The sequence below is a fragment of the Marinobacter sp. genome (genome assembly GCF_048259445.1).
Classification (GTDB): Bacteria; Pseudomonadota; Gammaproteobacteria; order Pseudomonadales; family Oleiphilaceae; genus Marinobacter.
Window position 1 is genome coordinate 173,015 of sequence record NZ_JBLXHQ010000003.1, and the last position, 57,080, is coordinate 230,094.

Annotated in this window: 52 protein-coding genes and 4 tRNA genes (2 of these 56 running past the window's edge); 45 read left to right on the forward strand and 11 right to left on the reverse strand. The window is 55.0% G+C overall.

Going from position 1 to position 57,080, the window contains the following annotated elements; translation table 11 throughout:
- Positions 1–6 carry the 5' end (the start) of a 5-(carboxyamino)imidazole ribonucleotide synthase gene (locus tag ACN0RL_RS03530; RefSeq protein WP_417513756.1) on the reverse strand. 1,107 nt of this gene lie to the left of the window's left edge, so only the first 6 of its 1,113 coding nucleotides appear in the window; the start codon lies at positions 4–6; its stop codon lies off the left edge, out of view.
- A gap of 174 nt (positions 7–180) precedes the next feature.
- Positions 181–672, reverse strand: a complete 492-nt coding sequence (gene purE, locus ACN0RL_RS03535; protein ID WP_417513758.1) for a 5-(carboxyamino)imidazole ribonucleotide mutase — start codon at positions 670–672, stop codon at positions 181–183.
- Between the two features lie 150 nt (positions 673–822).
- Here purE and ACN0RL_RS03540 point away from each other — a divergent pair, with 150 nt between their 5' ends.
- From ACN0RL_RS03540 to ACN0RL_RS03560, 5 genes are all read left to right on the forward strand, one after another.
- Complete coding sequence (locus ACN0RL_RS03540) at positions 823–1,794, forward strand: hypothetical protein (protein WP_417513760.1); 972 nt, start codon at positions 823–825, stop codon at positions 1,792–1,794.
- 151 nt (positions 1,795–1,945) lie between these two features.
- The gene (locus ACN0RL_RS03545) at positions 1,946–2,833 is read left to right on the forward strand and encodes a DUF2846 domain-containing protein (RefSeq protein ID WP_417513762.1); all 888 of its coding nucleotides are present in this window, start codon (positions 1,946–1,948) and stop codon (positions 2,831–2,833) included.
- A 130-nt stretch (positions 2,834–2,963) separates the two neighbouring features.
- Positions 2,964–3,039 (forward strand) — tRNA-Val (locus ACN0RL_RS03550).
- A gap of 69 nt (positions 3,040–3,108) precedes the next feature.
- Positions 3,109–3,185 (forward strand) — tRNA-Asp (locus ACN0RL_RS03555).
- Positions 3,186–3,195: 10 nt separating this feature from the next.
- Positions 3,196–3,271: transfer RNA gene (locus tag ACN0RL_RS03560), tRNA-Val, on the forward strand.
- Between the two features lie 42 nt (positions 3,272–3,313).
- Here the strand turns inward: ACN0RL_RS03560 and ACN0RL_RS03565 are convergent.
- Positions 3,314–4,720 (reverse strand): 3-oxoacyl-ACP reductase, encoded by a 1,407-nt coding sequence (locus ACN0RL_RS03565; protein WP_417513764.1) that lies wholly within the window; start codon positions 4,718–4,720, stop codon positions 3,314–3,316.
- 192 nt (positions 4,721–4,912) lie between these two features.
- Between ACN0RL_RS03565 and ACN0RL_RS03570 the strand changes: the two genes are divergently transcribed.
- The 6 genes from ACN0RL_RS03570 (at position 4,913) to ACN0RL_RS03595 (ending at position 13,004) form a co-directional block, all read left to right on the forward strand.
- Positions 4,913–6,250, forward strand: a complete 1,338-nt coding sequence (locus ACN0RL_RS03570; protein ID WP_417513766.1) for an acetyl-CoA C-acetyltransferase — start codon at positions 4,913–4,915, stop codon at positions 6,248–6,250.
- A 91-nt stretch (positions 6,251–6,341) separates the two neighbouring features.
- A tRNA-Met gene (locus tag ACN0RL_RS03575) sits at positions 6,342–6,418 on the forward strand.
- 161 nt (positions 6,419–6,579) lie between these two features.
- Complete coding sequence (locus tag ACN0RL_RS03580) at positions 6,580–7,440, forward strand: carbon-nitrogen hydrolase family protein (RefSeq protein WP_417513768.1); 861 nt, start codon at positions 6,580–6,582, stop codon at positions 7,438–7,440.
- Positions 7,441–7,515: 75 nt separating this feature from the next.
- Complete coding sequence (locus ACN0RL_RS03585) at positions 7,516–9,120, forward strand: biotin carboxylase (RefSeq protein ID WP_417513770.1); 1,605 nt, start codon at positions 7,516–7,518, stop codon at positions 9,118–9,120.
- Positions 9,121–9,185: 65 nt separating this feature from the next.
- Positions 9,186–10,184, forward strand: a complete 999-nt coding sequence (locus ACN0RL_RS03590) for a C45 family autoproteolytic acyltransferase/hydolase (RefSeq protein WP_417513772.1) — start codon at positions 9,186–9,188, stop codon at positions 10,182–10,184.
- 33 nt (positions 10,185–10,217) lie between these two features.
- Entirely contained in the window at positions 10,218–13,004 is a 2,787-nt protein-coding gene (locus tag ACN0RL_RS03595; protein ID WP_417513774.1) for an aminotransferase class I/II-fold pyridoxal phosphate-dependent enzyme, read from the forward strand.
- Positions 13,005–13,090: 86 nt separating this feature from the next.
- On the opposite strand, the gene ACN0RL_RS03600 is transcribed toward ACN0RL_RS03595, so the two are convergent.
- Together ACN0RL_RS03600 and ACN0RL_RS03605 are read right to left on the reverse strand one after the other, a co-directional pair.
- Positions 13,091–14,572 (reverse strand): amidase family protein, encoded by a 1,482-nt coding sequence (locus ACN0RL_RS03600; RefSeq protein WP_417513776.1) that lies wholly within the window; start codon positions 14,570–14,572, stop codon positions 13,091–13,093.
- Between the two features lie 61 nt (positions 14,573–14,633).
- Positions 14,634–15,641, reverse strand: a complete 1,008-nt coding sequence (locus ACN0RL_RS03605; protein WP_417513778.1) for a hypothetical protein — start codon at positions 15,639–15,641, stop codon at positions 14,634–14,636.
- A 182-nt stretch (positions 15,642–15,823) separates the two neighbouring features.
- Here ACN0RL_RS03605 and ACN0RL_RS03610 point away from each other — a divergent pair, with 182 nt between their 5' ends.
- Both ACN0RL_RS03610 and ACN0RL_RS03615 read left to right on the forward strand, forming a co-directional pair.
- Positions 15,824–17,578: an autotransporter assembly complex protein TamA gene (locus ACN0RL_RS03610; RefSeq protein WP_417513780.1), complete on the forward strand. Its 1,755-nt coding sequence runs from the start codon at positions 15,824–15,826 to the stop codon at positions 17,576–17,578.
- The gene (locus ACN0RL_RS03615) at positions 17,575–21,345 is read left to right on the forward strand and encodes a translocation/assembly module TamB domain-containing protein (protein WP_417513782.1); all 3,771 of its coding nucleotides are present in this window, start codon (positions 17,575–17,577) and stop codon (positions 21,343–21,345) included. The genes ACN0RL_RS03610 and ACN0RL_RS03615 overlap by 4 nt, the downstream gene beginning before the upstream one ends.
- Before the next feature lie 25 nt (positions 21,346–21,370).
- On the opposite strand, the gene ACN0RL_RS03620 is transcribed toward ACN0RL_RS03615, so the two are convergent.
- Both ACN0RL_RS03620 and ACN0RL_RS03625 read right to left on the reverse strand, forming a co-directional pair.
- Complete coding sequence (locus ACN0RL_RS03620; RefSeq protein WP_417513784.1) at positions 21,371–22,096, reverse strand: gamma-glutamyl-gamma-aminobutyrate hydrolase family protein; 726 nt, start codon at positions 22,094–22,096, stop codon at positions 21,371–21,373.
- Positions 22,089–23,090: an amidoligase family protein gene (locus ACN0RL_RS03625; RefSeq protein WP_417513786.1), complete on the reverse strand. Its 1,002-nt coding sequence runs from the start codon at positions 23,088–23,090 to the stop codon at positions 22,089–22,091. The genes ACN0RL_RS03620 and ACN0RL_RS03625 overlap by 8 nt, the downstream gene beginning before the upstream one ends.
- A gap of 241 nt (positions 23,091–23,331) precedes the next feature.
- Between ACN0RL_RS03625 and lexA the strand changes: the two genes are divergently transcribed.
- The gene (lexA, locus tag ACN0RL_RS03630; RefSeq protein WP_417513788.1) at positions 23,332–23,940 is read left to right on the forward strand and encodes a transcriptional repressor LexA; all 609 of its coding nucleotides are present in this window, start codon (positions 23,332–23,334) and stop codon (positions 23,938–23,940) included.
- A gap of 44 nt (positions 23,941–23,984) precedes the next feature.
- Positions 23,985–24,476 (forward strand): cell division inhibitor SulA, encoded by a 492-nt coding sequence (locus ACN0RL_RS03635; RefSeq protein ID WP_417513790.1) that lies wholly within the window; start codon positions 23,985–23,987, stop codon positions 24,474–24,476.
- 9 nt (positions 24,477–24,485) lie between these two features.
- Here ACN0RL_RS03635 and ACN0RL_RS03640 read toward each other — a convergent pair whose 3' ends face one another.
- Positions 24,486–24,746, reverse strand: coding sequence for a hypothetical protein (locus ACN0RL_RS03640; protein ID WP_417513792.1), 261 nt, complete (start codon positions 24,744–24,746; stop codon positions 24,486–24,488).
- Positions 24,747–24,822: 76 nt separating this feature from the next.
- Positions 24,823–25,329 carry a DUF6586 family protein gene (locus ACN0RL_RS03645; protein WP_417513794.1) on the reverse strand — a complete coding sequence of 169 codons (507 nt, stop codon included), beginning with the start codon at positions 25,327–25,329 and terminating at the stop codon, positions 24,823–24,825.
- A gap of 243 nt (positions 25,330–25,572) precedes the next feature.
- Between ACN0RL_RS03645 and ACN0RL_RS03650 the strand changes: the two genes are divergently transcribed.
- From ACN0RL_RS03650 to flhB, 23 genes are all read left to right on the forward strand, one after another.
- Positions 25,573–26,931 (forward strand): DUF1329 domain-containing protein, encoded by a 1,359-nt coding sequence (locus tag ACN0RL_RS03650; protein WP_417513796.1) that lies wholly within the window; start codon positions 25,573–25,575, stop codon positions 26,929–26,931.
- A gap of 89 nt (positions 26,932–27,020) precedes the next feature.
- Complete coding sequence (locus ACN0RL_RS03655; protein ID WP_417513798.1) at positions 27,021–27,374, forward strand: SOS cell division inhibitor; 354 nt, start codon at positions 27,021–27,023, stop codon at positions 27,372–27,374.
- Positions 27,375–27,444: 70 nt separating this feature from the next.
- A complete protein-coding gene (locus ACN0RL_RS03660) occupies positions 27,445–28,896 on the forward strand; it encodes a sigma-54 dependent transcriptional regulator (RefSeq protein ID WP_417513800.1) in 1,452 nt (483 codons plus the stop codon).
- A gap of 381 nt (positions 28,897–29,277) precedes the next feature.
- Positions 29,278–30,516, forward strand: coding sequence for a sensor histidine kinase (locus ACN0RL_RS03665; protein WP_417513802.1), 1,239 nt, complete (start codon positions 29,278–29,280; stop codon positions 30,514–30,516).
- Between the two features lie 12 nt (positions 30,517–30,528).
- The gene (locus ACN0RL_RS03670) at positions 30,529–31,986 is read left to right on the forward strand and encodes a sigma-54-dependent transcriptional regulator (protein WP_417513804.1); all 1,458 of its coding nucleotides are present in this window, start codon (positions 30,529–30,531) and stop codon (positions 31,984–31,986) included.
- A gap of 287 nt (positions 31,987–32,273) precedes the next feature.
- Positions 32,274–32,642 (forward strand): flagellar hook-basal body complex protein FliE, encoded by a 369-nt coding sequence (gene fliE, locus ACN0RL_RS03675; protein WP_417513806.1) that lies wholly within the window; start codon positions 32,274–32,276, stop codon positions 32,640–32,642.
- A 15-nt stretch (positions 32,643–32,657) separates the two neighbouring features.
- Positions 32,658–34,358: a flagellar basal-body MS-ring/collar protein FliF gene (fliF, locus tag ACN0RL_RS03680; RefSeq protein ID WP_417513808.1), complete on the forward strand. Its 1,701-nt coding sequence runs from the start codon at positions 32,658–32,660 to the stop codon at positions 34,356–34,358.
- Entirely contained in the window at positions 34,351–35,394 is a 1,044-nt protein-coding gene (gene fliG, locus ACN0RL_RS03685; protein ID WP_417513810.1) for a flagellar motor switch protein FliG, read from the forward strand. The genes fliF and fliG overlap by 8 nt, the downstream gene beginning before the upstream one ends.
- Positions 35,394–36,323, forward strand: a complete 930-nt coding sequence (locus tag ACN0RL_RS03690; RefSeq protein WP_417513812.1) for a flagellar assembly protein FliH — start codon at positions 35,394–35,396, stop codon at positions 36,321–36,323. Before fliG ends, ACN0RL_RS03690 begins: the two co-directional genes overlap by 1 nt.
- Positions 36,304–37,704, forward strand: coding sequence for a flagellar protein export ATPase FliI (fliI, locus tag ACN0RL_RS03695; RefSeq protein ID WP_417513814.1), 1,401 nt, complete (start codon positions 36,304–36,306; stop codon positions 37,702–37,704). The genes ACN0RL_RS03690 and fliI overlap by 20 nt, the downstream gene beginning before the upstream one ends.
- On the forward strand, positions 37,704–38,147 hold the full coding sequence (gene fliJ, locus ACN0RL_RS03700; RefSeq protein WP_417513816.1) for a flagellar export protein FliJ: 444 nt from the start codon (positions 37,704–37,706) through the stop codon (positions 38,145–38,147). The genes fliI and fliJ overlap by 1 nt, the downstream gene beginning before the upstream one ends.
- A 123-nt stretch (positions 38,148–38,270) precedes the next feature.
- Positions 38,271–38,576: an STAS domain-containing protein gene (locus ACN0RL_RS03705; protein ID WP_417513818.1), complete on the forward strand. Its 306-nt coding sequence runs from the start codon at positions 38,271–38,273 to the stop codon at positions 38,574–38,576.
- 24 nt (positions 38,577–38,600) lie between these two features.
- Entirely contained in the window at positions 38,601–40,328 is a 1,728-nt protein-coding gene (locus ACN0RL_RS03710) for an ATP-binding SpoIIE family protein phosphatase (protein WP_417513820.1), read from the forward strand.
- A 32-nt stretch (positions 40,329–40,360) separates the two neighbouring features.
- Positions 40,361–40,717, forward strand: coding sequence for an Hpt domain-containing protein (locus ACN0RL_RS03715; protein ID WP_417513822.1), 357 nt, complete (start codon positions 40,361–40,363; stop codon positions 40,715–40,717).
- 141 nt (positions 40,718–40,858) lie between these two features.
- Complete coding sequence (locus ACN0RL_RS03720; RefSeq protein ID WP_417513824.1) at positions 40,859–42,025, forward strand: flagellar hook-length control protein FliK; 1,167 nt, start codon at positions 40,859–40,861, stop codon at positions 42,023–42,025.
- 174 nt (positions 42,026–42,199) lie between these two features.
- Positions 42,200–42,709, forward strand: a complete 510-nt coding sequence (locus ACN0RL_RS03725) for a flagellar basal body-associated FliL family protein (RefSeq protein ID WP_417513826.1) — start codon at positions 42,200–42,202, stop codon at positions 42,707–42,709.
- A 65-nt stretch (positions 42,710–42,774) separates the two neighbouring features.
- Positions 42,775–43,773 carry a flagellar motor switch protein FliM gene (gene fliM, locus ACN0RL_RS03730; RefSeq protein ID WP_417513828.1) on the forward strand — a complete coding sequence of 333 codons (999 nt, stop codon included), beginning with the start codon at positions 42,775–42,777 and terminating at the stop codon, positions 43,771–43,773.
- Complete coding sequence (fliN, locus tag ACN0RL_RS03735; RefSeq protein WP_417513830.1) at positions 43,766–44,266, forward strand: flagellar motor switch protein FliN; 501 nt, start codon at positions 43,766–43,768, stop codon at positions 44,264–44,266. The genes fliM and fliN overlap by 8 nt, the downstream gene beginning before the upstream one ends.
- Before the next feature lies 1 nt (position 44,267).
- Complete coding sequence (gene fliO / locus ACN0RL_RS03740) at positions 44,268–44,711, forward strand: flagellar biosynthetic protein FliO (protein WP_417513832.1); 444 nt, start codon at positions 44,268–44,270, stop codon at positions 44,709–44,711.
- Between the two features lie 8 nt (positions 44,712–44,719).
- Positions 44,720–45,484 (forward strand): flagellar type III secretion system pore protein FliP, encoded by a 765-nt coding sequence (gene fliP, locus ACN0RL_RS03745; protein WP_417513834.1) that lies wholly within the window; start codon positions 44,720–44,722, stop codon positions 45,482–45,484.
- Positions 45,485–45,511: 27 nt separating this feature from the next.
- A complete protein-coding gene (gene fliQ, locus ACN0RL_RS03750) occupies positions 45,512–45,781 on the forward strand; it encodes a flagellar biosynthesis protein FliQ (protein WP_417513836.1) in 270 nt (89 codons plus the stop codon).
- 3 nt (positions 45,782–45,784) lie between these two features.
- Positions 45,785–46,570, forward strand: coding sequence for a flagellar biosynthetic protein FliR (gene fliR / locus ACN0RL_RS03755; RefSeq protein ID WP_417513838.1), 786 nt, complete (start codon positions 45,785–45,787; stop codon positions 46,568–46,570).
- Between the two features lie 30 nt (positions 46,571–46,600).
- Positions 46,601–47,737 carry a flagellar biosynthesis protein FlhB gene (gene flhB / locus ACN0RL_RS03760; RefSeq protein WP_417513840.1) on the forward strand — a complete coding sequence of 379 codons (1,137 nt, stop codon included), beginning with the start codon at positions 46,601–46,603 and terminating at the stop codon, positions 47,735–47,737.
- A 207-nt stretch (positions 47,738–47,944) separates the two neighbouring features.
- On the opposite strand, the gene ACN0RL_RS03765 is transcribed toward flhB, so the two are convergent.
- Together ACN0RL_RS03765 and upp are read right to left on the reverse strand one after the other, a co-directional pair.
- Positions 47,945–49,201, reverse strand: coding sequence for a uracil-xanthine permease family protein (locus ACN0RL_RS03765; protein WP_417513841.1), 1,257 nt, complete (start codon positions 49,199–49,201; stop codon positions 47,945–47,947).
- A gap of 2 nt (positions 49,202–49,203) precedes the next feature.
- On the reverse strand, positions 49,204–49,842 hold the full coding sequence (upp, locus tag ACN0RL_RS03770) for a uracil phosphoribosyltransferase (RefSeq protein ID WP_417513842.1): 639 nt from the start codon (positions 49,840–49,842) through the stop codon (positions 49,204–49,206).
- Positions 49,843–50,076: 234 nt separating this feature from the next.
- Here upp and flhA point away from each other — a divergent pair, with 234 nt between their 5' ends.
- From flhA to ACN0RL_RS03805, 7 genes are all read left to right on the forward strand, one after another.
- Positions 50,077–52,257, forward strand: coding sequence for a flagellar biosynthesis protein FlhA (flhA, locus tag ACN0RL_RS03775; RefSeq protein WP_417513844.1), 2,181 nt, complete (start codon positions 50,077–50,079; stop codon positions 52,255–52,257).
- A gap of 60 nt (positions 52,258–52,317) precedes the next feature.
- Entirely contained in the window at positions 52,318–53,637 is a 1,320-nt protein-coding gene (gene flhF / locus ACN0RL_RS03780; protein ID WP_417513846.1) for a flagellar biosynthesis protein FlhF, read from the forward strand.
- Positions 53,638–53,708: 71 nt separating this feature from the next.
- A complete protein-coding gene (locus ACN0RL_RS03785) occupies positions 53,709–54,521 on the forward strand; it encodes a MinD/ParA family protein (protein ID WP_417513848.1) in 813 nt (270 codons plus the stop codon).
- A 35-nt stretch (positions 54,522–54,556) separates the two neighbouring features.
- On the forward strand, positions 54,557–55,294 hold the full coding sequence (locus ACN0RL_RS03790) for an RNA polymerase sigma factor FliA (RefSeq protein WP_417513850.1): 738 nt from the start codon (positions 54,557–54,559) through the stop codon (positions 55,292–55,294).
- A gap of 160 nt (positions 55,295–55,454) precedes the next feature.
- A complete protein-coding gene (gene cheY, locus ACN0RL_RS03795) occupies positions 55,455–55,838 on the forward strand; it encodes a chemotaxis response regulator CheY (RefSeq protein ID WP_072796801.1) in 384 nt (127 codons plus the stop codon).
- A gap of 20 nt (positions 55,839–55,858) precedes the next feature.
- The gene (locus ACN0RL_RS03800; RefSeq protein ID WP_417513940.1) at positions 55,859–56,644 is read left to right on the forward strand and encodes a protein phosphatase CheZ; all 786 of its coding nucleotides are present in this window, start codon (positions 55,859–55,861) and stop codon (positions 56,642–56,644) included.
- A 17-nt stretch (positions 56,645–56,661) separates the two neighbouring features.
- On the forward strand, positions 56,662–57,080 hold the 5' portion of the coding sequence (locus tag ACN0RL_RS03805; protein WP_417513852.1) for a chemotaxis protein CheA. 1,681 nt of this gene lie beyond the right edge of the window; 419 of the gene's 2,100 nt are visible here — the first part of the coding sequence; its start codon is at positions 56,662–56,664; its stop codon lies off the right edge, out of view.

A 57,080-nucleotide genomic window follows, 5' to 3' on the forward strand; every position in this document is an offset into this window, starting at 1 on the left:
TCTCATTTGTGTTCTCCTGCCGCTGATGGGCATTTTACTTTGGGTGGTTAGCACGGCTGGCGCGAGGCTTTCCAAAACACGCTGTGAATACGTCCGTGTACGCTTGGCTCCGCCATCCATGGCTCCGCACAGTTTTGGAAAGCCTCGCCCCAGCCGCGCAATTAGGACCGGTCAGTGGATTCACTGCTCCTTTGGATCAGGGTTGTCCAGAATTGTTTGTGTCTGATCAGCCCGGAATTTATCTACAGCGTTGCGCACACTCTCGTCAAAGGTGCCAATAATTTGTGCGGCCAGTAAACCGGCGTTGGTCGCACCGGCATTACCTATGGCCAGGGTGCCTACGGCAATTCCGCCGGGCATTTGAACAATAGAGAGTAACGAATCAAGGCCGCTGAGCGCTTTGGATTGAACGGGTACGCCCAGTACCGGCAAGGACGTCTGCGAAGCGACCATGCCCGGTAGGTGGGCCGCGCCGCCGGCGCCTGCGATGATGACTTTCAGGCCGCGGTCGGACGCTGTTTTTGCGTAGTCGAAAAGCAGGTCCGGGGTGCGGTGAGCCGAGACGACTTTGGTTTCATAGGCGACGCCGAGTTTATCGAGCATATTGGCGGCGTGTTCCATGGTGGGCCAGTCGGATTTCGAGCCCATGATAAGTCCTACAAGCGGCTGCATACGCAACAGTCCTGTGATAATTGGAAAGCCGGACATTGTATGTTTTGGCTATCTACCATGCAAGGAAGGCGGCTTCGTCATTTCAACCCTTCGGCAACTGCATGTATTATCAGTGTCAGCTAATCAAACCGCCCATATCCAGGAGCTGTAATGGAACCCATCCGTCCAGATGACGATGAACTGAGAGCTGAGCGGCCTTTTGGTGCCGCGGAGAAAAAGGCGCCAGCCCAGAAGAAACCGAAATCGTCAGCCGAGGCTGCAGGTGGGAAACCAAAGCCACCGAAGCCACCAAAGAGCAGTGGTAATAGTAGCGGCGGCAGCGGTCGGTCGGGGCTGGCGGTTTTGTGGTTGCTGGTCATTGCGGTAGCTGTCGCTTCAGTGGCTGGATGGTATTCCCAGAATCAGCGGATTCAGACGCTTGAAGGGCAGCTGGAGGAGGCCGATTACTGGGCGCGTCAGAGCAAGCTGGCATTGGCGAGATTTGAAGGTGATTTGTCGCAAACAGGAGAGAGCCTGCAGGAACGTGGTGCGTCTCTGGCAGAGCAGATTGGCTCCCAGAAGAAGCAGCTTGATGAGGCGGACAGCGAGATTCGCAAGCTGTGGGCGATCGCAAACGAGCGCAACAAGAAGCGGCTGGATGAACACCAGGAGCGTATTGCCGCGGCAGAGGCCGGGCTCGTTGAAAGCAGGAAAGCGGCGGCAGATGTTGGCTCTACGGTTGAAAAAGTCCGGACATCTTTGACTGCCGATGTGGCCGCGCTGACGAAGCAAACCGAGACGTCGATTGCAGCCCTTGAGAGTTCAAACCGGCAGGCAACGGAGCAGCTGACGTTGCTGAGCAAGCAATTGGCTGATGTTGATCAGGTGGTTGAACGACGGGTTCGTCGTTTCGAGCAGGAACAGAAGCTTGGAATCAGTGGTATCGAGGGGCGGCTTTCTGCTCTGGAGAAGAAACTGGCACAGGCGTCTGATAATGATCGCGATCAGGCGCTCAGGAATGAGCTGGCGGCCCTGAAGAAGAACGTTCAGGCGATCGACTCTTCCCGTGCCCAGATTACATCCCGTCTGGTGCGGTTATCGGATGAAGTGAATCAGCTTCGTAATCAGGTATCCGGTCAGTAGCTGGCCTGCCTTTAGCGCTGGCGGCGCCCGAAGGTGTTGGGCGCCGGTTTTTGTAACGGTTTGTTATTCATCCCTTGCGGTAGCTCTCATTTATACCGCTTGGCAGTTGCTATGATCAGGCAACTCACCAAAGGATGAAGAGTTAACAAAAATGAAACCCCCAGTGTCTTTTTTTGAGCCCTCCATTCACCCCTCAGTTTCTTTTCGTGCTCTGTTAGTTGCATTACTGCTTCTGTCTGCGTCTGGTTGCACGTTTTATCATTCCATTGGCAAAAGCGTCGGGTCTTTCCTGCACCCGGTTTCCGGTCATGACTTCGTACATATCGACAACGATGACTGGGACCGCAGGCACGCGGTTCTGTATTTTTATCGCACCCATTCGCAATGGGCCGACGATGAGATTGAGGCGCCCAGCGTTTATATTGACGACACGCACTATTTCAATATCCGCAATAACAGCTTTACCTGGCTGGTGGTTAGTCCCGGAGAGCGCCATGTTGCCATGCGCAGGCCGTTGCTCGGCCTGGAAGGATTGAATTCGTTCAGTCTTAGCCTGATTGCAGACGCCACCTTCACGGTTGAGCCTGGCCGTATTTATTATCTGCGGTATAACGAATTGTCTGAGCCGACACAGATGCATCCGGAGCTCGATCCGGAGCACCCCCTCACTCAGGGCGACCTGCAATTGGTAACGCGGGAGTACGCCATGCAGGGGCAGGAGATCGTCTCGACCCGATTTCTGAACAGCGATTTGCTGGCACCCAACCATGCCGCGGTTTCTATTGTGGAAGCCAATGAAGATGTTGACTACGAGCGGCGAATAGCCCTTCTGGAAGAAGAGCGCGAGCTGGAGCTGGAAAGGCTCGAGAGTGAGGGGCTGTACGAGCTGGCTCCGTGGTACTGGCCGTTCGGGGGCGGTCCTTCAGCGCCACTGGAGGCGGACCGGAAAATTGAACAGCTGGAACAGGAATATGCTCTGCTGGAGCTGGAGCGCGAGCGTCGTGAAGCGGCAGAATCGGACGGTTGGTGGTTTTTCTAGGGTTTCCGGAAAAAGATTTGACACCGCCGGACAAATGCTTAAAATGCGCCTCTCACTTGGTCGAGCAATGAAGTCTGTTCGCAGGCAGCATAAGCAACATCAGGTGAGTGCCTTTGAAAGGTACCAGAGTGGGTGGTTAGCTCAGCTGGGAGAGCATCGCCCTTACAAGGCGAGGGTCACTGGTTCGATCCCAGTACCACCCACCATTTTCTTTCAAGGCAGGCATCAGGCTCTTGAGTTTGGTGTACGGTTCAGGCTTAATGCCGGATCGATGCGGAGCGGTAGTTCAGTTGGTTAGAATACCGGCCTGTCACGCCGGGGGTCGCGGGTTCGAGTCCCGTCCGCTCCGCCATTTTATTCCTGGGTGGTTAGCTCAGCTGGGAGAGCATCGCCCTTACAAGGCGAGGGTCACTGGTTCGATCCCAGTACCACCCACCAGATTCTGAAAAAGGGCAAGTCCATTGGACTCGCCCTTTTCTATTACCTGCCGATCAGTGACTGACCACACACCCGCACAACGTTCCCGTTGACGCCACCGGAAGCCGGGCTGCAATACCAGGCAATGGTTTCTGCAACGTCTACAGGCTGGCCTCCCTGGGACAGGCTGTTCATGCGTCGCCCGGCTTCGCGCAATGTCAGGGGCATGGCTGCCGTCATCTGGGTTTCAATAAAGCCCGGGGCTACGGCGTTTATCGTAATGCCGTTCTTTGTCTGCCTGGCCATAGCTTCCACATAGCCTATTACACCGGATTTTGCCGCAGAGTAATTTGTCTGCCCGAAGTTTCCGGCGATACCGCTGATGGAAGAGATACAGACAATACGGCCACCTTCGCGAAGCAGCTCACGGCTCATGAGCTCATCGTTGATGTGTTCTTCTGCGATGAGGTTCACAGCGATGGTCATATCCCAGAAATGCTCTGGCATGTTGCCCAGGGTTTTATCACGTGTAATGCCCGCATTGTGTATAACCAGGTCCACGCCACCGAAGTGCTTTTCAACAAAGTCTGCGATTTTTACGGGCGCGTCCTGGGCGGTGATGTCGCAGGAGAAGGCTTTGCCTTTAATGGCTCGCATCACCTTCTCCAGGTCTGCCATGGCGGGCTCAATGTCCAGGCCGACTACCGTTGCTCCATCCCGGGCCAGAGTCTCCGCAATTGAAGCGCCAATGCCTCGTGAGGCACCTGTGACCAATGCAACCTTGCCGGTGAGAGGCGCAACCGGATTGATTGTTGGCGCGCTGGCGGTCTTTCCAATACGCACAACCTGGCCTGAAACATAGGCAGAGCGTGCAGAAAGGAAGAAGCGAAGGCTTGATTCGAGCTGTTTTTCGGCGTTTGGTGCAATCCAGAGAAGGTTAGCGGTTGCGCCTTTTTTGCCAATTTCCTTGCCGATACTGCGAGTAAAACCTTCCAGCGCCTGTTGCGCTGCAGCCTGGGGAGCTTTTCTGCAGGTTGCCGGATCCTGGCCTACGATCACAACGCGGGCGTTAGCGCCGAGTTTTTTGATAGTGGGATGGAAAAAGTCGTACAGAGCGCGCAGATCTCCGGGGCCCTTCAGGCCGGTGGCATCAAATACCAGTGCGGAAAATTTTGTTTCGATATCGGAGGCCAGCTCAATCGCCTGCGCTTTATTGCCGGCTTTCGAAGAGTCTTCCAGCGTTGCTTTGCCGCTGGCATGATAAAGAGTCGCGGCACTGGCGCTGAGAACACCACCAATCATCGCAATGGCTTTGCCGCCACTGCCTGCACCAACGAGCACGTTGCCTTCAATAAACGGCTGGTCCGCCCGTTTGAGTCGTTTCAGCGGCACCGGTGAGGGCAGGCCGAGGGTCTGTGCGGCGGTTTTACCAACCGGGGTGTTAACAAGTTTAAAATAGATGTCAGACATGGCTTCGTCCTTGCGTTGCTATGATGTGTGGAGCATGTTGGTTAACAGAATAAAGAATCCGCCAGCTATGTGATTGACTCAATGCCTTTGAGGGTTTGTCAGGCATGCCAATGAGATGATAACTGTTGGCGCTAGACTGCTTTCATACCCTTGCACCTTGAACCTTGGAACTTTTAAAGAAAGGATATCATCATGGCACAGGCTCAGAAGACCAACCAGAAGAAACCCGCGGCGCCGAAAGCGGTTCATAAGCGTGCCGATGGCGTTCGCCGTGTGGCCGTTATTGGTGGCAACCGGGTTCCTTTTGCCCGCTCCAACACGGTCTACAGCAAAGTAAGTAATCAGGAATTGCTGACTTCCGCGTTGCGCGGGCTTGTTGATCGCTTCGGCCTTCAGGGCCAGCGCCTTGGTGAAGTGGTGGCCGGTGCGGTGATCAAACACTCCAGAGACTTTAACCTGACCCGGGAGGCTGCACTGAGTTGCGGGCTGGCGCCGGAAACGCCGGCGTACGATATTCAACAGGCGTGCGGCACCGGTCTTGAGGCAGCGATTCTGGTAGCCAACAAGATTGCCCTGGGGCAGATTGAGTGCGGCATTGCGGGTGGTACGGATACCACGTCGGATGCGCCGATAGGGGTTAGTGAAGGGTTGCGGGACATTCTGCTTGATCTGAACAGGGCAAAGACGATCGGTGACCGATTGAAGATTCTCAGCCGTTTACGCCCCGGCCACCTCAAGCCAGATGTGCCGCAGAACGGAGAGCCCCGTACCGGTATGTCCATGGGTGAGCACGCTCAGGTAACTGCACATGAATGGTCTGTTCCGAGGGATGAGCAGGATCTGCTTGCATGGGAAAGTCACAAGAAACTGGCCAAAGCCTATGAAGAAGGCTTTTTTGACGATCTGATCACGCCACTTGCAGGGCTTGAGAAAGACAATATTTTGCGCCCGGACACTACGCTGGAAAAGCTGGCAACCCTGAAGCCGGTTTTCGATCGCGAGAATGGCACCATGACGGCGGCCAACAGCACTGCATTGACTGATGGCGCTTCTTGCGTGCTCCTGGCCAGTGAAGAGTGGGCAAAAGCCAATAACCTTGAAGTAAAGGCCTGGCTGACCTTCTCGGAGGTAGCTGCAGTTGATTTTGTTGATAAAAAAGAAGGCTTGCTGATGGCCCCGGCCTACGCGGTGCCGCGCCTTTTGGAAAAAGCCGGTCTTACGCTGCAGGATTTCGATTTTTATGAAATCCACGAAGCGTTTGCAGCTCAGGTTCTTTCAACGCTCAAAGCCTGGGAAGACCCAGCTTTCTGCAAAGACAAGCTTGGGCTGAACAAACCGCTTGGAAGCATTGATCGCAACAAGCTGAATGTGAAAGGCAGCAGCCTTGCCACCGGCCACCCGTTCGCTGCGACCGGCGGGCGCATTGTGGCCACACTGGCCAAGCTTCTGGAGGAGAAGGGAAGCGGGCGCGGCCTGATTTCCATCTGCGCGGCTGGTGGCCAGGGCATAACGGCTATCCTCGAGCGATAAGTTGCTGGAAAGTCGGAATAGTCTTTGACAGATCGAATTGGGCTCCGTAATATGCGCACCTCGGTGATCGAGAGGTTACCAACCAGTTTGATGCGGGGTGGAGCAGTCTGGTAGCTCGTCGGGCTCATAACCCGAAGGTCGTAGGTTCGAATCCTGCCCCCGCTACCATATAAAAGAAAGGCAGATCAGTTACTTACTGGTCTGCCTTTTTTCGTTTTGGATGATAATTCCAATCGCCTTTCGACAGACTCCCGGATTTGACATAAGCTTGCTGAAGACACAGATTCGAAAAAACACCGTTACGGAATAGTCATAAACAGAGGAATTCGATGTCTTATTTCACAATAGCCGGGGTGCAGATGCACGCCCTGCATCATGGCGACAATACTGACGCCATGCGCCAGCGCATCGACATTCTGATGAACCGCTTTCCCCAGGTTCAGATGGTGATGTTCAGCGAACTGGTGGCAAAAGGTGCCGGTATTCAACACGCCCAACCCTTCCCCAACTCGATGGAAAGCATGTTCTGCGAACTGGCTTTACGGCATGGTATCTGGCTTATTCCGGGATCCATGTTCGAGCGTGACGGAGACCGGATCTACAACACGCTTTCGGTTATAAATCCGCATGGTGAGGTGGTGTGTCGTTATCGCAAGATGTTCCCTTTCCGGCCCTACGAGCAGGGCGTTGAATGTGGCAGCGAGTTTGCGGTATTTGACGTACCAGACGTAGGCCGTTTCGGAGTCTCGATCTGCTACGACATGTGGTTCCCCGAGACAACCAGAACGCTCGTGGCTATGGGTGCTGAAGTTATTCTGCACCCCACAATGACCGATACTGTCGATCGAGATCTCGAGCTTTCTATTGCGCGCACCAACGCGGCCATCAATCAGTGCTATTTCTTCGACTTTAATGGCACTGGTGCCATCGGTAACGGCCGTTCGATCGTAGTGGGCCCGTCGGGCGATGTGATTCACCAGTGCGCCGCCGGCGAGGAAATCGTGCCGGTGGAGGTGGATTTCAATCGCGTTCGTCGTGAGCGTGAGCGTGGCCTGCATGGCCTGGGCCAGCCCCTGAAAAGTTTCCGGGATCGCAGCGTGAATTTTTCACTCTATAGTAGTGAAAACGGATCCAGCCCATTTCTTGATGCACTGGGGCCCTTAGCCAAGCCAGCTCGTAACGAGGTCTGATAACAGTCATAGCGGCAGCAGCCATAATCCAAAACATCAAGGCGTAACCCTGGTGTTGCAGTAGCGGAGAATCCAATGACCCGATATCTGTTAAACCGATTACGCAAAATGGTGGCACACTGGCTAATGCCGAGCGAGGACCAGGGCCCTGAGCAGGAAATTCCTGTGCAGGGCCCTGAAAATGTGCAGGAACGCCCCTCTTCTGGAGAGAAAGAAATGAACAAGATTAAAAACATTTCTGATATCCGTCGTTATTTCCACAACAACAAAGACCCTGTGTACTTTATCTCGGCGACCAACTTCAACCTGCTGGGCATCGGTGATTGGGTCGGTAACTTCCGGCACATTACTTACATCGATTGCTTTGAAGGCAGACAGAAGAATATCTTCGTACCCAAAATGAAGTTCCCCAGGGATTTCGAAAGCATCGAGGACATTAACAACTACCTCCTCGAGCATAAGGAAGTTATCGATTACTTGCAGTCTCGGGGCGGTAAGGGCACTGCAACCTTCCTTATGTTCAACGAACACACAGAAGAGATCTGTAAACAGCTTGGCCTGCGGGTTGCCTTCCCGCCGGCGGAATTGCGCTCGCGTATGGACAACAAGATCGAGACGGTACGGATCGGCAACAAAGTTGGCGTGCCGAGTGTTCCGAACGTTCTCGCCAAGGTGAACAGTTACGCCCATTTGCAGGAAGTCAGCGCGGAACTCGGTACCGACCTGGTCATCCAGTCGGCTTTCGGCGACTCGGGCCACACCACCTTCTTCGTTTCCAATGAAGATGAGTATTACAAGTACGCTGAAGAAATCGAAGCCGAACCCGAAGTGAAGATCATGAAGCGGATCAATTGCAGGGGCTCTGCGATTGAGGCCTGCAGCACCCGCTGCGGCACCGTTGTGGGGCCACTGATGACCGAATTGGTCGGCTTCAAAGCGTTAACACCCTATAAAGGCGGCTGGTGTGGCAACGAGATGTTTGCCGGCGCTTTCACCCAGGAGGTTCGTGACAAGGCTCGCGAGTATACCTTCAAATTTGGCGAGGCCCTGAGGGACGAGGGTTATCGCGGTTATTTCGAGCTCGACTTCCTGATCGACATGGATACGGATGAAGTTTACCTGGGTGAGCTTAATCCGCGGGTCACCGGCGCCAGTTCACTGACCAACGTTGCGGCGTTCGCGCACTCGGATGTTCCGTTGTTTTTGTTCCACCTGCTGGAATTCTCTGACCAGGATTTCGATATCAATATCGAAGACATCAACGAGCGCTGGTCGAACCCGGACAGCATAGATAGTTGGAGTCAGCTGGTTATAAAGCACACCGATGAGACGGTGGATCTGCTGACCCGGGCACCTCAGTCAGGGGTGTGGCGCATGTCAGACGACGGCAGCATTGCCTACGATCACTACAACTATCATCCGCACGCGGCTGAGAGCGAGCAGGAAGCCTTCTTCATGCGCATAAGCGGGGTGGGTGATTTCCGCTATGAGGGTGCTGACCTCGGAATACTGATTACCCGTGGACGCCTGATGGACGACGACTTCCAGCTTACCTCCCGGGCAAAAGCCTGGATCGATGGTATCCGTGGCCAGTTTGCCGGCCAGGCCCTGCAGGATCCGGCTGTCGAGGCGGCAGCGGTCGATCATGCCATCGGTGGCAGTAACTTCAAAATACTGTGAACACCGACGCGATGAGGGGTGGTAAAACCCCCATCCGCCCCCTTGGGCCGGATGGCCCTGATGTCATGCAGAAGCAGCTCATTTTCGAGACAGTGCATGAACCGGAGGCAGGGCCAAAGTGGCGGCGTCTTTTTGATCTTCACTGGTCGGCTTATGAACGCTGGTATCTGTCTGAGACGGAGCGCGAGCGGCCCAGTTATCTGGCCTGTTACAACGCGTTGACCCGACACATGCCAGAATTGATACCAACGTATCGGCGGCTGTGCGAGCTTTCCGGCGGTGGGGACCTGTCTTCAAGGCTGCTCAGTCTTTACCGGCCACCGGCCTATATAACCGGATGTTCCCAGGCTGCTTTTTCCGACGCCGGCGATAACGTGCTGGTGCGAAACTACGATTATCCGCCGGAACTCTGTGAAGGTACGATCCTGTCGACCTGCTGGAACGGTCGCCGGGTGATTGCCATGTCGGACTGCCTGGTGGGTGTGCTGGATGGTATGAACGAAAGCGGGCTGTCTGTTTCGTTGGCCTTTGGCGGGCGAACGGCGGTGGGTGACGGTTTTGGTGCACCGATTATTCTGCGCTACATACTCGAGTTCTGCGACACGACGCCGGAAGCCGCGGAGGTACTGGCGCGTGTGCCTACCCATATGGCCTATAACATCACCGTGACCGACGCGCGTAAGCGCTATATTACTGCAATGATCGGCCCTGATCGTCCGGCATCGATCAAGCGCATACCGGTGGCGACAAACCATCAGAAGAGGATCGAGTGGTACGCCCATGCTCTGGCATCGGAAACGCTGATCCGCGAGCGTCAGCTGTCGATTCTGGTAGATGATCCAGCCACAACGAAAGAGCGGCTGATTTCTGCATTTGCAGCACCACCCCTGTTTCGAACCGATTATCGGCGCGGCCTGGGCACTATCTACACTGCGGTATATCACCCCAACGAAGGAGTCGCCCAGTACCATTGGCCGGGCAAATCAATTGACCTGTCTTTTGACGATTTTGAAGAGACATTCGTGGATATCCGCTACAACGTTCGTGCCAGCGTTCCGGGATAGCCGTCTGAGAACTTATGGACTGAAGGTAAAACCATGAGCGAAATAACAAGAGAGACAGAAACCGCTTACACGGCCTTGGGTTTTTATCACAAGATCAGCCAGTTGCGAGCCGATACCTGGAACGCGTTGAAGCGTGATCTCGGGCGTATTGTCAGGCTTAACGATGCGGCGGAAGAGCGGCAGCTGGCCAAGTCGATTGACATCAAGCTTACTCGTCTGGAGATCATCGAAGACTACCACGCGTTCCCCTCAAAGGAAGATTTCGGGCACTTGTGGGCCCTCTTTGGTCGGGAGGATTTTGTTCAACTGGAGAAGGTGGTCAAGCGCCTGGTGCGGACATTGATCAGTGAGTCCTACCGCCGCCGCCACGTCGACCTCAGTGAAAGCGATTCAGACTCCGAAGGCCTCGAGGCACTGGATGCCCTGGCACAGTTGCGGCGCGGCCACCCAGCCTCTAATAGCTCGGCGCAGCCCTATTTCGAAGTCCTCATTGTTGATGCAATGTCGCTGCAGGAGGAGGATGTAGTCCGTGAGGCCTTTCATAATCTGCGCCGCCCGGAAGACAAGTTCATCTATGACACAGTTACTGTCCGAAGCTTCGAAGATGCGCTGATTGCGATCCTGGTGAATCCCAATATCCAGGCCTGCATGATCCGCTACGAATTTCCCTATAAGTCGAAGTACAACCTCAGCGCACTTCGTAATTATCTCGAGGGCATTTCAGAAAAGGAACTGGAAAGTAAGACCGAGGCCGAGCGCAGCCTCCTGTTAGGTTCAATGATTGGCGAGATTCGCCCGGAGATTGATCAGTTTCTTGTAACCAGCGGTGATGTCGAAGTGACTGCCAGTGCCGATATCCGGCATTTCAAGCGTATTTTTTATCGCGAAACGGACTACATCGAGCAACATCACACGATTTTGCGGGCGATCGATGACCGTTACCGCACGCCGTTCTTTGATGCGCTGCGTGAATACAGCCGAAAGCCTACTGGCGTATTCCATGCCATGCCGATCTCCCGCGGCAAGTCGGTTACCCGGTCCCACTGGGCCGGTCAGATGATCGATTTTTACGGTATTAACATTTTCCTGGCCGAAACGTCCGCTACGTCCGGGGGCCTTGATTCGCTTTTGCAGCCCTATGGCCCTATCAAGAAAGCCCAGGAATATGCCGCCCGGGCTTTTGGGTCCCGCCAGAGTTTCTTTGTGACAAACGGCACATCAACCGCAAACAAGATCGTTGTTCAGGCGCTGGTGAAGCCACGGGATATCGTGCTTATTGACCGTGATTGCCATAAATCCCATCACTACGGCATGGTGTTGGCCGGCGCGCACGTTGCGTATCTGGATTCTTATCCGCTTAACGACTACTCCATGTACGGTGCCGTGCCCTTGCGGGAAATGAAGAAAACACTTCTCAACCTCAAGCGCAACGGGCAGCTCAGCAAGGTCAAGATGTTACTTTTGACCAACTGTACTTTCGATGGCGTGGTCTACAACGTGCGCCGGGTGATGGAGGAGTGTCTGGCCATCAAGCCGGATCTGGTCTTCCTTTGGGATGAGGCCTGGTTTGCCTTTGCCACTTTCAATCCGACATACCGTCCACGCACAGCCATGCATGCTGCCCGCACGTTGCGGGACCGCTATCGCAGCGAAGAATATCAGGCAGAGTACGATGCCTGGAAAACAGAATTCGACAAGCTTGACCCGGACGATGACGCCACGTGGCTGGACAATCACCTGATGCCGGATCCCGAAACAGTACGTGTCCGGGCATATGCGACCCACTCAACCCACAAAACCCTGACATCACTGCGACAGGGGTCGATGATCCATATCTATGATCAGGATTATCGCCAGAAGGTGGAGTCCTCGTTTCACGAAGCCTATATGACTCATACCTCCACTTCGCCCAATTACCAGATTGTTGCGTCTCTGGATGTGGGGCGAATGCAGGCGGAAATGGAAGGTTTTGAGCTGGTCCACGCCCAGATTGAGGCTGCACTGACCCTGCGTGAACAGCTCTACACCACCCCATTGCTGAAGAAATATTTCCAGGTTTTGGTAAACAAGGACATGATTCCTCTGGAATACCGCCAGTCCGGTGTCGACACCTTTTATGATCCCGTCAGTGGCTGGAACAAGATGGAAGAGGCCTGGGCCCATGACGAATTTGTGGTCGATCCCAGCAGAATTACCATGGCCATCGGAAAATCCGGCATTGATGGCGACACTTTCAAGAACGAATATCTGATGAACCAGTTCGGGATTCAGATCAATAAAACGTCCCGTAATACCGTGCTGTTCATGACCAACATCGGAACGACGCGCGGCTCTATAGCCTACTTGCTGGATGTGCTGATCAAACTCGCCAAGGGCTTTGACCGACGTTGGGAGGAGAGCAGCCGCCCGGAACGGAAGATTATTGAACACAAGGTAAAATCCCTGACCGAGGAGTTACCGCCTCTGCCGGATTTCAGCAGCTTCCACAATGCTTTCCGGCCTACCCCGGGTAGCCCGGAGGGTGATATTCGCCGGGCCTACTTCCTCAGTTATGACGAAGAAAATACCGAGTACCTACGTTTCGATAATAATGAGCTTCAGAAGCAGATGGCCGCGGGGCGGGATGTCGTTTCAGCCAGTTTTGTGATTCCCTATCCACCTGGCTTCCCGGTGCTGGTGCCGGGGCAGGTTATCAGTGAAGAAATTTTGCACTTTTTGCAGGCGCTGGACGTCAAGGAAATTCATGGCTACCGGCCGGAGTTGGGGCTCATTGTTTATACAATCGAGGCCTTGGAGCGCACAACTGACTGCGCCGACTGACTAGTGCATCTATTTGTCCGATTACCTCCAGCCGGCCATGTGGCCGGCTGGAGGTGCGGTAATCCGTGAGTTGATTGCCCGCCTGTTCAGCTGCCAAACCCCTTTGGAATCTGAAACTTCGCCAAGCCTGCATCTTCAAGCAATCTGGCAAAGCCTATCGTAGTCAAGTCCATTCCCGGCGCTCCAATTACCTGCACGTTAAAAGGCAGTCCTTCCCTGGTGCGTCCGATGGGTACCGAGGTGGCCGGTAAGCCGAGCAGGGTTGCGAAGGCAATCCAGCAGAACTGGTCCATGTAGGCGCGAGGTTGCCCAGCTACAGTGATGCGACGTTTGAACACCGGTTGCGAATGATCGTGCCGGATAGCGGCTGTGGGGGTGATCGGCGTGAGCAGCACATCTATACCCTTGAACAGGGTTTCGATTTCTGCGCGCATTTTTTCCCGCATCTCGCTCATGGCCATCCATTCGTAGGTAGGCTGGTTTGCACCGCGGCCGTATTCGCCAATGAACGGCGTCATGGGGCCGAAAAAGGTCAGCCATTTTTCCAGCCGGGCGATCCACTTCAACTGGCGGCGTTGAGCTGGCGTAAGGGAGGTGCTCAGCAGACTGCCCAGCAGATTGAAGTACACAGGCAGTATGTGCTTCAGGTTCAAAAGAGGGTGGCTGGCATCGGATATAAGAGCACCCCGGTCAGCGAGCTGATTTCCCAGTTCCCGATAACCGTCGGTCAGTTCTTTTTCCACCGGGCACAGCGCGTCTTCCAGCCACAGCCCGACTCGCGCCTGTTTGAGGCTCTCGAGCTTCGAGGGTGTCATTTCCAGTTGCCAGCAACGGCTGTCAACAGGTTTTGGCCCGGCAATAACGTTCATCAGAAGTTCCAGATCCGTCGCGTTCCGGGCCAGAGGGCCGCCTTCCGCCAGATCCGGTTGAGATTGTGTGCCTGGCGGCCCGGGAATGTGGCCACGAAAAGACACCAGTGTCCGGGACGGTTTGTGCCCGAAAACCCCGCAGAAGTGGGCCGGGATTCGAATAGAGCCCGCCAGATCGCTGCCTACTTCCAGAGGTGTCATGCCTGCCGCGAGGGCCGCAGCAGCGCCTCCGGATGAGCCACCCGGTGTGTGATCAGAGTTGTGAGGGTTGTTGGTTACACCAAACAGTTTGTTATAGCTCTGCAGGTCGGTGGCATAAACCGGCACGTTGGTTTTGCCCAGAATAATAGCCCCCGCGTCTTCCAGACGTTGTACTACATCAGCATGGTGTTCGGGCCTGTGTTCTCGTAATGCGGTGGCGCCAGCGGTACAGGTCATCCCCGCGACTTCCCAGGTGTCTTTCAGAGTGAGAGGCAAGCCGTGAAGAGGACCGGTTTCGGCGCCGGAAGCGCGCTTTGTATCGGCCTCCTGTGCCTGCTCAAGGGCGCGAGTTTCATCAAGGGTAACAATGGCATTTACCGCCGGGTTATGTTCGCGGATTCTTGCGAGCAGGGCGGTTACCAGGGCTTTGCTGGTCAGTGTGCCGGCTTCGAGTTGTGCAAGTAGCTTGTGGGCTGGCTGGTAGTGCAGTTCATCCATTTGATGTCTCTTTGGTTTTGTTTTTGTAATTTCTGGCCAGAGGTGCCCTCGGGTAGTTGGCCTATGGAAGCTGCTCCCGCCAACGCTTTACCTTGACCTGGCCCTTGATGGCATCAATAACTTCGATGATCAGGGCAATCAGTGCCTCGTTGCGGGCTTCTTCGGTATTCGGTTCCCCCGGGCCGCGAATGAACGCGTTTACGATGTCTTCGATAAACGCATGGTTCGAAGAAGATGCCAGATCTTCCAGAATCTGCTGTATAACGTTTGCGACAATATCGCCCACGGCATCCTCAAGGGTTTCCTTGATAGTTGTTCCCACAACCGGCAAGTATTTCAGGCGCGAAAGTTCCACGTTCTGTTTCAGCGCATGATCAACTCTGTCCTCGAGATAGGTTCTAAGTGCACCGCGGTTGGGGACATAACCTTCCTTTGCGGCCTGAGCCACGCGTTGGGAGATCCATCCAGACAGCATCTCTCGCCGCGGATACAGGATATCGTTCTGGACTTTCTCGAAAAGGGGCGAACCCAGTTTTATTTCGTGCTGAACGCCGCTCAATACCTTGGTTACGATGCGATCGGAAAGCTCTTCCATAAAGGCTTCGTAGTAGAAATTTACAAAGCGGAAAATTCCGGTGCTGGTAACATCGATTATCTTGTATTGATGCAGGCGGTAGATAATGGAAATAACCCGCAGAATCCGCAAGAACCTCAGGCTTCCTACGGGTATACAACCAACCACATCATACCAGTGGATAAAGGGATAGAAGTACCAGCGGTCGTATACTTTGGCCCTGACTGCATAGCCCCAACGCACGAAAAATTCGCTCAGGAAGACCGCGACGAACATTGCGTCGTAGAGGATGAAATTTTCGTGTATCGGGTGGTAGGCGGCCTGGAATGCCGGAAGGTGTTCTTTTAACGCGTTCTGGATGGCAATGAAGTTATAGACTGAGTCCCAGATAATGAACGCGAGGTTGATGATGAGCAGTCCCAGCATCAGGAAGTCGATAATGAACCAGGTAAGTTGATGGCTGGACTTCAGGTTCTCGCGGTTAATTTTCAGCATTCGCTGGTATCCGTCCTCTATGGTGTAATAGCTTTTACAGATCTTTTGACAGGTTAGCGTATTTGAACCCGGCGGACGACTTGTCCGGGTGCGGATTAACTTGACCGTCTGGCATTAAACTCTCACGCTTGAGCGATAATCACTTTCATCATCTCTATCACGACCAATACTGAAACAGCCGGATGCTATCACCTGATCATAATTTGAAAACGGTCCGAATCCGGCTTCTGGGTTTGCTGCTTTTCCTTTTGTCGTCTCTGGGCCAGGCTCAGCAAGTTGAAGTTAGCGTTAAGGGTGACTATCCGGGGCTCGAAAAAAATGCCGAAGCGTTCATTGGTGAGGTGGAGGGCCGAAGTGCCGATAATCTGCGCCGCTATGCGTCGACGGCAGTGAAACAGGCCAGTAAAGCCTTGCGCGCCCTGGGCTATTACAGCCCGACGGTGAACTGGAAAGTAGAAGAGGGCGATTCAGAAGAGCTTGCCCGGTTGATTCTGGATATTACGCCCGGGGAACCGGTGCGCATCAACTCCCGAGTGGTTGAGATCAGAGGTGCGGGCGCTTCTGACGAACGCTTCACTGATAACTTGCCTGTGCATCCTGCCGAAGGCGATATTCTTGACCATGGCGAATACACCAACCTCCGTAACACGCTTCAGACGCGGGCCCGGCGCCGCGGGTACTTTGATGGCCGCTTTGTTACCCGCACCCTGGAGGTTGATCCGGAAGCCGGGGTCGCCGACATTGCGATTGTGTTCGAAAGCGGTGAGCGCTATCGACTTGGTGACGTTACGTATGGCGAAGGGCACTGGTTTGAAATTGAGCTTCTTGACGATTTTGTTACGTTCGAGCCGGGCATTGCCTATCACGCGGATGAAATCGCAAAGCTCAACAGTGACCTTCTCGGCAGCGGTTATTTCTCGGGTGTTGATATCGATGCGACACCCGGGAGCGCTGAGGATGGTGTGATTCCAGTGCGAATCGATCTGACCCGAAGGGACCCCCGATCCCTGGCCACCGGCCTCGGATTTTCCACAGATGTAGGGCCTCGTTTTCGGGGCACCTGGCGGGAGCACTGGATCAACCCGATGGGGCATCGGCGCGGCGCTGAAACGGAGCTGTCCGAACCAAGACAGAACCTGAGTACCTGGTATGAACTGCCGCTGGACCCTCCGATGACGGACCTGATCCGGCTTACCGCAGGTTATCAGCGCGAAGACATCGAGAACGTTGAGTCGGAGCTGCTGACATTCGGGCAGCAATGGCAACACCAGCTCGATCATGGTTGGCTGCAGGTTTTATCCATTCGCTGGGAGGGCGAACGCTTTAATATTGGCGATGATGAAAAAGGGACAAGTTCGCTGTTGTTACCGGGAGTCGGTTACTCCAAGCTGCATGTCGACTCGCCGCTTGATCCGACCAGAGGTTATCGGTTGCAGGCTGATGTGAGCGGCTCCCACAGGGCAGTTCTTTCCAGCGTGGATATCTTGCATGTGAACGCCATTGCCAAGGGCCTTTTCACTCTGGCCGGTAAGCACCGCTTTCTCTCCCGTTTCCAGTTCGGGGGTGTTGCGACTAACAGTTTTGAGGATGTGCCACCGTCGCTGCGTTTCTTTGCTGGTGGCGACCAGAGTGTGCGCGGTTACGCCTATGAGAGTTTGTCGCCGGAGAATGAAAACGGCGTAAAAGTTGGTGGCCGTTACATTCTGGTTGGTAGTGCCGAATATCAGTATCAGTTTGCAGACAAATGGCGTACAGCGCTGTTTGTTGACCATGGTAACGCCATCAATGACCTGCTTGACCCCCTTGCGACCGGCGCCGGTGTCGGCATCCGCTGGCTTAGCCCCCTTGGCCCCCTGCGGCTGGATATTGCAAAGGGTCTGAACCCCGAGCTTGGTGGTGGGTGGCGAATCCACTTCTCGATGGGGCCGGAATTGTGACCGAAGCTCTTAAAGACCATGAGAACCCGGATAGCGTTCAGAAGCCTCAGCGCAAGCCTCGAGGTCGTATCCGGTTCTGGCTGCTGTTGCTGCTTGGGTTGTTGGTGCTTTTGCCGGTTTTACTGGTTTCGGCAATCCTGCTGGCGTTGCGTTCTGAGGCGGGCACCGCCTGGGTTATCGATCAGATACCCGGGCTTGAAGCGGTTAATGACCATGGTTCCTTGTTTGGAATCTGGCAGGCAGATCGCCTCCAGTGGCAGGGATACGGTGTTGATGTGGCGGTTGATTCCCCTTTCATAGACTGGTCGCCTTCCTGCCTTTTTGATCTGCAGCTCTGTCTAGAAACTCTTCAGATAGAACAGTTGGACGTTCGCCTGCAGCCGTCCGAAACAGAGCAGGGCAAGGGCGGGGATATCAGCCTGCCCGGGCTCGAGTTGCCGCTGGGGCTGAGAGTCAACAATGTAAGCGTGGGCACTTTTACCTTTAATGGCAGCAAGGTGTGGGACAGGTTTGAGCTTGCGGCCGGAGGTTCGGGAGCCGACTGGAAACTTGAGCGGGTCTACTACCAGCTTGATGACTACACCCTGATGGCGTCTGGCCGCGTGGAGACGCGGCGGGACTGGCCGGTCAGTCTTGAGGTGAGCGCAACTCTGCCACCGCCCTTTGGCGATACCTGGACAATTGATCTGGCGCTTTCTGGCAGCGTTCGGGATCTTGCGATTGCGGGTAAGAGTCGCGGTTACCTCGATGCAACACTGGAGGGTAAAGTCCAGCCGCTGGCGTCGAGCCTGCCGGCGCGCCTGCGGGTTGCCTCAAAAATGTTCCGGCCAGCCGAAGCCTTGCCGGAAACCCTGGTTCTGAACAACTGGTTTGTTGAGGCCGAAGGCAGCCTGCAGGGCGGATTCAAGACGCAAGGGCGGGCCACTCTTCCGGGTACAGAAGGACCGATTGATCTGACACTTTCCGGCCTGGTGACAACCGCAGAGGCACGGGACATCCGGTTACAACTTTCCACGCAGGATAAGGCAGATAAATCGCCTCAAACGCTGATGCTCACGGGCAACACTCGGTGGCAGAATGGCCTCAGTGCGCAGGCGGATATTCAGCTAAGGAAGTTCCCCTGGTATTCGCTGCTACCCGGCCTGGATGAGCCGCTTGTTGCCCTTCACAAACTGGACGGAAGTGCTTCCTGGCGTGATGGCCGCTACGAGGCGAACCTGACGGCCGAAGTAGATGGCCCTCAGGGCCTTGCGGACGTGGCAACAGCTATCGAAGGCAATACCAGCCAGGCGCGGTTGACGGAGCTCTCTGCAGTGACTGGTGCAGGCTCTCTCACGGGTGAGGGCGCAGTTGATTTTTCCGGCCCCCTGAGCTGGCGGGCGGCTCTGCAGCTGCAAGATTTTAATCCCGGCTACTGGGTGCCGGTTCTTGAAGCCAGCCTCAGTGGTCAGGTCACCACAGAAGGGCAGCTTACTGATAGACCGGTACCCACAATGGAAGCCAGCTGGGATCTGGAGGGTCAATGGCGCTCCAGCCCCACTGTTGCGGCGGGCCGGCTCGATACCTCAACCGGTGACTGGGTCGTGTCGCAACTGAAGCTGGTTATTGGCGACAATCGCCTCGAAGGCAGCGGTCAATGGGGCCAGCAATTGCAAGCTGACCTGGACCTGAAATTGCCAGATCCGGGGAAAATTCTGCCGGGCCTTGGCGGCGAAGTCGAGCTTCAGCTCGAGCTTGCCGGTACGTCTGATGATCCCCTTGGGGTATTAACCGCGAGTGCAACCGAACTGCGCTGGCAGGACCTTCTGGTGGTTGATGCGTTGAGTCTCGATGCCCGGCTGGAATCCGGGTTCCGTCTCAACACCGAATTGCAGAGTAAGGGGGTTACGGTTTCCGGACAAAATATCGAGTCGCTGGCGGTCAAGGTCCAGGGCACCCAGGGCAATCACGAAGTGGCCATTGATGCCAGGCAAGAAGAGGCAGGATTGCAACTGGACTTTAAGGGTTCTGCGGGTGAAAACTGGACGACTTGGCAAGGCGAGCTCGCACGGGGCGTGATTGAGGTGCCCGGGCAGGAGCAGAGCTGGGTGCTGGAGTCCCCTGCAGGGCTGGAATACGGAGATGACGGCGAACTCAGCTTTGCAGCCCACTGCTGGCGCTGGCAGCAAAGTTCTGTTTGCGCAGACGACCAGACCCTGTTACCGGTACCCGAAATTGCCTATCGAATTACCAATTTTCCTGCCGCAGCTTTGGCTCCTGTTCTGCCAGAGACGCTGCGGTGGTATTCCAGCATCAATGGCGAAATTGATTTTACGTTAACCGATAACGGCCCCGATGGCCGTATAGCGCTGGATGCCGGTGAAGGCAGGTTTGAGCTGCTTCTGGATGGCGAGTGGGAAAGCCTGAGTTACGAGACCCTCACAACGGAGCTGGATCTCAAACCGGATGAGGCGGATCTCGCGGTGCGATTGTCTGGCCCTGAGCTTGGCAAGCTCTCTGTGGATATGAGCCTGGACCCGATGGCTGAGGGCCGCCCGGTTGAAGGATCGTTCAAGCTGAGTGGTCTCGATATCGCTCTCGCCGGTCTGTTTACCGGCCTAGAAGAAGTAGCTGGAGAAATTAACGGTGAAGGCACCATTTCCGGCCCGCTGATGAAGCCGGCAGTGCGTGGAGAAGTGGCATTAACCAATGGCCGTGTGGTGGATCCGCGCTTGCCTCTTCCCATGGAGGAGGTGGTTATCAGTGTTGAGCTTGAGGGTTATTCTGCGGATATTCGGGGCCGGGTAAGCAGCAACGCTCGAAGCGAGGCCATTATCCGGGGCGAGATTGACTGGCAGGATACACCAGGTGGTGAGATACGCATTACCGGCAAAAGGTTGCCTTTCAGCCTCGAACCATACGCCCATCTGGAAGTGGCGCCGGATCTGACCCTTGCATTCCGTGATGGTGCGCTGCGAGTGGAAGGTCGTATTGAAGTGCCTCGGGGTGACATTGTAATAGAGGGGCTGCCGGCGCAGGCTGTTTCTGTATCCGAAGATGAAGTCATTGTCGGAGTGGAGCGGGAACAACCACTTATCCGGTCAATGAATATGGATGTTACGGTCGTTGTGGGTGAAGACCGGGTGAGCTTTGTCGCATTTGGCGTGACCGGCGATCTGGAGGGCACACTTCGGATCGGTAACGATATGGACACCCGGGGTACCCTGCAACTGGTTGACGGGCAATACGAAGCCTATGGCCAGGAGCTTGAAATACGACGGGCGCGGTTGCTGTTCGTCGGTAGCCTGGTTCAGCCTTATCTGGATATTGAGGCCGTAAGGCAAGTGGACACTGTTCTGGCCGGGATTCGCCTGAGTGGTCCGGTTCAGTCACCTACCACTGAAGTATTCTCCAGCCCGGATATGCCGCAGGCCGATGCTTTGTCTTATGTGATTCTTGGGCGGCCACCGGGAGGGCAGACTGATGACGGTCAGATGGGGCGGGCAGCCATCTCGCTGGGGCTGACCCAGGTGAACAAGGTAACCGGCCAGATTGGAGAAGATTTCGGTATTCGCGAGTTAACGCTGGAGGCCGAGGGCAGCGGCGACCAGACATCGGTTGTAGCGAGTGGCTACCTGACTGACGACCTGAGCATTCGTTACGGGGTGGGCATTTTTCAACCCATCAGCACTGTGGCGCTACGTTATGACTTGGGCAAGTACTTTTACCTTGAAGCTGCCAGCGGGTTGGCATCATCTCTGGATATCTTCTATACCCGGGACTTCTGAGTTCAGTGCAGCACGAGCGGCGCACTTACTGACGGGCAGGCTCCAGTCGGGCCAGTTTGAATGACAGAGCTGCTTGCACAAACTCGCTGAAAATCCGCCGGTGCCCGCTGTGATAAAGCAGGTACTCGGGATGCCACTGCAGCCCCATAAGCCATTGGCCGCGCGTGCTTTCTATGGCCTGGACGAAAAGATCATTGTCTACGGCAGTTACCCGCAGATTTTTTCCCAGCCGCTTTATGGCCTGGCTGTGTATCCGGTTGGCGCCAATTACCGGGGCTCGCATAAGCCGGCCCAGCCGGCTGGTTGTTACAAGCCGTACGGTCTGTATAGGCAGCAAAAGTGGCCTGTGGCGGGTGTTCACCCTGAGGGGCGTTACGTTCTGGCACAGTGAGCCACCGTGAAATATGTTGATAAACTGAGCACCCCTGCAAATACCCAGCACCGGAATGCCTACAGACTCAGCTTGTTTCAGCAAGCGATAATCGGTTGTATCCCGGGCCTGGTCATAATGAGCACTCACCTGGGGTTCTTGCCCGTAACGACCCGGGTGAACGTGGGTGCCACCTGATAGCACCAGGCCGTCCAGCATCGAAACGTCTACCCGGGTGCCGGGCCGAATGTAATAGGGGCGCACGCCCTGCAATCTGAGGCCAAAGCTGATCAGCCGCTGCGCAACGCGCTTGCGGGCGGGGCCGCTGATGCCAATTGTCAGGCCTGGCAGGTTGTCTTCTGTCGGGCTCTGTTCAGACATAGCCTTTACTTTGCAGCCACTTTGCTGAAGTTTCCTGCCAACTGTTCGTCAGGTTGTGCAGGCTGATTTTCCGGCTTTCCCGAAACAAAGCCCTGAGCTCGGCCAGATCGTCTGCGTTATTGGCGATTTGCTCGACAACGACCCAGTCGTTCCACACATTGGAGAAGTTCCACTCCGGATTGTCGATATCGCAGTCCGGTAACCGGTAGTGAAGTGTGGGTCTGCTTTTAATGCGTGGGTCTTTGACGTACTGATCGAGAAGGGGTTTGTCCAAATGGGCAAACAAAGGCAAAAGGTCCAGAGCACGGTTGCGCGTAGGGTTGGATTTCAGGTAATCGACCATCATCTGGTGTTGGTCTGGGGCATAATCCTCAGTCATCAGAAGGTCTGTATAGCGGCTGCTCCAGGGTTCGATGTAGGGCGTGAACTTTCTGCTGATATCCAGCTGATGGTGAGCTTTGAGCCAGTCATAAAGCACGGCAAAGGCCTGGAAATAGCGAACCAGTGTTGCCGGTTTCAGGTCTGGCAGTTCCGGGTTCAGCTGTAAACCGAATGCAAAATAGATAGCCTCCCGGCTACCCAGTGCGCCGGCTTCGCGCAGCTCCTTGACCAGGACTTCCATCTGCTGCATTTCGGAAAACGGCAAAGGCGGGCTCACAATCTCGAGCGGAACAATGCGCTCCGCTGCCGCATCGATAACCTCCATGGCTTGCCCGCCAAGTTCACGCAGTACCTCTGGAACCCTGTCATCCGTGAGATCGAATTCTTTCACCTGTTCCGAATCAAGTTCAATAACGAAATCACCCAGCGGTGTCTGAAGCTTGCTCACGTAGCGGGATTCCAGGGTCGGGGTTCCACCGAGAAGATCCGCAACAATGCTGACAAGTTGCTCGTATCCGAGCCCGGAAAGTTCAATTTCGACACCGACACGGCGTTCATTTCCATCGGTTGTTTTCAGTATGTCTGGCATTTTGCAGGAGTTAGCTTTGCTCATAGGACTCACTGATAGGACTCGCTTACGGGAATTTACGATCTTTTTACCATATCACACTCGTTTAGCGGCGTCGGTTAAGGGGTTGCAAGAAAATAGTTCAGCTGGCTTTACACTGGATAAAACACTGTATATAGTCAAAACACTGTATAAACAGACAGGATTGCTGGCGAACCGTCTCAGCCAGCAGATATCAGGCCCAGCATGTATGAGCCCTGCATGCAGCAAGCGGAGCAGCGCAACAATGAAGCTGACAGCAAGACAGACTCAGGTACTGGAAATCATTCGCCGATCCGTGGATGAAACCGGTTACCCGCCCACTCGCGCAGAGATAGCTGCAGAGCTTGGATTCCGCTCGGCTAATGCCGCTGAGGAACATTTGCGAGCATTGGCACGAAAGGGCGCTATTGAAATGGTGCCGGGTGCAAGCCGGGGTATCCGTCTGCCAGAAGTCGCTGAAGATCCGGGGCTACCGGTTATTGGTCAGGTAGCGGCAGGCAGTCCGATTCTGGCCCAGGAACATATTGAAGATCATTGCACGTTGAAGCCGGAGTTTTTCTCGCCTTCGGCTGATTACCTCCTGCGGGTCAGGGGAATGAGTATGAAGGACATCGGGATTCTGGACGGCGATCTTCTGGCAGTTCACAGCACTCAGGATGTACACAACGGGCAGATTGTTGTGGCCAGAGTAGGTGAAGAAGTCACTGTAAAGCGCTTTCGGAAAGAGGGCTCGAAGGTCTATCTGATTGCCGAAAATGAAGAGTTTGCGCCGATAGAAGTCGATCTTACGGAGCAGGAGCTATTCATTGAAGGGCTGGGTGTAGGTGTTATCCGGCGCTCTGATCTGCACTGATCGGGCTGGTATAAATCACAGACGCATTGAAAAACGGGTGAATTATGGAACAGCTAAGCTTTAATCAGAACATGGCGTGGCAGCAGGGTATCTTACCTTGCCCAGTGCCGGAGTATACCGCCCGGAAGCAGCGCACAGTCATTCGAGCCCGGCATAAACCGGATATCAAGGATTCCACTCCTGCGGGCAACGTTACGGAAATCATTTTGCCAGAAGGGCAGGTGGAGAACTTTCAGCTTCTACTTCCGATGCTGACTCAGCTTAACCAGGAAAAACGCTGGTTGGCCTGGATCGATCCGCCCCAGGCGCTGGTAAGCAAGTGGCAGAAAATGCACGGTATTGTTGCTGGAGAGCTTTTGGTTCTGCGCTCTACCGCAGAGTACCCGGCGCGTCAGCTTGCGGAGAGAGCCCTGAGCGCAGGTACATGCCATGCGGTTGTGATGTGGACCCGCAAACTGGGGAAGACAGCCTTTGACTCTTTGCAGAAAGCTGCGGCGGAAGGCAACAGCCACGGTGTCGTACTGAGGCAGCGGTAAGCCTCGTCTTTAATGCAGGGTATATGCGGGCTGGGCGTCTGAAATGTCCAGCTCGTCGTCTTCCCAGTCGATGTCGTGAGTGACATTTCCAGCAACTTCTATTCCCGCAGCAATCATCGCTTTGGCAACAGACATATCCCGATCTTGCATCATCTCGCGAGCTTCATCTGAAAACGAAATTCTGACCAGTGGCTCACTGTCGTCGTCGATGCGTCGCAGGGCGTAGTCGCCGTTGCTTAATTGTACAATTTCGAAAAACGATGGTGACATTTCATTAACCTTTATCGTTGTGAGAACCGGAAGCAACAGTGATTGCTGCGGTGGTTGCCGCAGTGATCGAGGGTAATTACCACTCGCCGTGTTGTTCTTCCAGGTTGTCGGTAAACTGTTTTATGGCGTTCATAGTCTTCAGGAGCGCTTGGGCGGAGCGGTCTGGCCCGGCCACGGCAGATACGGCAATGATATTTTCTGCATTAACCGTTTTACGCGCTGCGGGTGGCCTGCTCTGAGCGGTTTCCAGCTGGTCAAGATAGTTCCACCAACTACCCGTCTCCTGCTCAAGAGCTCTTAATTGGCCAACTTCAGTGGCCTGCTCACCGATCACACTTGCCAGCTCCGCCAAAGATGAAGGCTCCTCCGACCGCTTCTGGTAGAGCCTGGTAATCATGACAAGTAGCAGTCGTCTTGCCCTCAGCAGGAGCTCGATAGAACCCTGGATAACCGCCTCATGCTGTAATTTTTGCACAGGAGTATGAACCGCGTTGCCGTTACCGGAAGACTGCTCCGGTATTTCAAGAAGCGTTCTTGCAAGAAACAGTTTTTGAGAAACCAGCGAATACCATTGAGATGCCATTGATAGAGTCTGCCATGCATTTTGCGAACGTTTCGTGCGCTCTCCGCCGCGGAGATTTCTGTGCCCGGAACACCCGCGAATAAAACAGCTGACCATTGTAGCATTTCAGCGCGCAGATTTCTTTAACCCTTCGTTCCAGACCGCAGGTGACAATAAAACACAAACATTCACTTGAAACGGTCGTTTGAATTTGGCAAAAAGCACCCCTGATTTTGGGTTCTCGATCGTCTGGAGGAGTTAAGAATGCGAAGCCAAGTGGTCGCATGTATTGCAGTGCTTTCGTTCGGGTTTTCCGGGCAGGCGGTATCAGGAGTATCGTTAGCCGAAGCGGAACGACTTAAGCAGGATCTGACGCCGGTTGGTGCCGAGCGTCGAGCCAATGTGTCCGGCAGTATTCCCGAGTGGACCGGGGGGCTTACGGAAGCACCTGCTGCCTGGCGTGAAGGCCAGGTTGAGGTAGATCCATTTCCTCAGGATGAGACGCTGTTCGTAATCACATCGAACAACATGCATCTATACAAGGATAAACTCTCTGACGGCTCGCTCCGGATGCTCAGCCAGTATGGTCCGGATTTTTTCATGCCTGTTTACCAGACTCGCCGTACCGCCGCGTTTCCGGATCATGTGTATGAAAAGTCCTATGAAAACGCACTGAGCGCTGAAGTACTGGATAACGGAAATGGTGTTCGTAATACCATCATGACCAGTCCGTTTCCGATTCCCAAAAACGGGCTCGAAGTTATATGGAATCATATCTTGCGTTACCGTGGTGAAGAGGTGTCGTTCCGCAGCGGTTCAGCCACGCCTCAGGTGGACGGTTCCTTTAACCCGGTCGTAAATCAATACGATTACTATTTTGCCTACAGCAAGAAAAATACGGAACTTGCTGATATCGATAACAAAATTTTCTACCTCAAGACCGATACGATCTCGCCTTCAACGTTGGCGGGTACCATCACACTGGTTCACGAAACACTGGATCAGGTCCGCTCGCCGCGTTTGGCCTGGCGTTATGATTCGGGCTCCAGGCGCCTGAGACGCTCTCCGAATCTGGCCTACGAGACAGATTTGCCGAATTCGTCGTCTCTGCGTTCTGTTGACCAGAAAGATATGTATAACGGTGCTCCCAACCAGTATGACTGGGTTTTGAAAGGCAAGCGTGAGCTCTTTGTTCCCTACAACGCTTACAAGTTACACGATGAGGCCGTCCGCCCGGATGATGTTATTCGTGCCGGCCATATTAATCAGGAACTCACGCGCTATGAACTGCATCGTGTGTGGGTGGTTGAGGCAAAACGTCGTACCGGAATCAAGCACATTTACGACCGCCGTGTTTTCTATGTCGATGAGGACAGTTGGCAAATACTCATGTCGGAAGAATATGACGAGGCCGGCGACCTGTGGAGGGTTTCTGAAGCCCACAACATAAGCTATTACCAAGAGCCGGTGTTCTGGACTACCATGGAGATGACTTACGACCTCAAGGCGAAGCGTTATTACATTGATGGCCTGGATAACAGTTATCCGGCCTACGATTACAACCCCGGATTTCGCGGCAGTGAGTTTACTGCCTCCTCTGCGCGAAGGGCTGCTCGCCGCTGATTGAAGTTTAACGGTGTGGGGCGCTGGCAATCGCTTGCGTCTCCTCCGGGTCGTTCGTTCTTCACCTCTTTATGCAAGGAGAAAACGTCATGGCCGACTCTCAAGATACTTTCCATTCTGAAGCCCAGCCCTGTCTGGCGAATTTTGATCAGCTGATGACCAATCTGGGCAACGCTCTGGCCGATCAGGACTGGGACGCTCTCGTTAGCCTCAATGCCGGTGTAAAGGCCGCCATAGAGCCGATGATGGCCGCGCTTGAGGCCGGGCTGGTTGAACCGGAGCCGGTCCGGACGCGGATTGAAGAGTTGCGTCAGTTTCTGGACGCAGCTGGCGAAGGTGCCGCCCGGGCCAAAGCTGAAGCGGAACAGGCTTTGAAAGGCGTGAATCGAAACCGCAGTGCGGCCAAGGCTTACCAGAATATTTCAACGCCCCGATCTAAATAGCGTCATAAAATTGACTCTTCTGGCTTTACCGTCTTAAATACCGCACAAATCCCCAAAGAGATTCTTGTGAATGTCCAAAAATAACAAGGTTCTGGTGCTGAGTGAGGATGAATCGAGGCTTCACGACATGGCGACGATTCTGGAATTCATCGGCGAAGAGCAGGTGATTGCGGGTGATGAAGCCCGGGCACTCCTCGAATCTGGAGATGAAGGGAATCTGGCGGACATTTCCGTTGCCATCGTAAACGGCGCTGATTCAGGAATCGAAAAGACGATTGAATCCGTGTGCAGAGCCGTCCAGGGTGTTCCGTTGCTGTTGGTAGGCGATCCCGAACTGAACGGCCTGGCAGAGTCGGATTCGGCCCGCATAATCGCCCGCATGGAATGGCCACTGCATTACACAAAGTTTGTAGATTCACTATATCGCGCCCAGATTTATGCTGATCAGTTCCGGCGTTCAAAGGAGCGGGGACAGCAACGTGGTCTGCAGTTGTTTCGCAGCCTGGTCGGCACCAGTCGCAAAGTTCAGCAAGTTCGCCAACTTATGGAACAGGTTGCTGATAAAGATGTGAGTGTGCTGGTCACCGGGCCGTCTGGCACGGGTAAAGAAGTAGTTGCACGAAATCTTCATTATCATTCCTCACGCCGTGACAAGCCGTTCGTTCCCGTAAACTGCGGTGCCATTCCAGCGGAGCTGCTTGAGAGCGAGCTTTTCGGTCATGAGAAGGGCGCCTTCACTGGCGCAATTACCGCGCGAGTCGGACGTTTTGAAATGGCGGAGGGGGGCACTCTGTTCCTGGATGAGATCGGCGATATGCCGCTTAGCATGCAGGTAAAAATACTTCGCGTGCTGCAAGAGCGGACATTTGAGCGAGTAGGCAGCAACCGGACGATTTCTGCGGATGTGCGTGTTATCGCAGCGACTCACAAGCACCTCGAGGACATGATTGAATCGGGTGATTTTCGGGAAGATCTCTATTACCGGTTGAACGTCTTTCCTATTGAGGTGCCGTCATTGCGAGACAGGGTGGAAGATATTCCATTGCTGATCAATGAGCTGATTTCCCGCATGGAGAAGGAAAAACGTGGCTCCTTGCGGATGAATTCGGCGGCGATCATGAGCCTGTGCCGGCATGACTGGCCGGGTAATGTTCGTGAGTTGGCGAACCTGGTTGAGCGGCTGGCGATTATGCATCCTTACTCGGTAATCGGGGTTCAGGAGTTACCAAAGAAGTTCAGGTACGTGGACGATTTCGATGAGAATCGACCGGTTGAGGATTCGGGGATGCCTTCTGGTATTCCCGGCCTTGTGGGGCTGGATGCTCCGGCTCTGTTGCCTGTGAATGGTATTGATCTGAAGGATTATCTGTCGAACCTCGAGCGGCAGTTGATTCAGCAGGCTTTGGACGAGGCCGGGGGTGTGGTTGCACGGGCGGCGGAGAAACTGCGGATTCGGCGGACTACTCTGGTGGAGAAGGTTCGGAAGTATGGGCTTCGGGAGGAGGAGTCTGAGGAATCCTGATCGGCCAGACTTTGGCGCGGGTGCGACCGCGGTGGTGCGGGACTGGGCAGGTCTTTTTAAAAAGTGCCGCACAACTCGCTTCGCTCAGACACGCGGTCCTTTTTAAAAAGACCTCCCCAATCCCGCCTGAACAATGTTCCTTGTTTCCGCGGTATTTATTTTTCCCATTTTTTTGAGTGACAATAAGACGTCAAGGGTTTGTAGCCTTTGGCGTTTTTCTCGTTCCGGGCGACGTAAAACTGTCGTTTAGCTTTCTATTGATTTTTTTACCTATTGATATTAATAGAAAAATCCTAGTTGGCACGGAGCTGGCTTAGTGACTTGAAAACGAATCATCCGAAGGGTGTGGTCCGGTGCAACGGGCTAATCGGGAGTCAGGTTATGAGTCAGGCACAGTTTGTCATTCCATCAGCGGAGCATGAGGCGCAGGCCAATGCGGCGGCGGATGCCAACGATAAGGTCAGGGCGTTGTTTCCGCAGCAGGATGATGAGGCGGTGGGTTCTGCGCTGGAAATGTTCAACCAGATGTCCAGGCAGATTACCGATTCCTATCGCACGCTGGAGTCGCGGGTTAATCAGTTGTCCGGTGAGCTGAGCCAGGAGTCTTTGCAGCGTCAGCAGGAGTTGGAGGAGAAGGAGCAGCTGGCTGATCGGCTCTCTACTCTTTTGAAAGCTCTGCCGGCGGGTGTGGTGGTTCTGGACAGTCAGGGTGTGGTGTCGCAGAGCAATCCTGCGGCGATCGCGTTGTTGGGTGAACCGCTGGACGGTGAACGCTGGGTGGATGTGATTCGCCGCTGTTTCTCTCCACGTCGGGATGATGGTCATGAGGTGTCGCTGAAGGATGGGCGGCGTGTGAGTATCGAGATTCGCACCATGGATAGCCAGCCTGGGCAATTGATTCTGCTTACCGACCTGACGGAAACCCGTCACCTGCAATCGCAGCTAGCTCATGCCCAGCGACTTTCGGCCATGGGCAAGATGGTGGCTTCTCTTGCGCACCAGATTCGTACGCCTTTGTCTGCAGCCATTCTTTATGGCGGGCATTTGACCCAGGATGATCTGGATGAAGAGATGCGTCAGCGCTGTGCTTCTCGCCTGATGTCCCGGTTGAAGCACCTTGAGCAGCAGGTACGGGATATGCTGATTTTTGCCCGGGGCGAGACCCGTCTGGCGGAGGAGCTGTCTGCAGCAACGCTGGTTTCTGCCCTGGAATCTGCGCTGGAAGGGATTAAGCCCGCTGGCGGTTCGGATGTGATTTTGAGAGGCGATCTGCCTGAGGATTGCCGCCTGTTATGTAACCGGGATGCGCTGGTCGGAGCCTGTACCAATCTTGTGAACAACAGTCTTGAAGCAGGCGCTACAGCTGTTGCCGTTCAGGTTGTATCAGAAGCAGGTGAGCTGCTGGTTCGGGTTATGGATAACGGCCCGGGGTTTGGCAAGGCGGAAGCAAGCCGGCTGGCTGAGGCTTTTTACACCACTAAATCCCACGGTACCGGGCTTGGCCTGGCGGTCGTGCAGGCGGTTGTTAAGGCCCACCAGGGTAAGTTTTCTATTGAGTCGCCAGAGCAGGGTGGCGCCGTCGCAACTCTGCGTCTGCCGCTGTTGCATAATAAAGTCTGATCGGAGGCAACCATGGCCAAGGCACAGATTCTGATTGTTGAAGATGATCGTGACCTGCGCGAGGCGCTGGTAACTACCCTTGAACTTGCGAAGTTTCGCGTGCGCGAGGCTTCGAACGCCCATGAGGCGCTTGCGCGGCTTGCAGAAGCTCCGGTCGATATGGTGGTCAGCGATGTCAACATGCCCGGGCTTTCCGGCCATGAGTTGCTGGGCGAGGTGCAGCGCCTGTATCCGGGTTTGCCGATGATGCTGATCACAGCGTACGGGCAGATCAGTCATGCTGTCTCTGCCATGCAGTCCGGTGCGGTGGATTATCTGGTTAAACCGTTCGAGCCGAAGGTGCTGGTTGATGCAGTGTCTAAGATAGTGGGGGGTAGTCGTCAGAAATCCGGCGATGAGCCCGTGGCTGAAGACCCGGCCAGTAAACGTATTTTCCAGCTTGCCGCCAAAGTGGCTGGCAGTGATTCTACCGTGATGATCTCCGGGGAAAGTGGCACAGGCAAAGAGGTTCTGGCACGGTATATTCACCAGCAGTCGCCCCGGGCAGATCAGCCGTTTGTTGCCATTAACTGTGCAGCCATTCCCGAGAATATGCTGGAGGCGATTCTGTTCGGCCATGAGAAAGGCGCCTTCACCGGCGCCGTTGCATCCGCGCCGGGGAAGTTCGAGCAGGCTAACGGTGGAACGATTCTTCTGGACGAAGTTTCAGAAATGGATCCGGCACTGCAATCCAAGTTGCTCCGTGTTTTGCAGGAACGGGAAGTTGAACGGGTAGGTGGTCGCAAAACCATCGCGCTGGATGTTCGTGTGATTGCCACCACTAACCGGGATCTGGCAGATTTCGTGCGGGAAGGGCGGTTCCGGGAAGATCTCTACTACCGGCTCAGCGTATTTCCAATGCACTGGCAGCCGCTGCGAGAGCGCCCGCTGGATATCCTGCCGATGGCAACGTCACTGCTCAAAAAGCACTGTCGCAAAATGAAGCTGACGGGCATCAGCTTTGCTGCCGATGCCCGCACTGCGCTGATGCAACACCCCTGGCCCGGTAACGTGCGTGAGTTGGATAATGCCATCCAGCGGTCATTGGTTCTGCATCAGGGCAATGTGATTCACGCCGACGATCTGTGCCTTGATATTGGCACCAGCGGACGTTTCGACGGTCTTGCTGAGGCGCCTGTAGCATCGCCTCGTATTTCTGAGCCTGTTAACGAAGCGAATTCGAAACCCTCTGAGCAAGTTGCGGTGTGTGCAGCGGACTTCCCCGGCCCGGTATCGATCGAAGCTGGATCGCTCGGTGATGATCTACGCCAGCAGGAGTTCCGTATAATCATTCAGACACTCAGAAGTGAGCGCGGGCGTCGCAACAGAGCCGCAGAGCAATTGGGCATAAGCCCTAGGACCCTGAGATATAAACTGGCTCAGATGCGTGAAGCCGGCATCGATCTGGATGCGGAGTTGGCAATCGCGTGAGTATTTTTTCATTTCTTTTTCGTTGTTGTAGTCCTTTATTGTAGTCCTTTATTGTAGTACCCCTTCATTGCGGCATCCTTTACGGGTGCCTTTTTTTGTCCTGTAGCACGATGGGCATCCCTGTCTCTGTCAAAACCTCGTCGATAGTAATTTTTTCTGTATCGGAATTTACCTTAACTGTCTGTTAATAATAATAAAAATAAATGTGGCCTGACCATTGCTTGGCCTTAACTATTATAGTCAGACCAGCAATCCTGCCCCTGCAGGGGCGGTGTCAGGAGAAAGTTATGGTTCAGCGTGCCGACATCAACAGCGTTCTGTCCGATATCCGTTCACTGCGTTCGCAAATGAATCAGAACCAGCGAGTTGAACAGGATCAGTCGGTGCGCGGCCGCATTGACGGCCCGCGCCAGGTTGATCAGACCCGGGAGACGTCGAATTTTGGCGATATGCTCGGTAAGGCCGTCAACAGTGTTAACGAAGTTCAGCAACACGCCGGCGATCTGAGGACGGCATATGATATGGGCGATCCAAATGTAGACATCACCCGGGTGATGATCGCAGCCCAGAAGTCTTCTGTGTCTTTTGAAGCTTTGACTCAGGTGCGTAACCGAGTGGTCCGGGCCTATGAAGACATTATGAACATGCCGATCTGATAACGGAGCACAGACATGGCCAACGTTCCCGCAGAAACTGCCTCAAATATGCCAGCCGCACAGGGTGGCGGTGGCTCCGACAGCAACAGCGATCTGTTTCTGGGATTTAACCGGTTAAACCTTCTGCGCCAGGTTGGCCTGATGGTTGGCCTCGCCGCCAGCGTTGCCCTGGGTGTTGCGGTAGTGCTCTGGGCTCAGGAACCCAATTACCAGCCCGTAGTGGGAGACTTGTCGGCGTATAACCCCCAGGACGTGACAACCATCCTCGACAGTAACGGCATCGATTACAAAATGGATACGCGTTCAGGCGCTTTATTAGTGCCTTCCGATCAGGTCTACAATGCGCGACTCAAGCTGGCTGCTGAAGGCGTAACAGACCAGAAAACAATGGGCTACGAGCTTCTGGACAAGGACCGTGGCCTGGGTACATCCCAGTTCATGGAAACCGTAAGCTATCGCCGTGGTCTCGAGGGCGAACTGGCTCGAACCATCAGCAGCATGCGTGGTGTTCGTGGTGCCCGAGTGCACCTGGCCATTCCTGAGCGCTCCGTATTTGTGCGGGATGCCCGTGATCCGACGGCCTCGGTTTTTCTTGAGGTCTTTGCCGGCAGGCGCCCCGAGCAGGAGCAGATTGCAGCGATTGTGAATCTGGTTGCCGGCAGTATTCCGATGATGAACAAGGATCACGTAACGGTTGTTGATCAGAACGGGAACCTGCTGACCGGCAAAGAAAACCGGGGTGATGGCGAGCGTATGCAGGATCAGTACGATTACACCTCGCGCCTGGAAGAGGGGCTGACCCGCCGCGTTTCCTCTTTGATCGCTCCTATTGTGGGCGAAGGCCGGTACCGGGCAGAAGTGTCTGCAGATCTGGATTTCTCGTCTGTGGAACAGGCCGAGGAGTTGTTCAATCCTGATCAGCAGGCGATTCGCAGTGAGCGTGATCTGTCGGAGCAGCGGGTTGCCGGTTTCAATGGCGGCATTCCCGGAGCCTTGTCCAATCAACCTCCCGCTAACGCTACAGTGCCCGAGCAGGCAGCAGCGGGCGATGCGGAAGGTGGAGCGCAGGCACCGCCAGTCAACGTGCGCACCGAGTCTACCCGCAACTATGAGATGGACCGCACAGTCAGTTATACCCGGCAGGAGTTAGGGCGTGTGAGACGGGTTACCGTTGCGCTTGCGGTCGATGATATGAAAGTGGTGAATGCGGAAACCGGTGCTGTAACCTATGAACCCTGGCCTGAGCAGGAGTTACAGCGCTTGAGTATGCTGGTGCGCGATGCCGTAGGCTATTCCGCTGCCCGCGGTGACAGCGTAACCGTAATGAACACAGCGTTTGCCCCGGAAGAGGCGTTCGAGTTTGAAACACTCGGATTCTGGGAGCAGCCCTGGTTCTGGGATCTCATGAAGCAGGTATTGGCCGGGCTGGTTATTCTGGTGCTTGTGCTTGGCTTGCTGCGTCCTACGCTGAAAAGCCTCTCCGGCGGCGGGCGTCGTGAGCGCGACGATGAAGCTGGCTCCGGTGGTTATGGCGGGTATGACGATGCTGGCGGCAACGATGCTCTGCGCCAGGCCATGTCGTCTCAGGACGACCTGCTTTTGCCGGGCGCTACAGACAGTTATGATAGGCAATTGAATGCTCTTAAAGGTTTGATTGCCGAAGACCCGGCGAGGGTTTCACAGGTGATGCGCCAGTGGGTGAATGTTGATGACTGAACAATCCAGACCGTCGGGCGGTGATGCGCCCCAAAAACCGCAGAGGAAGATTCCGCGGGTGGAGCAGGCCGCGATCCTGCTGATGTCTCTGGGCGAGGCGGATGCCGCCGAAGTGCTCAAGCATATGGGCCCGAAAGAAGTGCAGCGTGTGGGCGTTGCCATGGCCCAGATGAAAGACATCAGCAAAGATGACGTATCATATGTACTGAATCAGTTCGTGGACGCCGTGGGCGGTCAGACCGGGCTGGGCGTTGGCAATGATGACTATATCCGCGCCATGCTCACTCAGGCTCTGGGTGACGACAAGGCTGCCAGCCTGATCGACCGCATACTTATTGGTGGTAATACCACCGGGCTGGATACGCTCAAATGGATGGAGCCGCGAGCAGTTGGCGACATAATCCGCTACGAACACCCGCAGATTCAGGCCATTGTTATCTCCTACCTTGATCCCGATCAGGCAGCTGAAATTCTGGCAACGCTGGATGAGAAGGTGCGCCTCGATGTCATGATGCGGGTTGCCTCGCTGGAAAGCATTCAGCCCCAGGCTCTGCAGGAACTGAACGACATTCTGGAGAAGCAGTTCTCCGGAGGAGCCTCGGCCCAGACCAGTCGGATAGGCGGTGTGAGGCGTGCTGCGGACATCATGAACTTTATGGACCGCAGCATCGAAGGCACTCTGCTGGATTCGATCAAGGACATGGATCCTGATCTGGCCACCACTATCGAAGACCTTATGTTCGTATTTGATAACCTCAAGGATATTGATGACAGGGGGATTCAGGCATTGCTGCGTGAGGTTTCTTCGGAAGTGCTGGTGGTCGCCCTGAAGGGTGCCGATGATGCAGTTCAGGAAAAGATTTTCAAGAACATGTCCAAGCGCGCTGCCGAGTTGCTGCAGGATGACCTGGAGGCCAAAGGCCCGGTGAAGGTCAGTGACGTGGAATCTGCCCAGAAAGACATTATTACCATCGCCCGTCGCATGGCTGAAGCGGGAGAAATCACGCTCGGTGGTGCCGGTGAAGAAATGATGTGATGAAAGACTCCTCCAAAGATTCTTCCAGAGACACCAGCCGTATTCCCAAGGAGCAGTTGACTGCCTATGAGCGCTGGGAACTGCCGCTGCTGGATGCCAGTGGCAATGAGGTCGCGCGCGAAGAGGAGCGGGATGTCAAACCTCTGACGGCGGGCGACCTTGCCGATATTCGTCAGGCTGCCCGGGAAGATGGCTTCAATGAAGGCCGGGAACAGGGCCTGAAAGAAGGCCGTACTGAAGGTTACGAAACGGGCCATAAGGAAGGGCTTGAAGCCGGGCTGACCGAGGGCAGGGAGCGTGGAGAGAAGGAAGGCTACGATGAAACCCGGGCAGAAGTAAGCGCAGGCCTGGACCGGCTTGAGCCGATGCTCGGGGAGCTGTTGTTGCCAATCCGTCAGCATCAGGACGAACTTGAAACCTCGCTGCTCAATCTTACGATGGTGCTTGCCCGGGCCGTTGTTTACCGTGAGCTGACAATTGATTCCTCACAGATCCGCCAGGTGGTGCGACGGGCGGTGGAGGCTCTGCCGTCAACGGCAGAGAACGTCCGCATTCATGTTCATCCGGATGACTACAGCACAGTTCGTGAGGTGGCGGAACGCTTTGAGGCAGCTGCTTCCGTGGCAGAGGATGCCAGCATTTTGCCTGGTGGTTGCCGGGTTGAAACCCGCAACAGTCTTGTCGACTTTACGGTTGAAAAGCGTTTTCAGCGCGCCGTTCAGAGTATGCTGGAGCAGCAGACAGATGGCCGTGAAAACGGTGAGCCTGAAGAGCTGAACGCCATTATGGATGACCTGACGGACTTCCAGACGGATGTATTAAGCACACCTGATAAGACCCCGAAAGAAGATCCTGGCGAAAATACCGACAAAGATCCCGACGAAGACAATCCCACCGAAGGCGAGCGTGATGACATCTTCCCTGGCTGACCGCCTGGATCGATACAAGGCGTATATGCAGGCGGATCCTGAGCCAGAGTTGTCCGGGCGCCTGACCAGAATGGTAGGGCTGACGCTGGAATGCGTTGGATGCCCCATGGTGGTGGGTGATCGCTGTGTGATCAAAGGCCAGGGTACCGGCACTGTTGAAGCTGAAGTTGTGGGCTTTGAGGATGACAAGGTTTACCTCATGCCCCTTACCGCTATCGAAGGTCTCAAGCCGGGCGCCCGGGTGGTTCCTTTATCTGCTGCAAGCCGTGTTCCTGTTGGCCCGCTTATGCTGGGCCGGGTGGTAGATGGCAGTGGCGAACCTCTTGATGGAAAAGGCCCGCTTCAGGCCGAAGCCAGAGTTCCGCTTACCGGTGAGATTATCAACCCGCTCAACCGTGCTCCGGTGAGACAGTCCATGGATGTGGGTATCCGTGCTATTAATGCCTTGCTGACGGTTGGCCAGGGACAGCGTCTCGGTCTTTTTGCCGGCAGTGGCGTTGGCAAGAGTATGTTGCTGGGCATGATGACCCGGTTCACGGACGCCGATGTGATTGTGGTAGGACTGATTGGTGAACGGGGCCGGGAGGTCAAAGAATTTATAGAAGACATTCTGGGCGAGGAGGGGTTGGCCAGAGCCGTGGTAGTTGCCGCGCCGGCGGATGATTCTCCGCTGATGCGTTTGCGAGCGGCCATGCTTACTACCCGGATTGCCGAGTATTACCGGGATAAGGGCAAGCGTGTTCTTCTGCTCATGGATTCGCTTACCCGATACGCCCAGGCCCAGCGTGAAATTGCGCTGGCGGTTGGTGAGCCACCGGCCACCAAAGGTTACCCACCTTCCGTATTTGCCAAGCTTCCGCAGCTGGTGGAGCGCACCGGCAATGGTTTGCCCGGCGGTGGCTCGATTACAGCGTTCTATACCGTGCTCACCGAAGGTGATGATCAGCAGGACCCGATTGCGGACGCTGCCAGGGCGATCCTTGATGGTCATATTGTGCTTTCACGCAGACTTGCAGAAGAAGGACATTACCCGGCTATCGACGTTGAAGCCTCTATCAGCCGGGTTATGCCACAGGTAACTGAAACCGAGCACTTTGCCCGATCCCAGCGTTTCAAGCAGGTCTACTCGCGCTACCAGCAGGCCCGGGATCTGATCAGCGTAGGCGCCTATGTGAAGGGCTCCGACCCGGAAACTGACTTTGCCATTACTCATATCGGGAATATGCGCCAGTTCCTGCAGCAGGGGCTGAACGAGCGTGCCTCGTTGGCCGAAAGCATCGATGGGCTGCTGGCGGTGGTTCCCGAGCGTCGCTCGCCGGAGCGTCGCAAGTCTGCAGTGCCAGATCCCTCCGCGGTCAGTACCAGTAGGGGTGCCGGTTGATGTTGCGTTCTCAACGTCTGGCCGTGGTGCTTACGCTCGAGGAGCGCAAGGAGCAGGCGGCACTGGAACAGATGGGTAAAGCCCGCGAACTGATGGAGCAGCATAAGAGTCAGGTAGAAAACCTCAATGGCTATCAGCAGGAATATCGGGATCAGATTCGCAACAGCCAGCACGGCGTGGTGCAGGTCAGTCGTTTACAAGCCTGGCAGGCGTTTATAGCCCAGCTTGACCAGGTTATCCTGCAGCAAAAAAAACAGCTGGACCAGGCTGAAGCCGTTTTCGAGGCCCGCCGGCGGGAGTGGCAACAAGCCTGGGAACGTCGGCGAGGCATGGAAAAATACATTGAAACCTGTCGGAAACAAGAGCAGGTTGCACAGGACGTGCAAGAGCAGAAGCTGTCTGATGAAGCCGCAGGCCGGGCTTTTGCGAGGCGTCGCCGCTGAACTTGTGCTGAATCAATCGCGATCCCATGCAAATTGAGTGCGCTGAGCTATCCTTGTAAGAAAACAGGCCGCTTTAAACAGGGTGGCTGAATGTTTCAGTGAATACCACCGGAGGTTTTGCGGATGCCCATCCATACCCGCCGCAGTCACGACGGTCAGGCCCTGATTATCAGAATCGAAGGGCGCTTCGATTTCAGTACCCATCAAGCCTTTCGCGATGCTTACGAGCATGGCGGAACGGATGTCCGCAACTACGTCGTGGATTTGTCCGAAGCAACCTATCTCGACAGCTCAGCCCTGGGCATGCTCCTTCTATTGAGGGACTATGCCGGAGGCGATAATGCCAGTATTGCTATTGAAAATTGCAATAACGATGTCCGCAAGATTCTTACCATTTCGAACTTTGAGCAATTGTTCACCATACGGTGACTGCTCAGGCCGCCGGAACCTTTCATGGATGAGCCTGCTGTAGAGAGTGGCCTGCTGAAAATCCTCATTGCCGATGATAGCGACAGCGATCGGCTGATACTGAAAACATTGCTACGACGCCTTGGCCACCTTGTGCTGGATGCCGCGAATGGTGAGGAAGCTGTTGCGCTTTTTCGCTCGGGCGCGCCGGATATCGTTCTTCTGGACGCGTTGATGCCCGCAATGGACGGCATGGAGGCAGCCAGAGAAATCAAACGGCTTGCCGGCGAGCGCATGGTGCCGTTGATTTTCATTACCTCCCTCTCGGACGCGGAAGATCTGGCGCGATGTCTCGAGGCGGGCGGCGACGGCTTTCTCAGCAAACCCTATAACCGGGTAATGATCAAAGCCAAGATCAGCGCGTTTAACCGGATGCGCCTGATGCACCAGGCTTTGTCGGATCAGAGAGATCTGATGCATGAGCGCAACCGGCAACTGCTTGAAGAGCAACATGTGGCGCGGCGGGTCTTTGATAACGTCGCACATACCGGCTGTCTGGATGCGCCCAACATTCGCTATCACGTGTCTCCTTTTTCGGTTTTCAGTGGTGATGTGCTCTTCGCTTCACCCCGCCCGGCCGGCGGAATGCTTGTTTTTACTGGTGATTTTACCGGCCATGGGTTGCCAGCGGCTATTGGCGCCATGCCCGTTGCAGAGACCTTTTACGGCATGGCAAGCAAGGGCTTTGATGGCTCTGACATCCTCCGTGAAATCAATCAGAAGCTCGTGCGCATTCTGCCGAAAGATATGTTCTGCTGCGGTACGATGGTTGAGGCGGACTTTGCACTCAATCAACTTAAGGTCTGGAACGGTGGTCTGCCCGATGGATGGCTGGTGCGCGCCTCCGAAGAGCGGTTCAGTTTGCCATCCCGCCACCTGCCGTTGGGTATCCTTAACGCTGACCAGTTCAACGCTGACATGGAAATCATCAGAACCCTGCCCGGAGATCGGCTGATACTGATGACCGATGGCGTGCTCGAGTGCAACAACGAAGAAGGTCAGCTCTTCGGTGAGAGGGGGGTTCGGCTCGCAGTCGAGAGTGCCGCGTCCGGGCAGCACCCGTTTGATGCTCTTATGAGCGGAATACAGCGTTTCACCGGGCGCCAGAAATTTGGTGACGACCTCACGCTTTGTTGCCTGGAAATGGTTGATCAGGAGGGGCTTTCTGCGTTGCCTGAGGGGGTTGCGCCTTCTACGCTCGCCGGGCCGGCCGAGTGGAAATGCGTGTATGAAATCCGGGAGCGCACATTGGGGGAGTTCAGCCCCTTGCCACTGCTGTTGCATATCTGCATGGAGGTGCCCGGGCTACGGCGAAAAAGCGGAGAAATTTATACCCTGCTCTCAGAGCTGTACAATAACGCTCTTGAACATGGTGTACTTGAGCTGCCTTCTGAGTGGAAATACACGCCGGAGGGATTTGGCCGGTATTATTCTGAGCGCACCGCACGCCTGAACAGGGTGAGTGGCCACTACATCAGATTCAGTTTTCACCATGAGCCCAGGCCGTGGGGTGGGCGTCTGAGGATTGTGTGCGAGGATAGCGGTCAAGGGTTTGACTTTGAGAATCATCCGGTTCTGCAATCCACGGAGATGGAGCAGAGCGGGCCCCGGTATGCGGGGCGCGGATTGATTCTGCTAAAGCGGTTGGCAGAATCCATCAAGTTCCAGGAACACGGGAGCCGGGTGGATATTATTTATGATTGGTACCTTTAATCGGCATTTACACAGGAACAAGGGAGTTGGTCATGGTTGATAAACCACACCTTGATGAAGAAGCTTTGGCAGAGCTTCGAGACGTGATGGAAGATGAATTCGAGATGCTGATCCAGACCTATCTTGGCGATTCGAAAGAGCGAATTGACAGCTTGAAGGGAGCTGTGATGGCTGGGGACTCAGACGCCTTTATCAAGACCGCCCACAGTTTCAAGGGCAGCTGCATCAATATCGGAGCTCCGCGCCTTGGGGAACTTTGCCGGAAAGCGGAAAAAGTCGGGCAGAACGAGAGCCTGGCCGAAGCGCCACCCGTCCTTGAAGAAATTGACGAAGAATTTCAACGGGTTACTGAGGCTTTTGGTGCTCTGATGGAGCGCGGAACAGGATAGGCGTGTTGAGCAACAGCAGAGGTTGGTCGGGGAAAGAGTGCGGCTGGCATTGCTTTTGCAGCTGTTTGGGAAACAGCCTGAAATCAGCTCTGAAACAGACTGAACAGCGCGACTTCCGATCAAAAGCGGCAAGAGGTTGCCATGACACAGATGGTTCTTCCCCAGACTCCAGCGCCCGGGATCCAGAAAGATGCCGGCGCACCGAAGCCCGGTTCCGCTCGAGATAACGGCGCCGATGAAAGCCGGTATGAATCCGTCTCCCGTGCGGAGCAGAAACGTCTCGACAGCCGGCAAGCTGACGCCAGAAGCTCTGAAAAAGAAGAAGGCTCGCAATCGGCAACTCAAGCCGAGCCGGCCAGCAAAACCGATGAAACGGAAAAGTCCGGTAAGACGGTTTTAGCCGGTGAAGACACATCGGCTGAAAAAACAGAGGCTGTAAAGATCGCAGAGCCAGCCTCTGAAATGGAAGCCCTCATGGCTCCTCTTACCTTTGCGGAACTACAGGCGCTGTTATTGCCCGCTACCGGGCAGGCTGGGGTGGCTGGCGTTGCCGCAAGCCCTGCCGTAGAAAGCCCGGCAATCATCCAGGGGACTGAACTTTTTGCCGGGCTTGCCGGGGGTAAACCCGGGCAGCCTGGTCAGGTTGTGAATGCCGGCAGTGGCGGCAATGGTGGGCTGATGGCCGGGCTACAAATGACCGAAGCCCTTATGCCGGCCGCCGGAAAAAATACCAGAGTTGCTGACCCCTCCGGCCTGTTGACAGGTACTCGCCTTGAAGCCGCCATGGAGCTGGTTTCTCAGCAAAGCACCCACAGTTCCGCTGGCAAACTTGCTGCAGACGCTCAGGTGCCTCTGAGGAGCTACGCGACATCCGTTGATGTACCGGTGAACCATGCAGAGTGGGGCGACAAGCTGATGGGGAAACTCAGCTGGCTGACAGCCAAAAACCTGTCAATGGCCGAGATTCATCTTACCCCGCCTGATATGGGGCCTATGGAAGTGCGGGTTCGCGTTCAAAATGATCAGGCCAATATTACTGTTCATGCGGCCAATCCTGTGGTGCGGGATCAACTTGAACTGCATTCGCACCGGCTGCGTGACATGCTGGGTGAACAAGGTCTTTCACTGGCTCAGTTCGACGTCTCTGATAACTCACAGAACCAGCGCGGAGAGCAGGGCGCGGGTGACGGAGAAGGTTCGTCCTCTGGTTCGGGCACTGAGCTCGCGGCTGCAGAAGGAAGTGACATGGACACTCAGGGAGGCAGTCTTGATCTGAGCTGGAACGGCGCCGTTGACATTTTTGCCTGATCAGCCGCGCTATCCTGCTCAGCAATCCTCGCTAATCTGCTTTGCCCATCCCTTCATGCAACGCTAAACTGCGGTTCTTAGCGGGAGGGTTGGGTCTTTGGCCCGCTCTTTGCAGTCAATCGGTAACAGTCATGGAAAAGTATTTCCACTGACAAATTTCTGGCGAAAAACACTATGGCAGAAAATAGCGCACCCGAGGCTACACCAGCCAAGAAAGGTAAACTCAAGCTGATCATCCTCATTGTAGTGGGGTTGATACTGGCAATTGCCCTGTCGGTTGCGGGAACCTTGTGGTTTCTTGGTGACGGATTGCCCGGGATGGGCGACGACACAGAAACCGTGGAAGATGTGGCGGTAGAAACCTTCCTGCCAACCGTATATCTGGATATCGAAAAAGCCCTGGTGACAACGGTACAAGGTGAAGGCCGTCAGCGCTATGCACAGGCTTACGTGGCTCTGGCAGCAACAGACCCGCAGGCGCTGACCGCAGCCAAACTGCATATGCCCCTGATTCGAAGCCAGTTGGTTATGGTGCTCGGTAGCAGCGGTTTTACTGAATTGCAGACGCCCGAGGGACGGCAAGGCCTCGCGGAAAACATGCTGGCAACGGTTAACCAGGTGCTGGAGCAGGAAGGCGAGCCCGGCGTCAACCAGGTGTTGTTCAGGAATTTTGTAGTTCAATAGAGAATGCGATTACGGGTGCAACAGAGCCCTGATTCGGGCAAGGCTTTTCAGCGGCAGGACAAAGTATGCAGGATTTACTGTCACAGGACGAAATTGATGCGCTCCTCCACGGCGTGGATGACGGTGACATTGATACTTATGAAGAAGCTGACGAAACCGGTGTAAAAAACTACGATCTCGCCAGCCAGGATCGCATCGTCCGTGGCAGGATGCCGACGCTGGAGATGATTAACGAGCGCTTCGCGCGGTATACCCGGATCAGCCTGTTCAATCTTCTGCGCCGCAATGCGGATGTCTCCACCGGTGGCGTCCAGATCATGAAATTCGGCGAGTACATTCACACTCTCTATGTTCCTACCAGTCTGAATCTCTGCAAGGTTCGCCCGTTGCGGGGGACGTCGCTGTTTGTTCTGGATGCCAAGCTGGTGTTCAAACTGGTAGACAACTTTTTCGGGGGTGAAGGGCGGCATGCCAAAATCGAGGGCCGGGAGTTCACTCCCACGGAAAATCGCATTGTTCAGATGGTGCTTAACCAGGTCTTCAAGGACATGCAGGAAGCCTGGCAAGCAGTCATCAATGTGGATTTTGATTACCTCAGTTCTGAGGTAAATCCGGCCATGGCGAACATTGTCAGCCCCAGCGAAGTGGTGGTGGTCAGCACCTTCCACATCGAATTGGATGGCGGTGGTGGTGAGTTGCATTTTGCCTTGCCCTATTCAATGATCGAGCCAATCCGGGATGTCCTTGATTCTGGCGTACAAAGTGATGTTGACGATGTAGACGAGCGTTGGGTCAATGCGTTGCAGGAGGACATCAAGGAAGTGGACGTTCCTGTCAACACGACCGTTTGTCGTCGCAGGATTTCCCTGAGGGAGATCGCCAAACTGAAAGCCGGCGACATCATTCCCGTAGAGGTGCCTGAATATCTGACAGTAACGGCCAATGGTATTCCCATATACAAGGCCACCATGGGAACCCGGGACGGAAAACTGGCGCTTAGAATTCATGAGCGGGCGACACGGCCCAAGTTAAAAAAACAACCGAAGGTAGGACGCAATGGCTGACGACAACAAAGACGGTCAGGAGCTGAGCGAGGACGAAAAGCTGGCAGCCGAATGGGAGGCAGCCATGGAAGAGACCGGTGAAGAAGGGGCAGAGGAATCCCGGGATGACGAGTGGGCGGAAGCCATGGAAGAGGCCGGAGAGAAAGGCGCCGGTGCTAAAAGCAGTGTGCGCGCCGCCCCTATGGAAGAGTTTGACGAGGGTTCCACGTCGAATCAGGGCAGTGGACCGCCACCGGACCTTGATGTCATTCTGGACATTCCGGTCAGTATTTCCATGGAGGTGGGCAATACCCAGATTCCCATTCGTAATCTTCTGCAGTTGAACCAGGGCTCGGTTATCGAGCTGGATCGGCTGGCGGGCGAGCCACTGGATGTTCTGGTCAACGGCACGCTTATCGCTCATGGCGAGGTTGTTATGGTTAATGAAAAGTTCGGTATCCGCCTGACCGACGTCATCAGCCCGGGCGAACGCATCAAACGGCTGCAGAAATAGAATGTGGAAGAGAACTGCGGGCCTGTTACTTGTGCTTACAGCCATGCCGGTGCTTGCCGAAGAAACTGCCAGGGCAGTAGAGGGTAGCCCGGGGCGGGCACCTGACACACTCGGTACGCTGTTCAGCCTTGGTGCTGGCCTGGTTGCTGTGATCGCCGTGATATACGGTTGTGCCTGGATTATCCGTCGGATGAACGGCATGACGGGTATGAACAACAATGCAATCAAGGTCGTGTCCGTAATGGCTATCGGTGCCCGCGAACGTATCGCACTGATAGAAGTGGGTGGACAGCAGATCCTCCTGGGCATCACCCCGTCGGCTATTCGAACGTTACAGGTCTTTGACGAGCCGGTTGTGGATGCGAGTAACCCGAATTCCGGGGACTTTGCCCGACGTCTGCAAGGAATGATCGGTAAACCCTGGACAGCCCCGAACAAGGAATGAACAGGCCCATGATGGTGGCAACGCTTAGACGACTCATCCCGCTGTCTGTTCTGCTCGGCGGCCTGTTCTGGGCACCGCTGGCACTTGCAGACCTGCCAGGTATTCCCGCCTTTACAGTGCAGCCAGGCGAAGGCGAGGGCATTCAGGAATACTCGGTAACCCTGCAGATTCTGGCGCTGATGACTGCGCTGACGTTTCTGCCGGCCATGATGATGATGATGACATCCTTCACCCGCATCATCGTGGTGTTTGCGATCCTGCGCCAGGCGCTGGGCCTGCAGGCAACGCCTTCAAACCAGATACTGCTCGGCCTGGCCCTGTTTCTCAGTATTTTTATTATGAAACCGGTTCTCGAAGAAGCCAATCGAGTCGGGTTGCAGCCGTATCTTCAGGAAGAAGTGACATCGCTGGAAGCGGTTGAACTGGCCAGCCAGCCCTTCAAGAAATTCATGCTGGAACAGACCCGGGAAGACGACTTGGCGCTGTTCATGCGCATCGCTGACGTTCAGTACGATACAGCACAGGATGTTTCCTTCTGGATTCTTATGCCTGCGTTCGTGACCAGCGAACTTAAAACAGCGTTCCAGATAGGGTTTATTCTGTTTATTCCATTTCTGATAATTGACATGGTGGTCGCCAGCGTACTGATGGCCATGGGTATGATGATGTTGTCGCCCATTATTATCTCGCTGCCATTCAAGATCATGCTGTTTGTTCTGGTGGATGGATGGGCCCTGATTATGGGCACGCTGGCTGCCAGTTATGGGATATAGCCCGACGATGGAAAACAGGAGAGGCACATGACTCCCGAAACCGTTATCGACATCCTGCGGGAGGCTCTTTGGATGATCGTGCTTTTTTCATCCGTGATTATCGGTCCGGGGCTGGTTATCGGCCTGATCGTGAGTACTTTTCAGGCCGCCACCCAGATCAACGAACAAACACTCAGTTTCCTGCCGCGTCTGTTGATAACACTCATCGTTATCATTGTTCTGGGTCCCTGGTTGCTTACCAAGCTTCTGGATCATGCTCACCGGCTGATCTCCAGCATCCCTTTCCTGATCGGTTGATCCATGACCCCCATGGAACTCAACGCAGACATGCTCGGCCAATGGGTTGGGCAACACCTCTGGCCGCTGTTTCGTCTGGCCAGCTTTCTGATGGTCATTCCAATTTTCGGTACTCAGCTTGTGCCCGCCAGGGTACGCCTCGGATTGGCCTTGTTAATGACTATCCTGATTGTGCCTATGATCCCGGAAGTGCCGCAGGTTGAAGCCCTGAGTGCCGATGCGGTGCTCATTACTTTGCAGCAGATTCTGATTGGTGTCGGGATGGGCTTTGCGTTGACAGCCCTTTGGCAGTTGTTTGTCGTTGCTGGTCAGATGATCGCGATGCAAATGGGGCTGGGCTTTGCGTCCATGGTAGATCCAGCTAACGGCGTTAACGTACCTGTGCTTTCCCAGATCTACACCATCACCGTCACCTTGCTGTTTCTTGCCATGAATGGCCACCTGGTCGCATTTGAAGTGTTCATTGAAAGTTTCCGATCCTTACCTATCGGAATGGAAGGCCTCGGCCAGACCGGAGTGTGGGAGCTCGCGCACCGCATTAGCTGGATGTTCGCCTCCGCCATGTTGCTGGCATTGCCGGCCGTGACTGCCGTGCTCATCGTGAGCATTTCCTTTGGCGTAATGACCCGGGCAGCGCCCCAGATGAACATCTTCGCCCTCGGTTTCCCGATTGGCCTGATTTTTGGATTATTTGCTATATGGGTGCTGCATGCCAATTTTCTGCCGCACTTTGAAGATTACACACGGCAGACTTTTGAGTTTATGCGAAACCTTCAGGGGCAGCCCTAGTGTCCCTGGCGACACCTAAAGAGTCAGAGCATGGCAGAAGATAACGACAATAGTCAGGAAAAAACCGAAGAGGCCACCCCCCGAAGGCTCGAAAAAGCCAAAGAGGATGGCCAGACAGCCCGATCAAAAGAACTGGCCACCATGGCGGTACTGATCGCCGGCGCAGGTGGTTTGTTGATCTTTGGTGCTCAGCTGGGAGCCTCAATGGAGGCCATCATGCGTGATGCCTTTACTCTGGAACGCTCGGCCATATTCGATACCCGACACATGAGCATTCAGCTGATGTCCTCTGCCAAAGAGGCCGCCTGGGCCCTGGCACCCATTCTCGTGCTTTTGCTCATCGCTGCTATCGCCGGGTCCATAGGCATTGGAGGGTTACTCTTCAGCGGTAAAGCTATCGCTCCCAAGCTCAATCGCATGGACCCTATAAAAGGTCTGGGCAGAATGTTTTCCGCGCGCTCCCTGATCGAACTGGTCAAAGCCATCGCCAAAGTCGGGTTGGTTATGGCCCTCGCGATTCTCATACTGGACGTTCGCACCGAAGACCTGCTTGCCATCGCCGACGAACCCGCAGTGCCGGCCATGGAGCACGTGCTCTGGACGCTTGGCTGGAGCTTCTTTCTACTCTCGTGCGCCACCATAATTATTGCCGTCATCGACGTGCCGTTTCAGATTTTCGATCATCAGAAAAAGCTGCGAATGAGCAAGCAGGAAGTCAAAGACGAATACAAAGACACGGAAGGCAAGCCGGAGGTAAAAGGCAAGATTCGCCAGCTCCAGCGCGAAATGGCCCAGCGCCGCATGATGCAGGATGTGCCCACGGCAGACGTAGTCATCACCAACCCGACTCACTACGCCGTGGCGCTCAAGTATGATTCCAACTCCATGGCCGCGCCTGTGGTCGTTGCCAAGGGCAATGATGAAACGGCTTTCAAAATCATGGAAATTGCCCGTGAGCATAAAGTCGAGATTCTTCGCACTCCGCCCCTTACCCGTGCGATTTACCACAACAGTGATATAGGCGAAGAAATCCCGGATGGTCTGTATATGGCCATTGCTCAGGTGCTGGCTTACGTGTTCCAGCTTCGGCAGTTCCGCAAGGGGCGTGGGCCAAAGCCCGGGATGCCTGATTTACCGATTCCTTCTGACCTGCGGCGGGATATTTAGTTTGGTCCCTAGCCTTCTGGTTTGGGGGAGGAGTGATGGTGGGTGGCCTTTTCAGGACACGCTACGAGCCCATCCATGGGCGCTTGACGGTGGCCGTCCTAGGCCACCGACAGTTCTGAAAAGGTCACCCACCACCCCTCGTTAGACCTCACGATATCTCGCCTGCAGGCACCAAAGTCAAAGGCTGCCTGCAGGGTTGTGCGGATGTCAGTCTTCTTTGTGCTCGTAAATAGCCTTACCCCAGGCCTCGCGGCTGCCCGGAAGTATCAGGTTCAGAATGATCGCCGCTACCGCACACAGGGCGATACCCTCAAGGTGGCCCAGAACCATGCCGCCGATGCCGAACACCAGAGTCACACCCACGATAACCAGATTCCGCGCCTGAGAAAGATCCACCTGATGGCGAATCAGCGTGCTCATGCCTACAACGGCAATGGAGCCGAACAGCAAGCACAGAATGCCACCCATAACCGGAACAGGGATTGTCTGAAGAACTGCGCCGAATTTGCCCACAAAGGCCAGGACGATCGCCGTACATGCTGCCCACCACATAACCTTCGGGTTAAAGTTGCGGGTCAGCATCACTGCGCCGGTTACCTCTGAATAGGTCGTGTTTGGTGGCCCGCCCAGCAAAGCAGCAGCGCTGGTAGCAAGGCCGTCGCCCAGCAGAGTGCGGTGCAGGCCGGGTTTTTCCAGGTAATTTTTGCGGGTAACGTTACCAATTGCCAGAATATCGCCGATGTGCTCAATGGCTGGCGCAATGGCAACCGGAATCATGAACAGGATAGCGCCCCAGCTGAACGCTGGCGCTACAAAATTGGGAACCGCAAGCCAGGCTGCTTGCTGGATGGGCGTGGTATCAACAATGCCTGCGAAAGCAGACAGGATATAACCGACAACCACACCAAACATGATCGGAATCAGGCGAAAGATACCCTTCGACCAGACCGATGCAACAATGGTCACCGCCAGCGAAATCATTGCAATCCACAGTGCTGTATCCTGCGGAATAAGCTGAACAGCGCCGTCGCCGGTGCGGCCAGAGGCCATGTGGACCGCGACGGGTGCCAGCCCAAGACCGATCACCATGATGACAGGCCCGATAACCACCGGAGGCAGAAGGCGGGTTACGAATCCGGTTCCGCGCATGCGTATTGCACCGCTGAGCAGGATATAGAGAATACCCGCCGCCATCAGGCCGCCCAGGGTTTCTTCAAGGCCGAACTTGCCCTTTGAGGCGATAACCGGTGCTATAAATGCAAAAGATGAGGCCAGGAAAATCGGGATCTGGCCACCGGTCACAATATGGAATATCAGTGTGCCCAGGCCCGCAGTAAACAGCGCAACGTTGGGGTCGAGGCCAGTGATCAGGGGCATCAGCACCAGTGCGCCGAAGGCTACCAGCAACATCTGGGAGCCGGCAATCGCCTGCTTCCAGACAGGATCCTTTGTGTGGTCTTCCATGATCAGACGTCCTTCTGCTTGGTGCCGAAAATTTTGTCACCGGCATCGCCAAGCCCTGGCAGGATATAGCCTTTTTCATTCAGGCAATCGTCCACCGACGCTGTGTAAATGGACACATCCGGGTGTTTATCCAGAACTTTTTTTACACCTTCCGGAGCCGCCACCAGAACCAGGGCGCGGATTTCAGTGCTGCCAGCCTTTTTGAGCAAATCAATGGTGGAAATCATGGAGCCCCCGGTTGCCAGCATGGGGTCAACAATCAGTGCCATGCGCTGATCCAGTTCGCCAACGAGTTTCTCCAGATAGGTGTCGGCTTCCAGAGTTTCTTCATTCCGGATCTGGCCTACTACGCTTACCCGGGCTACCGGAATCAGGCTTAGAACGCCATCCAGCATCCCGAGCCCTGCGCGCAGAATCGGCACGACCGTGATTTTCTTACCGTGAATCTGCTCCACCTCAACCGGGCCTGCCCAGCCTTCAATGGTTTTTTGCTGCAAGCTGAAATCTTTGGTGGCTTCATAGGTCAGCAACGCACCCACTTCCTGTGCCAGTTCACGAAAATTCTTGGTGCTGATCTCCGAGCGCCGCATCAGGCCGAGTTTGTGTCTGATCAGGGGGTGTCTAACCTCGTGGACTGGCATGGGCTCACCTGCTTTGTGTGTCTGCGAATGTGTAGTTAAAAGTTCAGTGTTGCGTTTTAGTGGCGCAAGGATACCGCATCTTGGAATGTGAGTCAGGCAGGTAAAGGCAGCTTACGAACGAAAAAACAAACGCGATGGTATGGATCTTGCGGTAACACTGTAAAAGACGCTCCAGCGTCAGAAACTCGACCCTGAAAACGCCCTCAGAAACAGTGAATCGGAGATGCTTCCGGCATGGACAGAGCTTTAGTCCTTAGTAACGTCAAATCCCTGACGCGGGGAAACCTCGGCGTACCCGTGATGCTCATGGGGTTGCTGGGCATGATGATTCTGCCCATGCCTGCGTTTTTGCTGGACGTATTCTTCACGTTCAATATCACACTCTCGATTGTCATTCTTCTGGTCTGCGTGTACGCGCTTCGGCCCATGGAGTTTGCCTCCTTCCCGACGGTATTGCTGGTAGCAACCCTGCTGCGCCTGGCGTTGAACGTGGCCTCCACCCGGATCGTGTTACTGGAAGGGCATGAAGGCGGCGATGCCGCAGGTAAGGTCATCGAGTCCTTTGGTGCGGTGCTGATCGGCGGCAACTATGCGGTTGGCCTTGTGGTCTTCGCCATTCTTATGATTATCAACTTTCTGGTTGTTACCAAGGGTGCCGGCCGGGTTTCGGAGGTCAGCGCGCGCTTTACGCTTGATGCCATGCCCGGAAAGCAGATGGCTATTGATGCCGATCTGAATGCCGGCCTTGTTAACCAGGAAGAAGCCAAGCACCGGCGTGCAGAGATAGCGCAGGAGGCGGATTTTTACGGCTCCATGGATGGTGCGTCCAAGTTCGTAAAAGGTGATGCGGTCGCTGGCCTGCTGATTCTGGCCATCAACATTATTGGCGGTGTTGCCATCGGTATGGTCCAGCATGGCCTGGATTTCGGGCTCGCCATGGAGCGCTATGCGCTGCTGACCATTGGTGATGGTCTGGTTGCCCAGATTCCGTCACTGCTGCTGTCTACCTCCGCCGCCATCATGGTTACCCGGGTTACCTCCAGCCAGGATATGGGTGGGCAGATTCTTCAGCAGATGTTCAACGCGCCCAAGGCTCTGGCGATAGCCGCTGGCATTCTCCTGCTTTTGGGCTTGATCCCCGGAATGCCCCACGTGGCGTTTTTGGGGCTGGGCAGTCTTGCGGCTGCGGGCGCCTGGTTTATCTGGAAAAAAGACCAGCAAACGGTGGAAGAGGGTGGCATGTTTCCGGGCCGGGGCGGCGCCGCTGTGGCGCCTGGCTCAGGCGGGCGCGATATACCGTTGACGGGCGACGCGGGTGGCGACCCGGGCCGCCAGTTACCTGCGCCGGGGGAAACCCGTGAGCTTGGCTGGGACGACGTGGCAACGGTGGATATTGTCGGGCTGGAAGTTGGTTATCGCTTGATTCCGTTGGTCGATAAGTCTCAGGGCGGCCAGCTATTGAGCCGCATCAAGGGTGTCCGTAAAAAGCTGTCGCAGGACATGGGCTTTCTGATGCCGTCTGTACATATTCGCGACAACCTGGATCTCATGCCCAATGTTTACCGCATCACGCTGATGGGAGTGACGATCGCAGAAGCGGAAATACACCCTGACCGGGAACTGGCAATCGACCCCGGCCAGGTATTCGGCAAAATAGAAGGTATAGAAGGCAAGGACCCCGCTTTTGGTCTTGATGCGAGCTGGATTGAACCGGAAAAGAAAGACCAGGCTCAGACCCTAGGGTATACCGTGGTTGATGCCAGCACCGTTGTTGCCACGCACCTGAACCAGGTTCTGCAAAAGCACGCCCACGAACTGCTGGGCCATGAAGAAGTACAGAAATGGCTGGATCAGCTCGAAAAAGTCTCGCCGAAGCTGGCTGAAGAGCTGGTGCCGACCACTGTGTCTATCAGCCTTCTGCTGAAGGTGCTCCAGAATCTGCTCAAAGAAGAAGTACCCATTCGTGATATGCGCTCAATTGCAGAAGCCATGGTGAATGTGCATCCGAAGAGCCAGGACCCCAGATTGCTGACTACGGTGGCGCGTCAGGCGCTGCGTCGGATGATCGTTCAGAGTATTTGTGGAAATGATTCGGAGATACCCGTTATCACTCTGGATCCGGATCTGGAACAGTTATTGCTGAAGTCTGTTCAGCAGAGTCAACAATCTGGCGGCCAGGAAGACATAGGTATGGTTCTGGAGCCAAATATGGTGGAAAAGCTGCAGCGCTCTTTGCAAGACAGTGTGCAGCGCCAGGAAATGCTGGGTAAGCCCGCTATCTTGCTGGTATCCGGACCGTTGAGGCCGGTGTTGGCAAAGTTTGCGAGTTACGGTGTGGAGCGCTTGCATGTGCTTTCGTACCAGGAAATACCGGATAACAAACAGATTACGATCGTGGCGTCCGTAGGCCAGTAAGCATGCGGATGAAAGAACGGACAACGTCAATGCAGCGTTGCCGGTGGAGGATGCAATAACATGAAAGTTAAACGATTTTTTGCCAAAAGCATGGCCGAAGCGCTGAAGCAGATCAGTGAGCAGTTGGGGCCCGATGCTGTCATCCTTTCCAACCGGCGGGCAGATGGTGGCGTTGAAATCGTCGCGGCGCTGGATTACGACGAAAATATGGCGCGCCAGAGTCTTGGCGAAAAAGCCAGCGAGGCAACAAACGGCGCCCGGCTTGGTGAAATGCAGGCAGAGCATCACCGCCGGCTGGAAGACGAGCTGAGCCGGTCCCGCTCACGTATCCGCGATGTTCGTGAAAACCGGGCAGCGCGGCCCCACGGCTATGCCGAAGCGTCATTCGCGGAGCTTCATGACGCCGCGAGTGAGAGTTTTGACGAGCCTGTCACTGCAAACGTCACCAGCAATGCAGGCTATTCCGACGAGTTGGCCAGCATGCGTGCAGAAATCAGCTCTTTGCGTGATCTCATGAGCAGCCAGCGCGGTGAGCCGGAAAAGCCCGGCTCCAACGCGATTCAGCAACGGCTTGCAGAGCGGTTGCAGGAATTTGGCCTGAGCCAGGATCTGGCAGGTTCGCTGTCTCGCCGGCACAAAAACGGAAAACTCGAGGACGGCTGGAAGCAGGCTTTGAAAATGCTTGTTACCGGAGTGCGTACAGCCCGCCAGGAGTGGCTTGATGAGGGCGGCGTATATGCGCTGGTTGGCCCCACCGGCTCTGGCAAGACCACCACGATTGGCAAACTGGCGGCTCGCTATGTGCTGAAACATGGTGCCGATTCTCTGGCGCTGGTTACCACAGATCGCTATCGGGTTGCGGCGCATGAACAGCTTTTCGTGTTCGGCCGTATTCTTAATGTGCCGGTTCGGGTAGTGGACGAAAGCCACACTCTGGACGACATCCTTGACGAACTGTCGGATCGTCATCTGGTGCTTATTGATACCGCAGGGCTGACCAGCTCAGAGAAAGGCTATCAGGAGCAACTTGCAGAGCTGGCCCGCAGTCATCATAACGTTCGGACCCACCTGGTTGTTTCGGCAACCAGCCAGCCGCGTATTATGAAATCTGTATGGCATTGCTATAAGATGGCAGGTCTCACGGGCTGCGTGATGACAAAGATCGACGAGGCGCTGACTCTGGGCGAATCTCTGGGCTTTGTGATGGAAACCGGATTGCCGGTGGCCTATTACACAGATGGGCAAAAGATTCCCGGAGATCTTTACCACGCCGAAGCAGTTCCGCTGGTACGTTTGGCTGTCGAGCGCCTTAAAACGCTTCAGCAGCAGGCTACTGCAGAGCGGTTATCGGGTGAAGAACGCCCCCGCGAAATGGCATGAGGCCCTGAAAATCTGATTTGTTTCAGCCATGAACCATATCCGGCTAAACGTTGCGAGAGATAATAAACAGTATGAGCAAAGCACATCCGGTACAGGTGATCGCAGTTTCCGGCGGCAAGGGTGGTGTCGGCAAGAGTAATGTGTCGGTCAATCTCGGTATTGCTCTGGCGCAGAAGGGCAGGCGTGTGGTTTTGCTTGATGCAGATCTCGGTCTGGGCAACATAGATGTGCTTCTCGGCATTACCGCCAACCGCACGTTGAAGGATGTGTTAGCAGGGGAGTGTGATCTCAGAGACGTTCTGGTCAACGGCCCTGGTGGTATCAAGATTGTGCCGGCGTCTTCCGGCACCCAGCGCATGACTCAGCTCAGCGCTATGGAACACGCGGGCCTGATCAACGCTTTCAGTGAGCTGGGCGATCAGATTGATGTACTTATTGTGGACACAGCTGCAGGTATTTCGGAGTCAGTTGTGAGTTTTCTCAGAGCTTCCCAGGAATTGCTTCTGGTGGTCTGTGATGAACCGACATCGATTACCGATGCTTACGCCCTGATCAAGTTGATGAATCGCGACTACGGCACCAACCGCTTCCGTATTCTTGCCAATCAGGTAGGTAGCGAGCAGGAGGGCCGTCATCTGTTCGAAAAACTGACCCGGGTTACTGAACGCTTTCTGGATGTAGCACTACAATATGTTGGTATGGTGCCTTACGACGAAGCCGTGAAGAAAGCCGTTCAGCGTCAGAAAGCTGTGCTGGACGCCTATCCCCGGGCCAAAGCCTCGCTCGCGATCAAGGCACTGGCTGATAAGGTAGAGAGCTGGCCGTTGCCGTCATCTCCCCGCGGACATCTGGAGTTTTTTGTGGAGCGGCTCGTCGAAGTCTGAAACGGATCCCGTCAAACAATACCGGATACACGACATTGACGAAAAATCTGGGAATCTATCACCAAGCTGGCGTACAAAGTTCCTCAGAACTGATTGAGACGCACGCGCCTCTGGTCAAGAAAATTGCTCTTCATCTTTTGGCCCGGCTGCCAGCCTCTGTGCAGCTGGACGATCTTATGCAGGCCGGCATGATTGGATTGCTGGAAGCTGCCCAACGCTATAGCTCAACCAAAGGCGCAACCTTCGAAACCTATGCCGGTATCCGCATCCGGGGTGCCATGGTGGATGAAATCCGCAAAGGCGACTGGGTGCCGCGCTCCGTTCACCGGAACGGTCGCAGGGTTGCCCAGGCGATCAAGGCTGTTGAAAATCGATTGGGGCGTGAAGCCCAGGATGCGGAAGTTGCCGAAGAGCTCGGTATGGGGCTTTCCGAGTACCACGCAACTCTGTCTGATTCCAACAGTGGGCGACTTTTTAGCCTTGATGAGCTCAATGAATCCGGAGAGCTGCCGATAGAAGAGACAGAGACCAGTGATAACCCACTGGACGGACTGGCTTCGGATTCCTTTCGGAGCAATCTGGTAGCTGCGATAGAACAGCTGCCCGAGCGGGAAAAGCTGGTACTGAGCCTGTATTACCAGGAGGAATTGAACCTCAAGGAAATTGGCGCAGTGCTGGGCGTGAGCGAAAGCAGAGTCAGCCAGATTCACAGCCAGGCGGCGCTGCGGCTGCGAGGCAGGCTGTCGGAATGGCGCCACGAGGATGGTCAGTAGGCCTGTATCAGGTTTCCGGATCGTACTGGAGTGTAGTATTTGGTAACCGATGCTTTACAACCGTCATAAAGATCAGACAATAAGCGCTTAAATCAGCGGCCTGCCAAAATTTGAGCGCAAAGGTCAAACGAATTCCGGGTCTTATTAACTGGAGGTCCCTTTGGACAAGAACATGAAAATTCTCATTGTGGATGACTTTTCCACAATGAGACGGATTATCAAGAACCTGCTCCGTGATCTGGGCTTCACAAATACTGATGAAGCGGATGACGGCAACACGGCTCTGCCCATGCTGAAAAGCGGCAAATACGATTTCCTGGTGACAGACTGGAACATGCCCGGAATGTCAGGCTTTGATCTGCTCAAAGCGGTACGGGCCGATGACAACCTGAAAACTCTACCGGTTTTGATGGTTACGGCCGAAGCCAAGCGCGACCAGATTGTTGCGGCTGCTCAAGCCGGTGTGAACGGGTATGTGGTCAAGCCTTTCACTGCTGCCGTTCTCAAGGAAAAAATTGAGAAAATTTTTGAACGAATCCAGTAAGCAGAGATTGGATGGATCGTATGAACGATAACGAGAAGATCCACCGGGGTCTCGAGCCGGAAGTAACCGAGAAGCTAAGGCGCCAGGCAGCAGAACTCAATCAATGCGTTGAACGCGGAGATCATGTCCGCGCTATGGCCCTGATCAACGAGCTGGGTGAGGTCCGGGATCAGAGCTTGTATCGTGAAGTCGGTCGGCTGACTCGAACGCTCCACGAATCAATCCGGAATTTTCAGATAGATCCGCGCAGCCCCGAACAGAAGGAAGTTCTGTCGATGATGACAGATGCCTCAGATCGGCTTGCCTACGTGGTGCAGATGACAGGCCAGGCTGCCAATCGCACCATGGACCTGGTTGAAGAGAGCATGCCCGTGGCCAATGCAATGCGCGATGAAGCGTCCGCCTTGCGTGATGAGTGGCAGCGTTTGCGCCGCCGTGAAATGCAACCTGCGGAATTTCGTGAGCTGTACGGCCGTATCGATAACTTTTTTGTGGGCCTGACCCAGGACGCCGATACCATATACAGCAGCCTCTCCGAGATTCTTTTGGCACAGGATTTCCAAGACCTGACCGGCCAGGTAATTCAGCGCGTTACGACGTTGGTCAAGGATGTCGAGGAGCAGATGCTCAGCCTTGTTGTCATGGCCAGCCATGTTGACCAGCTCACCGGCACGGTTCATCACATTGACGGCGAGGAAGTATCTGCTGAACAGGGAGTGGGGCCTCAGATGAAGCCTGAAGAGCGTGAAGATGTAGTTTCGGGACAAAACGACGTTGACGACCTGTTGTCCAGTCTCGGTTTCTGAATATAAGAGGTTAACCCATGGCGTTTGATGCCGATGATGAGATCCTTCAGGACTTTCTTGTAGAGGCCGGAGAGATTCTCGAAAAGCTGTCTGAGCAACTTGTCGATCTTGAACAACACCCTGACGACAGCAATCTGCTTAACGCCATATTCCGTGGATTTCATACCGTTAAAGGTGGCGCGGGCTTCCTGCAGCTGGACGCTCTTGTTAATTGCTGCCACTCAGCAGAAAACGTTTTCGACATCCTGCGTAACCATAAGCGCAGGGTGGATTCTGAGCTCATGGACGTTGTCCTCGAGGTTCTGGACCATGTCAATGCCATGTTCGAGCAGGTACGCAATCGCGAAGAGTTGACCCCTGCGCCTGATGAACTTATTGCTGCACTGGATGCGCTGGCTCTGCCTCAGGATGCCGCTCCTTCGGCGGCAGCCGCCCC

Bases quoted from the DNA above. Each gene is read 5' to 3' on its own strand.
- purE (WP_417513758.1), bottom strand. From the start codon at position 672: ATGCAGCCGCTTGTAGGACTTATCATGGGCTCGAAATCCGACTGGCCC.
- ACN0RL_RS03540 (WP_417513760.1), top strand. From the start codon at position 823: ATGGAACCCATCCGTCCAGATGACGATGAACTGAGAGCTGAGCGGCCT.
- ACN0RL_RS03545 (WP_417513762.1), top strand. From the start codon at position 1,946: ATGAAACCCCCAGTGTCTTTTTTTGAGCCCTCCATTCACCCCTCAGTT.
- ACN0RL_RS03565 (WP_417513764.1), bottom strand. From the start codon at position 4,720: ATGTCTGACATCTATTTTAAACTTGTTAACACCCCGGTTGGTAAAACC.
- ACN0RL_RS03570 (WP_417513766.1), top strand. From the start codon at position 4,913: ATGGCACAGGCTCAGAAGACCAACCAGAAGAAACCCGCGGCGCCGAAA.
- ACN0RL_RS03580 (WP_417513768.1), top strand. From the start codon at position 6,580: ATGTCTTATTTCACAATAGCCGGGGTGCAGATGCACGCCCTGCATCAT.
- ACN0RL_RS03585 (WP_417513770.1), top strand. From the start codon at position 7,516: ATGACCCGATATCTGTTAAACCGATTACGCAAAATGGTGGCACACTGG.
- ACN0RL_RS03590 (WP_417513772.1), top strand. From the start codon at position 9,186: ATGCAGAAGCAGCTCATTTTCGAGACAGTGCATGAACCGGAGGCAGGG.
- ACN0RL_RS03595 (WP_417513774.1), top strand. From the start codon at position 10,218: ATGAGCGAAATAACAAGAGAGACAGAAACCGCTTACACGGCCTTGGGT.
- ACN0RL_RS03600 (WP_417513776.1), bottom strand. From the start codon at position 14,572: ATGGATGAACTGCACTACCAGCCAGCCCACAAGCTACTTGCACAACTC.
- ACN0RL_RS03605 (WP_417513778.1), bottom strand. From the start codon at position 15,641: ATGCTGAAAATTAACCGCGAGAACCTGAAGTCCAGCCATCAACTTACC.
- ACN0RL_RS03610 (WP_417513780.1), top strand. From the start codon at position 15,824: ATGCTATCACCTGATCATAATTTGAAAACGGTCCGAATCCGGCTTCTG.
- ACN0RL_RS03620 (WP_417513784.1), bottom strand. From the start codon at position 22,096: ATGTCTGAACAGAGCCCGACAGAAGACAACCTGCCAGGCCTGACAATT.
- ACN0RL_RS03625 (WP_417513786.1), bottom strand. From the start codon at position 23,090: ATGAGCAAAGCTAACTCCTGCAAAATGCCAGACATACTGAAAACAACC.
- lexA (WP_417513788.1), top strand. From the start codon at position 23,332: ATGAAGCTGACAGCAAGACAGACTCAGGTACTGGAAATCATTCGCCGA.
- ACN0RL_RS03635 (WP_417513790.1), top strand. From the start codon at position 23,985: ATGGAACAGCTAAGCTTTAATCAGAACATGGCGTGGCAGCAGGGTATC.
- ACN0RL_RS03640 (WP_417513792.1), bottom strand. From the start codon at position 24,746: ATGTCACCATCGTTTTTCGAAATTGTACAATTAAGCAACGGCGACTAC.
- ACN0RL_RS03645 (WP_417513794.1), bottom strand. From the start codon at position 25,329: ATGGCATCTCAATGGTATTCGCTGGTTTCTCAAAAACTGTTTCTTGCA.
- ACN0RL_RS03650 (WP_417513796.1), top strand. From the start codon at position 25,573: ATGCGAAGCCAAGTGGTCGCATGTATTGCAGTGCTTTCGTTCGGGTTT.
- ACN0RL_RS03655 (WP_417513798.1), top strand. From the start codon at position 27,021: ATGGCCGACTCTCAAGATACTTTCCATTCTGAAGCCCAGCCCTGTCTG.
- ACN0RL_RS03660 (WP_417513800.1), top strand. From the start codon at position 27,445: ATGTCCAAAAATAACAAGGTTCTGGTGCTGAGTGAGGATGAATCGAGG.
- ACN0RL_RS03665 (WP_417513802.1), top strand. From the start codon at position 29,278: ATGAGTCAGGCACAGTTTGTCATTCCATCAGCGGAGCATGAGGCGCAG.
- ACN0RL_RS03670 (WP_417513804.1), top strand. From the start codon at position 30,529: ATGGCCAAGGCACAGATTCTGATTGTTGAAGATGATCGTGACCTGCGC.
- fliE (WP_417513806.1), top strand. From the start codon at position 32,274: ATGGTTCAGCGTGCCGACATCAACAGCGTTCTGTCCGATATCCGTTCA.
- fliF (WP_417513808.1), top strand. From the start codon at position 32,658: ATGGCCAACGTTCCCGCAGAAACTGCCTCAAATATGCCAGCCGCACAG.
- fliG (WP_417513810.1), top strand. From the start codon at position 34,351: ATGACTGAACAATCCAGACCGTCGGGCGGTGATGCGCCCCAAAAACCG.
- ACN0RL_RS03690 (WP_417513812.1), top strand. From the start codon at position 35,394: ATGAAAGACTCCTCCAAAGATTCTTCCAGAGACACCAGCCGTATTCCC.
- fliI (WP_417513814.1), top strand. From the start codon at position 36,304: ATGACATCTTCCCTGGCTGACCGCCTGGATCGATACAAGGCGTATATG.
- fliJ (WP_417513816.1), top strand. From the start codon at position 37,704: ATGTTGCGTTCTCAACGTCTGGCCGTGGTGCTTACGCTCGAGGAGCGC.
- ACN0RL_RS03705 (WP_417513818.1), top strand. From the start codon at position 38,271: ATGCCCATCCATACCCGCCGCAGTCACGACGGTCAGGCCCTGATTATC.
- ACN0RL_RS03710 (WP_417513820.1), top strand. From the start codon at position 38,601: ATGGATGAGCCTGCTGTAGAGAGTGGCCTGCTGAAAATCCTCATTGCC.
- ACN0RL_RS03715 (WP_417513822.1), top strand. From the start codon at position 40,361: ATGGTTGATAAACCACACCTTGATGAAGAAGCTTTGGCAGAGCTTCGA.
- ACN0RL_RS03720 (WP_417513824.1), top strand. From the start codon at position 40,859: ATGACACAGATGGTTCTTCCCCAGACTCCAGCGCCCGGGATCCAGAAA.
- ACN0RL_RS03725 (WP_417513826.1), top strand. From the start codon at position 42,200: ATGGCAGAAAATAGCGCACCCGAGGCTACACCAGCCAAGAAAGGTAAA.
- fliM (WP_417513828.1), top strand. From the start codon at position 42,775: ATGCAGGATTTACTGTCACAGGACGAAATTGATGCGCTCCTCCACGGC.
- fliN (WP_417513830.1), top strand. From the start codon at position 43,766: ATGGCTGACGACAACAAAGACGGTCAGGAGCTGAGCGAGGACGAAAAG.
- fliO (WP_417513832.1), top strand. From the start codon at position 44,268: ATGTGGAAGAGAACTGCGGGCCTGTTACTTGTGCTTACAGCCATGCCG.
- fliP (WP_417513834.1), top strand. From the start codon at position 44,720: ATGATGGTGGCAACGCTTAGACGACTCATCCCGCTGTCTGTTCTGCTC.
- fliQ (WP_417513836.1), top strand. From the start codon at position 45,512: ATGACTCCCGAAACCGTTATCGACATCCTGCGGGAGGCTCTTTGGATG.
- fliR (WP_417513838.1), top strand. From the start codon at position 45,785: ATGACCCCCATGGAACTCAACGCAGACATGCTCGGCCAATGGGTTGGG.
- flhB (WP_417513840.1), top strand. From the start codon at position 46,601: ATGGCAGAAGATAACGACAATAGTCAGGAAAAAACCGAAGAGGCCACC.
- ACN0RL_RS03765 (WP_417513841.1), bottom strand. From the start codon at position 49,201: ATGGAAGACCACACAAAGGATCCTGTCTGGAAGCAGGCGATTGCCGGC.
- upp (WP_417513842.1), bottom strand. From the start codon at position 49,842: ATGCCAGTCCACGAGGTTAGACACCCCCTGATCAGACACAAACTCGGC.
- flhA (WP_417513844.1), top strand. From the start codon at position 50,077: ATGGACAGAGCTTTAGTCCTTAGTAACGTCAAATCCCTGACGCGGGGA.
- flhF (WP_417513846.1), top strand. From the start codon at position 52,318: ATGAAAGTTAAACGATTTTTTGCCAAAAGCATGGCCGAAGCGCTGAAG.
- ACN0RL_RS03785 (WP_417513848.1), top strand. From the start codon at position 53,709: ATGAGCAAAGCACATCCGGTACAGGTGATCGCAGTTTCCGGCGGCAAG.
- ACN0RL_RS03800 (WP_417513940.1), top strand. From the start codon at position 55,859: ATGAACGATAACGAGAAGATCCACCGGGGTCTCGAGCCGGAAGTAACC.